The organism is Pseudooceanicola spongiae (assembly GCF_014899185.1).
In the GTDB taxonomy this organism is placed as follows: Bacteria; Pseudomonadota; Alphaproteobacteria; order Rhodobacterales; family Rhodobacteraceae; genus Pseudooceanicola; species Pseudooceanicola spongiae.
On sequence record NZ_CP045201.1, the window covers coordinates 1,536,440 to 1,594,110 of the forward strand.

49 protein-coding genes and 1 pseudogene (2 of these 50 running past the window's edge) are annotated in these 57,671 nt (G+C 64.3%); 27 read left to right on the plus strand and 23 right to left on the minus strand.

What is annotated here, in order from left to right; translation table 11 throughout:
- Positions 1-204: the 5' end (the start) of a carboxyl transferase domain-containing protein gene (locus F3W81_RS07360; protein WP_193082967.1), read on the minus strand. The gene continues 1,401 nt to the left of window position 1, outside the view; the window shows 204 of its 1,605 coding nt (coding positions 1-204); it begins with the start codon at positions 202-204; its stop codon lies off the left edge, out of view.
- A gap of 185 nt (positions 205-389) precedes the next feature.
- Between F3W81_RS07360 and F3W81_RS07365 the strand changes: the two genes are divergently transcribed.
- Positions 390-992 carry an OmpW/AlkL family protein gene (locus tag F3W81_RS07365; RefSeq protein WP_193082968.1) on the plus strand — a complete coding sequence of 201 codons (603 nt, stop codon included), beginning with the start codon at positions 390-392 and terminating at the stop codon, positions 990-992.
- Positions 993-1,090: 98 nt separating this feature from the next.
- Here F3W81_RS07365 and F3W81_RS07370 read toward each other — a convergent pair whose 3' ends face one another.
- Together F3W81_RS07370 and F3W81_RS07375 are read right to left on the minus strand one after the other, a co-directional pair.
- Complete coding sequence (locus F3W81_RS07370) at positions 1,091-2,650, minus strand: AMP-binding protein (RefSeq protein WP_193082969.1); 1,560 nt, start codon at positions 2,648-2,650, stop codon at positions 1,091-1,093.
- Positions 2,647-3,810: an isovaleryl-CoA dehydrogenase gene (locus F3W81_RS07375; RefSeq protein ID WP_193082970.1), complete on the minus strand. Its 1,164-nt coding sequence runs from the start codon at positions 3,808-3,810 to the stop codon at positions 2,647-2,649. The genes F3W81_RS07370 and F3W81_RS07375 overlap by 4 nt, the downstream gene beginning before the upstream one ends.
- A gap of 144 nt (positions 3,811-3,954) precedes the next feature.
- Between F3W81_RS07375 and F3W81_RS07380 the strand changes: the two genes are divergently transcribed.
- Entirely contained in the window at positions 3,955-4,434 is a 480-nt protein-coding gene (locus F3W81_RS07380) for a pyridoxamine 5'-phosphate oxidase family protein (RefSeq protein ID WP_226941904.1), read from the plus strand.
- Between the two features lie 14 nt (positions 4,435-4,448).
- Positions 4,449-4,907 (plus strand): CreA family protein, encoded by a 459-nt coding sequence (locus F3W81_RS07385; RefSeq protein WP_193082971.1) that lies wholly within the window; start codon positions 4,449-4,451, stop codon positions 4,905-4,907.
- 93 nt (positions 4,908-5,000) lie between these two features.
- On the opposite strand, the gene F3W81_RS07390 is transcribed toward F3W81_RS07385, so the two are convergent.
- The gene (locus F3W81_RS07390) at positions 5,001-6,197 is read right to left on the minus strand and encodes a DegT/DnrJ/EryC1/StrS family aminotransferase (protein WP_193082972.1); all 1,197 of its coding nucleotides are present in this window, start codon (positions 6,195-6,197) and stop codon (positions 5,001-5,003) included.
- A gap of 9 nt (positions 6,198-6,206) precedes the next feature.
- Complete coding sequence (locus F3W81_RS07395; RefSeq protein ID WP_193082973.1) at positions 6,207-6,869, minus strand: HAD-IA family hydrolase; 663 nt, start codon at positions 6,867-6,869, stop codon at positions 6,207-6,209.
- A 228-nt stretch (positions 6,870-7,097) separates the two neighbouring features.
- Between F3W81_RS07395 and glmU the strand changes: the two genes are divergently transcribed.
- The 4 genes from glmU to F3W81_RS07415 are packed head-to-tail and all read left to right on the plus strand — an operon-like array spanning position 7,098 to position 11,546.
- Entirely contained in the window at positions 7,098-8,456 is a 1,359-nt protein-coding gene (gene glmU, locus F3W81_RS07400; RefSeq protein ID WP_193082974.1) for a bifunctional UDP-N-acetylglucosamine diphosphorylase/glucosamine-1-phosphate N-acetyltransferase GlmU, read from the plus strand.
- The gene (gene glmS, locus F3W81_RS07405; RefSeq protein WP_193082975.1) at positions 8,456-10,279 is read left to right on the plus strand and encodes a glutamine--fructose-6-phosphate transaminase (isomerizing); all 1,824 of its coding nucleotides are present in this window, start codon (positions 8,456-8,458) and stop codon (positions 10,277-10,279) included. The genes glmU and glmS overlap by 1 nt, the downstream gene beginning before the upstream one ends.
- 29 nt (positions 10,280-10,308) lie before the next feature.
- On the plus strand, positions 10,309-10,872 hold the full coding sequence (locus tag F3W81_RS07410) for a pyridoxamine 5'-phosphate oxidase family protein (protein WP_193082976.1): 564 nt from the start codon (positions 10,309-10,311) through the stop codon (positions 10,870-10,872).
- On the plus strand, positions 10,869-11,546 hold the full coding sequence (locus F3W81_RS07415) for a DNA alkylation repair protein (protein ID WP_193082977.1): 678 nt from the start codon (positions 10,869-10,871) through the stop codon (positions 11,544-11,546). Before F3W81_RS07410 ends, F3W81_RS07415 begins: the two co-directional genes overlap by 4 nt.
- A 5-nt stretch (positions 11,547-11,551) precedes the next feature.
- Here F3W81_RS07415 and F3W81_RS07420 read toward each other — a convergent pair whose 3' ends face one another.
- On the minus strand, positions 11,552-11,986 hold the full coding sequence (locus tag F3W81_RS07420; RefSeq protein ID WP_193082978.1) for a hypothetical protein: 435 nt from the start codon (positions 11,984-11,986) through the stop codon (positions 11,552-11,554).
- A gap of 96 nt (positions 11,987-12,082) precedes the next feature.
- Between F3W81_RS07420 and moaA the strand changes: the two genes are divergently transcribed.
- The 3 genes from moaA to F3W81_RS07435 are packed head-to-tail and all read left to right on the plus strand — an operon-like array spanning position 12,083 to position 15,501.
- Complete coding sequence (gene moaA, locus F3W81_RS07425) at positions 12,083-13,090, plus strand: GTP 3',8-cyclase MoaA (RefSeq protein ID WP_193082979.1); 1,008 nt, start codon at positions 12,083-12,085, stop codon at positions 13,088-13,090.
- Positions 13,090-14,406, plus strand: a complete 1,317-nt coding sequence (locus tag F3W81_RS07430) for a 3-deoxy-D-manno-octulosonic acid transferase (protein ID WP_193082980.1) — start codon at positions 13,090-13,092, stop codon at positions 14,404-14,406. The genes moaA and F3W81_RS07430 overlap by 1 nt, the downstream gene beginning before the upstream one ends.
- 39 nt (positions 14,407-14,445) lie before the next feature.
- The gene (locus F3W81_RS07435) at positions 14,446-15,501 is read left to right on the plus strand and encodes a glycosyltransferase family 4 protein (protein ID WP_193082981.1); all 1,056 of its coding nucleotides are present in this window, start codon (positions 14,446-14,448) and stop codon (positions 15,499-15,501) included.
- A gap of 97 nt (positions 15,502-15,598) precedes the next feature.
- Here F3W81_RS07435 and F3W81_RS07440 read toward each other — a convergent pair whose 3' ends face one another.
- The 4 genes and pseudogenes from F3W81_RS07440 to F3W81_RS07455 form a co-directional block, all read right to left on the minus strand.
- Positions 15,599-16,762 (minus strand): M20 aminoacylase family protein, encoded by a 1,164-nt coding sequence (locus F3W81_RS07440; protein WP_193082982.1) that lies wholly within the window; start codon positions 16,760-16,762, stop codon positions 15,599-15,601.
- A gap of 36 nt (positions 16,763-16,798) precedes the next feature.
- Entirely contained in the window at positions 16,799-17,959 is a 1,161-nt protein-coding gene (locus F3W81_RS07445; protein WP_193082983.1) for an amidohydrolase, read from the minus strand.
- Positions 17,960-17,962: 3 nt separating this feature from the next.
- On the minus strand, positions 17,963-19,129 hold the full coding sequence (gene argE / locus F3W81_RS07450; RefSeq protein WP_193082984.1) for an acetylornithine deacetylase: 1,167 nt from the start codon (positions 19,127-19,129) through the stop codon (positions 17,963-17,965).
- A gap of 178 nt (positions 19,130-19,307) precedes the next feature.
- Positions 19,308-21,164: pseudogene (locus F3W81_RS07455) on the minus strand (ABC transporter ATP-binding protein).
- A 274-nt stretch (positions 21,165-21,438) separates the two neighbouring features.
- Between F3W81_RS07455 and F3W81_RS07460 the strand changes: the two are divergent.
- The 4 genes from F3W81_RS07460 to F3W81_RS07475 all read left to right on the plus strand — a co-directional run bounded on the left by F3W81_RS07460 (position 21,439) and on the right by F3W81_RS07475 (position 26,246).
- Positions 21,439-23,145, plus strand: coding sequence for a peptide ABC transporter substrate-binding protein (locus F3W81_RS07460; RefSeq protein ID WP_193082985.1), 1,707 nt, complete (start codon positions 21,439-21,441; stop codon positions 23,143-23,145).
- 165 nt (positions 23,146-23,310) lie between these two features.
- Entirely contained in the window at positions 23,311-24,333 is a 1,023-nt protein-coding gene (locus F3W81_RS07465) for an ABC transporter permease (protein ID WP_193082986.1), read from the plus strand.
- A 70-nt stretch (positions 24,334-24,403) separates the two neighbouring features.
- On the plus strand, positions 24,404-25,294 hold the full coding sequence (locus F3W81_RS07470; protein WP_226941964.1) for an ABC transporter permease: 891 nt from the start codon (positions 24,404-24,406) through the stop codon (positions 25,292-25,294).
- Positions 25,295-25,355: 61 nt separating this feature from the next.
- On the plus strand, positions 25,356-26,246 hold the full coding sequence (locus tag F3W81_RS07475) for a DMT family transporter (protein WP_193082988.1): 891 nt from the start codon (positions 25,356-25,358) through the stop codon (positions 26,244-26,246).
- A gap of 5 nt (positions 26,247-26,251) precedes the next feature.
- Here the strand turns inward: F3W81_RS07475 and F3W81_RS07480 are convergent, their stop codons facing one another.
- The 3 genes from F3W81_RS07480 to F3W81_RS07490 form a co-directional block, all read right to left on the minus strand.
- Positions 26,252-27,529 carry a DUF3422 family protein gene (locus F3W81_RS07480; RefSeq protein WP_193082989.1) on the minus strand — a complete coding sequence of 426 codons (1,278 nt, stop codon included), beginning with the start codon at positions 27,527-27,529 and terminating at the stop codon, positions 26,252-26,254.
- A 314-nt stretch (positions 27,530-27,843) separates the two neighbouring features.
- Positions 27,844-29,277 (minus strand): NAD(P)(+) transhydrogenase (Re/Si-specific) subunit beta, encoded by a 1,434-nt coding sequence (locus F3W81_RS07485; protein ID WP_193082990.1) that lies wholly within the window; start codon positions 29,275-29,277, stop codon positions 27,844-27,846.
- Between the two features lie 13 nt (positions 29,278-29,290).
- The gene (locus F3W81_RS07490; RefSeq protein WP_193082991.1) at positions 29,291-30,865 is read right to left on the minus strand and encodes a Re/Si-specific NAD(P)(+) transhydrogenase subunit alpha; all 1,575 of its coding nucleotides are present in this window, start codon (positions 30,863-30,865) and stop codon (positions 29,291-29,293) included.
- A gap of 555 nt (positions 30,866-31,420) precedes the next feature.
- Here F3W81_RS07490 and F3W81_RS07495 point away from each other — a divergent pair.
- Entirely contained in the window at positions 31,421-32,170 is a 750-nt protein-coding gene (locus tag F3W81_RS07495; RefSeq protein WP_193082992.1) for an SDR family NAD(P)-dependent oxidoreductase, read from the plus strand.
- Here the strand turns inward: F3W81_RS07495 and F3W81_RS07500 are convergent.
- Positions 32,167-32,946 (minus strand): gamma-glutamyl-gamma-aminobutyrate hydrolase family protein, encoded by a 780-nt coding sequence (locus F3W81_RS07500; RefSeq protein ID WP_193082993.1) that lies wholly within the window; start codon positions 32,944-32,946, stop codon positions 32,167-32,169. The genes F3W81_RS07495 and F3W81_RS07500 overlap by 4 nt on opposite strands.
- Positions 32,947-33,222: 276 nt before the next feature.
- Between F3W81_RS07500 and pepN the strand changes: the two genes are divergently transcribed.
- From pepN to F3W81_RS07520, 4 genes are all read left to right on the plus strand, one after another.
- The gene (gene pepN / locus F3W81_RS07505) at positions 33,223-35,787 is read left to right on the plus strand and encodes an aminopeptidase N (protein WP_193082994.1); all 2,565 of its coding nucleotides are present in this window, start codon (positions 33,223-33,225) and stop codon (positions 35,785-35,787) included.
- A gap of 132 nt (positions 35,788-35,919) precedes the next feature.
- Positions 35,920-37,434 (plus strand): Asp-tRNA(Asn)/Glu-tRNA(Gln) amidotransferase subunit GatB, encoded by a 1,515-nt coding sequence (gene gatB, locus F3W81_RS07510; RefSeq protein ID WP_193082995.1) that lies wholly within the window; start codon positions 35,920-35,922, stop codon positions 37,432-37,434.
- Between the two features lie 245 nt (positions 37,435-37,679).
- Complete coding sequence (locus F3W81_RS07515) at positions 37,680-38,147, plus strand: thioesterase family protein (protein WP_193082996.1); 468 nt, start codon at positions 37,680-37,682, stop codon at positions 38,145-38,147.
- A 108-nt stretch (positions 38,148-38,255) separates the two neighbouring features.
- Positions 38,256-38,777, plus strand: coding sequence for a DUF4177 domain-containing protein (locus F3W81_RS07520; RefSeq protein WP_193082997.1), 522 nt, complete (start codon positions 38,256-38,258; stop codon positions 38,775-38,777).
- A 173-nt stretch (positions 38,778-38,950) separates the two neighbouring features.
- On the opposite strand, the gene F3W81_RS07525 is transcribed toward F3W81_RS07520, so the two are convergent.
- Entirely contained in the window at positions 38,951-39,208 is a 258-nt protein-coding gene (locus tag F3W81_RS07525; RefSeq protein ID WP_193082998.1) for a BolA family protein, read from the minus strand.
- 75 nt (positions 39,209-39,283) lie between these two features.
- Here F3W81_RS07525 and F3W81_RS07530 point away from each other — a divergent pair, with 75 nt between their 5' ends.
- A complete protein-coding gene (locus F3W81_RS07530; protein ID WP_193082999.1) occupies positions 39,284-39,910 on the plus strand; it encodes a J domain-containing protein in 627 nt (208 codons plus the stop codon).
- An 80-nt stretch (positions 39,911-39,990) separates the two neighbouring features.
- Here F3W81_RS07530 and F3W81_RS07535 read toward each other — a convergent pair whose 3' ends face one another.
- The 3 genes from F3W81_RS07535 to F3W81_RS07545 form a co-directional block, all read right to left on the minus strand.
- Positions 39,991-40,134 (minus strand): hypothetical protein, encoded by a 144-nt coding sequence (locus tag F3W81_RS07535; RefSeq protein ID WP_193083000.1) that lies wholly within the window; start codon positions 40,132-40,134, stop codon positions 39,991-39,993.
- A 251-nt stretch (positions 40,135-40,385) separates the two neighbouring features.
- On the minus strand, positions 40,386-41,093 hold the full coding sequence (locus F3W81_RS07540; protein WP_193083001.1) for an anti-sigma factor: 708 nt from the start codon (positions 41,091-41,093) through the stop codon (positions 40,386-40,388).
- Positions 41,090-41,806, minus strand: coding sequence for a sigma-70 family RNA polymerase sigma factor (locus F3W81_RS07545; protein ID WP_319022300.1), 717 nt, complete (start codon positions 41,804-41,806; stop codon positions 41,090-41,092). The genes F3W81_RS07540 and F3W81_RS07545 overlap by 4 nt, the downstream gene beginning before the upstream one ends.
- A 54-nt stretch (positions 41,807-41,860) precedes the next feature.
- Between F3W81_RS07545 and cobS the strand changes: the two genes are divergently transcribed.
- The 6 genes from cobS (at position 41,861) to F3W81_RS07575 (ending at position 48,065) form a co-directional block, all read left to right on the plus strand.
- Complete coding sequence (gene cobS / locus F3W81_RS07550) at positions 41,861-42,844, plus strand: cobaltochelatase subunit CobS (RefSeq protein ID WP_193083002.1); 984 nt, start codon at positions 41,861-41,863, stop codon at positions 42,842-42,844.
- Positions 42,845-43,072: 228 nt separating this feature from the next.
- Positions 43,073-43,474 carry a hypothetical protein gene (locus tag F3W81_RS07555; protein WP_193083003.1) on the plus strand — a complete coding sequence of 134 codons (402 nt, stop codon included), beginning with the start codon at positions 43,073-43,075 and terminating at the stop codon, positions 43,472-43,474.
- A gap of 1 nt (position 43,475) precedes the next feature.
- Positions 43,476-43,871: a hypothetical protein gene (locus tag F3W81_RS07560; protein ID WP_193083004.1), complete on the plus strand. Its 396-nt coding sequence runs from the start codon at positions 43,476-43,478 to the stop codon at positions 43,869-43,871.
- A gap of 54 nt (positions 43,872-43,925) precedes the next feature.
- Entirely contained in the window at positions 43,926-45,800 is a 1,875-nt protein-coding gene (gene cobT, locus F3W81_RS07565; protein WP_193083005.1) for a cobaltochelatase subunit CobT, read from the plus strand.
- Positions 45,800-47,623: an aminopeptidase P family protein gene (locus F3W81_RS07570; RefSeq protein ID WP_193083006.1), complete on the plus strand. Its 1,824-nt coding sequence runs from the start codon at positions 45,800-45,802 to the stop codon at positions 47,621-47,623. The genes cobT and F3W81_RS07570 overlap by 1 nt, the downstream gene beginning before the upstream one ends.
- Positions 47,624-47,723: 100 nt before the next feature.
- On the plus strand, positions 47,724-48,065 hold the full coding sequence (locus F3W81_RS07575; RefSeq protein WP_193083007.1) for a DUF427 domain-containing protein: 342 nt from the start codon (positions 47,724-47,726) through the stop codon (positions 48,063-48,065).
- A 73-nt stretch (positions 48,066-48,138) separates the two neighbouring features.
- Here the strand turns inward: F3W81_RS07575 and F3W81_RS07580 are convergent, their stop codons facing one another.
- Positions 48,139-49,827: a chloride channel protein gene (locus F3W81_RS07580; protein ID WP_193083008.1), complete on the minus strand. Its 1,689-nt coding sequence runs from the start codon at positions 49,825-49,827 to the stop codon at positions 48,139-48,141.
- A 247-nt stretch (positions 49,828-50,074) separates the two neighbouring features.
- Between F3W81_RS07580 and F3W81_RS07585 the strand changes: the two genes are divergently transcribed.
- Positions 50,075-52,078 carry a LuxR C-terminal-related transcriptional regulator gene (locus tag F3W81_RS07585; RefSeq protein ID WP_193083009.1) on the plus strand — a complete coding sequence of 668 codons (2,004 nt, stop codon included), beginning with the start codon at positions 50,075-50,077 and terminating at the stop codon, positions 52,076-52,078.
- A 281-nt stretch (positions 52,079-52,359) separates the two neighbouring features.
- On the opposite strand, the gene recN is transcribed toward F3W81_RS07585, so the two are convergent.
- The 4 genes from recN to ftsZ form a co-directional block, all read right to left on the minus strand.
- Entirely contained in the window at positions 52,360-54,012 is a 1,653-nt protein-coding gene (gene recN, locus F3W81_RS07590) for a DNA repair protein RecN (protein ID WP_193083010.1), read from the minus strand.
- A gap of 78 nt (positions 54,013-54,090) precedes the next feature.
- A complete protein-coding gene (locus tag F3W81_RS07595) occupies positions 54,091-54,942 on the minus strand; it encodes an outer membrane protein assembly factor BamD (protein WP_193083011.1) in 852 nt (283 codons plus the stop codon).
- Positions 54,943-55,077: 135 nt separating this feature from the next.
- Positions 55,078-55,998, minus strand: a complete 921-nt coding sequence (gene lpxC / locus F3W81_RS07600) for a UDP-3-O-acyl-N-acetylglucosamine deacetylase (RefSeq protein ID WP_193083012.1) — start codon at positions 55,996-55,998, stop codon at positions 55,078-55,080.
- Between the two features lie 248 nt (positions 55,999-56,246).
- Positions 56,247-57,671, minus strand: partial view of a cell division protein FtsZ gene (gene ftsZ, locus F3W81_RS07605; protein WP_193083013.1) — the 3' portion only. It continues 348 nt past the right edge of the window; only the last 1,425 of its 1,773 coding nucleotides appear in the window; its start codon lies off the right edge, out of view — the gene reads right to left on this strand; it ends in the stop codon at positions 56,247-56,249.

The following is a 57,671-nucleotide window of genomic DNA, read 5'->3' on the forward strand; positions in this document are numbered from 1 at the left end:
GGGCGCGCCGGGGTCGAGCAGCCCCGCCACGCGCTCTCGCGGCAGCATCTTGCCGCGCGACACATGCCGCTCGCGCGCCGCCGCACCGCCGCCCGCTGCGGCCAGTTCCGCCGCGTCCCGCACCACCGAAAGTGCCTGCAGATGCGCCTCGCGGTTGGCCTTGAATACGTCAGACCCTGTCAGGATCCGCGATTGGATCTTCATGTCGTCTTCCCCCTCTGCTGCGCCCGTCCCGTCGTCTCAGCCCGGACGGCAAGGCGTTCATCGCACCATTGGCGTGCCAAAAAACACCCGCTTTTCCAAGTGTCTTCAAAAGCTTGACCCAGATCAAAGATTTGCCCGGACGAACCAGCCACAGATCCGCGCGTAAGATTTGGAAAGGCACGACAATGACGATGAAAACTCTGCTGCTCACGGCCACCGCCCTCGTGGCGCTGACGGGCCCGGCTGCAATGGCGCAGTCCAAGGGCGACGTCACAGTCGGTCTCGGGATTGGCTATGTCGACCCGACGTCCGACAATGGCACGCTCGCCGGCTCGAAGCTGAGCATCGGGTCCGACACCCAGCCGACGCTGACCGTGGAATACTTCCTGACTGATACGCTCGGCCTCGAACTGCTGGCCGCGACGCCCTTCACCCATGACCTCAGCCTCGGAGGCACCAGGATCGGCACGGTCAAACAACTGCCGCCGACGATCTCGATCAATTACCACTACGCTAATGCCACGGCTTTCACGCCGCTGGTCGGCATCGGGCTGAACTACACCACCGCACTGGATGTCAGCTCCCCGCTCGGCAAGGTGACGCTGGAGGACTCCTGGGGCGTCGCCGCGCATCTGGGCGTCGATTACGCCATCACCCCGACCTCCGCGATCCGCACCGATCTGCGCTGGATCGACATCAATATGGACACCCGGCTCAACGGGGCGCGCATCGGCACGGCCGAGGTCGATCCCGTGATCTTCGGGATGTCCTACATCATGACGTTCTGAGGCTTGCGCACCGACGCGCCTCACAACAGGCCAGACATCAGGGTGCGCCCGACCGGCGCGCCCTTTTCCCCGGCTCTCAGACGTCCGCACTCTGCGTCTCAGCATGTCTCACTCTCCCGCGCCGCACGCGCCTTCAGCTCCTTGCGGATCACCTTGCCGGTCACCGTCATGGGCAGCGCCTCGACAAAGGCAATTTCCCTTGGATACGAATAGCTTGCGAGGCGGTTCTTCACGTAGTCCTGCAACTCCCGCTCGGCCACTTTCACCCCTGCTTTCAGCACGACATAGGCCTTTACGATCTCGGTGCGCAGCGCATCAGGCTTGCCGACAACGCCCACCGTCGCCACGCAGGGGTGGGTCATCAGGCAGTCCTCGATCTCGGATGGGCCGATGCGATAGCCAGAGGAGGTGATCACGTCATCCTCGCGCCCCAGAAACCGCAGGAAATCGCCCTCCATCACGCCCCTGTCCCCCGTCAGCAACCAGTCGCCGCGAAACTTGTCCAACGTCGCCTCGGGTTTGTTCCAGTATTCCAGCATCATGGCGGGTGAGCCCCGGCGAATGGCCACATCGCCTTCGCCTTCGCAGGGCCAGCCGTCCGGGCCGATCACATTGACGTCGAACCCCGGGACCGAGCGCCCGGCGCACCCCGGACGCGCGTCGAACAGCGCCGCACAGCAAGACACCGCCATATTGCATTCGGTCTGGCCGTAAAATTCGTTGATCGTCAGGCCAAAGGCTTGCCTGCCCCATGCCAGCATTTCGGCCCCGAGCGTCTCGCCGCCGCTGGCGATGCTGCGCAACCCCTCGATCCCAGCCCCCTCCGCCTTCAGCATCCTGAGGGCGGTCGGCGGGAAAAACACATTCTTCACAGCGCCTTGGTCAATGATCCTCAGACACTCAGCGACCTCGAACTTCGCCATCCGCGCCGCCACCACGGGCACGCCGAGCGCGAGGCCCGGCATCAACACATCGAACAGCCCGCCGATCCAGGCCCAGTCAGCGGGCGTCCATAGGCAATCCCCGGGCTGCCCCAGCAGATCATGGCTCAGCGCGACGCCGGGCAGATGCCCGCTCAGCACCCGGTGGCCATGCAGCGCGCCCTTCGGCTTGCCCGTGGTGCCAGAGGTATAGATCAGCACCCCCGGCTCATCCGCTCCGGTATCCGCCGTGGAACATCGGCCCGTCGGCAAAGTCGCCGCCTCGGGCACCAGCGCGACCACGTCCAGCGCCGCCAGCATCTGCGCGCCCTCGCCGTCGCTGACCACGATGCGCGCGCCGCAATCCTCGACCCGCGCCCGCAGGGCATCTTCGCGGAACAGCTTGAAAAGCGGCACGGAAATCGCCCCCAGCTTCCAGGCCGCGATATGCGCCGCCGCGCACCAGGGATCTTGCGAGCGCAACACGCCGACCCGATCCCCCCGCTGCACGCCGCCCTCGGCAAGGGCCAGCGCCAGACGCTCCGCCATGTCGCGCAGCGCGGCGTAGGAGACATCCCGCCGCGCCCCCGCCGTCAGGTCGACGATCGCCGTGCGATCCGGGTCACGCTCGGCCCAGCTGTCACAGGCCTGCGCCGCCATGTTCAGCCGGTCGGGGATCTGCCAGTCGAACGTCCGGTAGATCTCCTCGTATCCCGCGCCGCTGGCCGCAAGGATCATCGCATGGCCGCCATCAGCTCACGCCCTACCAGCATCCGTCGGATTTCGCTGGTGCCGGCGCCGATCTCCATCAGCTTGGCATCCCGGAACAGCCGCGCGACAGGCGCATCCGCCAGAAAGCCCGCCCCGCCCATGGCCTGCACCGCCTGATGCGCCACGGTCATCGCCTCTTCGGAGGCAAACAGCACGCAGGCCGCCGCATCGGCCCGCGTCACCTGACCCCGATCACAGGCGCGCGCGACCTCATAGACATAGGCACGGGCGGCGTTCATCTTGGTGTACATATCGGCAATCTTGCCCTGCATCAGCTGAAAGTCCCCGATGCTCTGGCCGAACTGCTTGCGCTCGACCATATAGGGCATGACCTCGTCCAGACAGGCCGCCATGATGCCCGTGCCAATGCCCGACAGCACCACACGCTCATAGTCGAGGCCCGACATCAGCACGCGCACGCCCTTGCCCTCTTCGCCGAGGATATTCTCGAAGGGCACATCAACATCGTCAAAGATCAGCTCGGCCGTGTTCGAGCCGCGCATCCCCAGCTTGTCGAAATGCGCACTGGTCGAGAAACCTTTCATCGTCTTTTCAATAAGAAAGGCGGTCATCCCCTTGCTGCCCGCCTCCGGGTCGGTCTTGGCATAGACGACCAGAGTGTCAGCATCGGGGCCGTTGGTGATCCAGTACTTGTTGCCGTTCAGGGTGTAGCGGTCGTTCTTCTTCTCGGCCCGCAGGCTCATGCTGACCACGTCGGATCCCGCCCCGGCCTCGCTCATCGCAAGCGCGCCGACATGACTGCCCGAGACGAGGCCCGGCAGATATTTCTGCTTCTGCGCCTCGGTGCCGTTCAGGTGGATCTGGTTCACGCAAAGGTTGGAATGCGCCCCGTAGGACAGGCTGACACTGGCCGAGGCCCGCGCGATCTCCTCCACCGCGATGACATGCGCGAGATACCCCATACCGGCGCCGCCGTACTCCTCGGCCACCGTGACACCCAGCAGCCCCATCTCGCCCATCTCGCGCCAGAGCGCGGGGGGAAAGGCATTGTTGGCGTCGATTTCGGCAGCCATCGGGCGCACCCGGTCCTGGGCCCAACGGTGGACCGCCTCGCGCAGTGCATTGACGTCTTCGCCCAGATCGAAACGCATCGAAGCGGTGAACATCGGGCTCCTCCTTCCCTTTATTGAACGCTTGTTCACACTAAGGCACGACACCGCCCATCGGTCAAGCAAATGGCGTATCGGGCAGGAACCCAGACTGTCGCGCCGCGTTAGGTCTTCAATCACAGCCACCTGAAGGAGGATGTCGTGAAAGACTTCGCAAACGAAATGACCAAACAGTTCTGGAAACGCATTGAAGACGTGCGGGCCGGGATGCTTCACACCGACGACACGCGCATCGTCCCGATGAGCGGCTATCCGGACTCGGATGAAAATGCGATCTGGTTCATCACCGCCGATGGCGCAGATGCCTATGAGGCCGCTGTGGCGGGTCGCGAGACCTCGTTCATCGTGTCGGATGCCTCCGCCAAGATCTATGCTCGCGTGCACGGCTCTCTGTCGGCGGTCAACGATCAGGCCAAGCTCGACGAACTCTGGAGCCCGGTCGCAAGTGCTTGGTTCAAGGATGGGCGCGAGGACAGCTCCGTCCGTCTGGTGCGCCTGACGCCGAAGAAGGCCGAAGTCTGGCTGACCGACGGCGGCGCAGGTTTCCTCTATGAAGTCGCCAAGGCCAATCTGACCGAACAGACGGCAGATGCAGGCGAACACGGGGTCATCACGTTTTGAAACCGCTGAGGCTGATGCGTGTCGCCCCCCTGATCTGCGTCGGCCTCAGCGCCTTCGCCTCGTCCGCCGCTGCAGAGCAGGTGGGCGAGGTCGGCGTCGACTGGACCGGCAACGATGTCGTGATCGAGGCGATTGCCGATCCCAAGGTCGAAGGTGTCACCTGCCATGTTGCCTATTTCAGTCGCAGCCTGATCGACCGCGTCTCCAAGGGGAACTGGTTCGAGGATCCCTCCAACGCCTCCATCGCCTGCCGCCAGACCGGCCCGATCAAGATCGGCGATATCGACCGGGACGAGTCGGGTGAGGACGTGTTTCGCACCTCCCGTTCGATCATTCTGAAATCGCTGCGGGTCAAGCGGATCTGGGACGAAAAGAACCAGACGCTGATCTACCTCGCCCATGCGGCCGAGCTGACGGATGGCTCCGCCAAGCTGTCGATCTCGACCGTGCCGCTCTATCAGGCAGGCCACTGATCGCCTTTCCGGGTGCGCCACTGGCAGGGCGCGCCCCTTCGCCCACGGCGAAGGGGACAGGCAAGGGAATGCGCCGTCAGGCGCTCCGCTGGATCACGCCTGCGCCTGAAACACCGCGCTGACTTCAGCGCGGATGATACGCGCGATCAGCGCACAATCCTCCACACTGAAAGTCAGCGGCAGACGCATGTCCAGAATCGCCCGCAGCACCCTGTCGCTGGCGGGCATCGGCGCGCTCTCGGCATAGCGCCAGCTGTCATAGCGTGAGGTATAGCCCTTCGGCTCGGCATCCCCGAACCACTTCAGCTCAACCCCGCGCGCCGAACACCGCCGCAGCACCTCCGTGATCCCCGCTGCCTCCCAGTCGGGCAGCAGAAACTGGATCGACGAGCCGACATAGTGCTCAGCTGCCTGCCGCTCGACCACCTGCAACCCCGGCGTGCCGCGCAAACCGTCCTCGACCGCCACGTAGCGCGCATTCCAGGCAGCGCACTGCGCCTCCAGCCGGCGCAGCTGAGGCCGCAGGATCGCTGCCCGCAGATTGTCCATGCGCCCGGAGATATTCGGGGTGTCATATTTGGCCTGCGCATAGGCCTCGATCCCCGGCCCCGCGAGGTGGCGATCAAACAGCATGTAGCTGCCCGACAACATCGTCGCGCGCGCGGCAATATCCGCATCATCAGTGACCAGCAGGCCGCCCTCGCCCGAGTTCACATGCTTGTAGGTCTGCGTCGAATAGCAGCCCACAGCGCCATGACGCCCGCTCGGCACGCCGTTCCAGCTGGCCCCCATGGTATGCGCGCAATCCTCGACGACGAGGACCCCAGCCGCATCGCACAGCGCCATCAGCCGGTCCATGTCGCAGATATGGCCGCGCATATGGCTCAACAGCAATACCTTGGCAGAGCGAAGCTTGGCCTCCAGATCCACGAGGTCGATCACCAGCGCCTCGGTCACGCCAACGTAGACCGGCGTGGCCCCGACGGCGGCAATCGCCCCGGGCACAGGCGCGAGGGTAAAGGCGTTCGACAGCACCCTGTCGCCGGGCCTGACCCCCACCGCCCGCAGCGCGGTCGAAATCGCGTGCCCACCGGAGGCGACCGCGAGGCAGTAGCGCGCCCCGAGCATGCCCGCGAACTCCTGCTCCAGCAGCGCCGTCTCGCCCGGTTCGCCGGGGGCGGTGTTGTAGCGGTGCAGACGCCCGCTGCGCATCACCGCAACCGCCGCTTCGATCGCCTCTTCGGGGATCGGCTCCTGCTGGGTGAAATTGCCCTTGAAGACCTCGCTCATAGCGCCCCCTTACAGCCGCAGGCCGTCAACGACGCCCACCAGTTCGTCAAAGTGCCCGATCAGCGCCTCTGGCTCAAGCGCCGCCATATCCGCCCCCGACGGGCCGAAGGACACCAGAATCGACGGCACGCCCGCCGCGCGGGCGGTATTGCGGTCAGTATCCGTGTCACCAACAAGACAGCAGCGCGCGGGATCGCCCCCCGCGCGGCGCGCGGCTTCGCGCAGCGGCTCCGGGTCGGGCTTGCGCACCGGCAGCGTATCGGCGCCGATCAGCGCATCGAAGTCCCCCAGCACGCCAAGCGAGGTCATCAGCTGCACCGCCAGCGCCTCGGGCTTGTTGGTGCAGATCGACACCGCGTAGCCGCCCGATTTCAGCGCCGCCACGGCCTCCATCGCACCGGGATAGAGGACGGTATGCACGGCAATCGCCTGCCGGTAGGCGTCCAGCAGGATCGGGTACTGACGGTCGATCTCGGCCTCGTCTTCTGCGCGACCGAGGCGCGAAAAGCCAAGCCGCAGCATCGCCCGCCCGCCGCGCAGGGCGACACCGGCATCCGCAGCCGTCAACTGCGGCGCGACACCCAGCCCCTGAAAGCAGGCATTCGCCGCCGCCAGCAGATCGCCGCTGGTGTCTGCCAGCGTCCCGTCCAGATCGAATACCACTGCCCGCATGTCTCGCCCCTTTGTCATTGGCCTTTGTCATTGGCCGCTTCCGGCAGGGTTCCGCCCGCGATTGTTGCGCATCGAAACCCAAGTTGATGGCACAGCCGACCGGCTGGCCTTGCACCACACAGCCATCCGATTAAAACGGGCGCAACAAAAGGACAACCACAAGGGTGCGCGCCGGGGCCTGAGATGACCCGAGGCCGCCGCCCTTTCAGGCAAAGAATTGAGGGCACGATGAGCAGCACGGCATGCGTCATACTGGCGGCGGGCATGGGCACGCGGATGAATTCGGACCTCCCCAAGGTCCTGCACCAGATCGCGGGCGTGCCGATGCTGGCCCATGCGATGCATGCGGCCCTGTCACTGGACCCCGCCCGACTGGTCGTCGTTGCAGGCCACGGCGCCGAGGCCGTGACCAAAGCGGCTGAGGACATCATGCCGCTGACGCAGGTGGTGCTGCAAGCCGAACAGAACGGCACCGGCCACGCCGTCGATCAAGCCCGCGACCTGCTGGCGGATTTCGACGGCGACGTCATCGTTCTCTATGGCGACACCCCCTTCATCCGCCCCGAAACGCTGGAGGCGATGCAGGCCGCCCGCGCCAAGAACGACGTCGTCGTGCTGGGCTTCGAGGCCGCAGATCCCGGGCGCTATGGTCGCCTCGTGATGGACGGCCCCAGCCTTGAGCGGATTGTCGAGTTCAAGGATGCCTCCGTCGGCGAACGTCGCATCACCCTGTGCAACTCCGGTGTGATCTGCGCCAGTGCCGCGACGCTGTTCGATCTGCTCTCCAAGGTCAGCAACGACAATGCGGCGGGCGAGTATTACCTGACCGATATCATCGGTCTGGCCCGCGCCGCGCATCTGTCGGCCGGGGTCGTCACCTGTGACGAGGCCGAGACGATGGGCATCAACTCCCGCGCCGAGCTGGCCGTGGCCGAGGCCGCCTTCCAGACCCGCAAGCGCGCCGAGGCGATGGAGGACGGCGTGACCCTCGTCGCCCCCGACACCGTCTTTTTCGCGCAGGACACCGTGATCGGGCGCGACAGCGTGATCGAGCCGAACGTCTTCTTCGGCCCTGAGGTCACCGTTGAAAGCGGTGCCCGCATCCGCGCCTTCTCGCATCTTGAGGGCTGCCATGTCAGCCGGGGCGGGCTGATCGGCCCCTTCGCCCGCCTGCGCCCCGGTGCCGAGCTGTCCGAGGACGTCCACATCGGCAATTTTGTCGAAATCAAAGAGGCCCGCATTGATCGCGGCGCCAAGATCAACCATCTGACCTACATCGGCGACGCCGAAGTGGGCGAGGATACCAACATCGGCGCTGGTACCATCACCTGCAACTACGACGGCGTGATGAAGCACCGCACCCGCATCGGCGCGCGCGCCTTCATCGGCTCCTCGACCATGCTGGTCGCGCCTGTGTCCATCGGCGACGATGCGATGACCGGCTCCGGCTCGGTCATCACGAGCGACGTTGAGCCCGGCGCGCTGGCCATCGGACGTGCCCGTCAGGTCTCCAAACCCGGCATGGCACGCAAACTGATGGAAATCCTGAAACTCAAGAAGGCCCGTCAGGCCAAAGAGGCAGACTAATGTGCGGCATCATCGGCTATCTCGGCAATCACGAGGCCTCTCCCTTTCTGGTCGAGGCCCTCAAGCGGCTTGAATATCGTGGCTACGACAGCTCTGGCATCGCCACGATCAACGACGGCGTGCTGGACCGTCGCCGCGCCGTCGGCAAGCTGGTCAACCTCTCCGACCTTCTGGTGCACACGCCCCTGCCCGGCAAATCCGGCATCGGCCACACCCGCTGGGCCTCGCATGGCGAACCCTCCGAGGTGAACGCCCACCCGCATCGCGCCGGCAAGGTCGCCGTGGTGCACAACGGCATCATCGAGAACTTCCGCGCCCTGCGTCGCGAGCTGGCGGACAAGGGCGACCTGCCGCAATCCGACACCGATACCGAAACCGTCGCCATGCTCGCCTCGCGCTACCTCTCCGAGGGCATGACCCCCGCGCAGGCGGTCGAGAAGACCCTGTCGCGGCTTGAGGGGGCCTTCGCCCTGCTGTTCCTGTTCGAGGGCGAGCAGGACCTGATGATCGCCGCACGCAAGGGCTCTCCCCTCGCCATCGGCCATGGCGACGGTGAAAACTACGTCGGCTCCGACGCGCTGGCGCTGGCCCCGCTGACCGACCGCATCACCTACCTTGAGGAAGGCGACTGGGCCGTCATCACCCGGCAGGACGTCACGATCTACGACGCCCAGGGCACCCTCGCCAACCGCGAGATGCGCCGCGTGTCGCTGGACAAGGCGCAGGTCGACAAGGCCGGTCACAAGCACTTCATGGCCAAGGAAATCGCCGAGCAGCCGCAGGTCATCGGTGACGCGGTGAAACACTACTTCGGCCAGTCCGGCCATACCGTCACCCTGCCCGACGGCGGCATCGACTTCACCGGGGTCGAGCGTCTGGTCATGGTCGCCTGTGGCACCGCCTACTACGCCTGCCTGACCGCGAAATACTGGTTCGAGCAGATCGCCCGCATCCCCGTCGAGGTCGATGTCGCGTCCGAGTTCCGCTACCGCGAGCCGCCGATCACCGAAAAGACAGTCGCCATCTTCGTCAGCCAGTCGGGCGAGACGGCCGATACCCTCGCCGCCCTGCGCTATTGCCGCGACAAGGCGGACCGCGTCGTCTCGGTCGTCAACGTCGCCGAAAGCTCGATCGCGCGCGAAAGCGATCTGGCGCTGCCGATCCTTGCGGGCGTCGAAATCGGCGTCGCCTCGACCAAGGCGTTCTCCTGCCAGCTGACAGTTCTGCTGACCCTGGCGCTGGAAGCGGGCCGCCAGAAAGGCACCCTCAGCGATGAGCGGTTCGAGACCCTCGTCGCCTCGCTGCGCGCCTTGCCCGCCACTCTGGGCCGCGCCCTCGACAGCAATACCGTGGCCGAGGAGCTGTCGCTACAGATCGCCGAGGCGCAGGATATCCTGTTCCTGGGTCGTGGCCTGATGTATCCCCTCGCGCTGGAAGGCGCGCTGAAGATGAAGGAAATCAGCTACATCCACGCCGAAGCCTATGCCTCAGGCGAACTCAAGCACGGCCCCATCGCCCTGATCGACAAACACGTCCCCGTCGTCGTCATGGCGCCGCGCGACGCGCTGTTCGACAAGACCGTGTCAAACATGCAGGAGGTGATGGCGCGCGGTGGCAAGGTGCTGCTGATCAGCGATCACGCCGGCATCGAGGCCGCGCAGGATGGTGTCTGGCGCAGTATTGAGATGCCCACCGTCGATCCGATCCTGACCCCGATCCTCTATGCGCTGCCGGCACAATTGCTGGCCTATCATACCGCCGTTGCAAAAGGCACAGACGTCGATCAGCCGCGCAATCTGGCAAAGTCGGTGACGGTGGAATAGGCTGAGCAGAATCCGCACAGGAATCCTCCATGGCCAAGCAATTTGATCAGATCGACGCGGCGCACCAGCGCTTCATCGAGGACCAGCACCTGTTCTTTACCGGCACCGCCGGGCCCGAGGGCTATGTCAACGTCTCGCCCAAGGGAATGGACTGCCTGAGGGTGCTGGGCCCGAACCGCATCCTGTGGCGCAACATGACCGGGTCGGGCAATGAAACCGCCGGGCACCTGTCGCAGGCCAACCGCATGACGCTGATGTGGTGCTCCTTCACGACGCGCCCGCAGATCCTGCGCTGCTACGGCACGGCCCGCACCATCCACCGCCTCGATCCGGAGTGGGCCGCATTAGATGCCCATTTCACCCCGGCCTTTCAGGCCCGCCAGATCTATGACGTGGACGTCACGCTTGTGCAGACCTCCTGCGGCTATGCCGTGCCCTTCATGGACTTCGCGGGCGATCGTGACACCCTCGACAAATGGGCCGACGCGCAGGGCGAAGACAAGATCCACGACTACTGGCGCGACCGCAACACCCTGACCATGGACGGTGTCCCTACGGGCATCGTCGCGGGCAACCTCGGACAAGATGCATGACACTGGAAGACGCGCTCACCGCGCTCAAGACCCATGAAAAACCCGGCCACGCCGAAGGTGCTGCCGCCTATCACAAGGTCCCCCGCAGCTATCTCGGCGTCCCGAACCCCGAGATCAACGAGCTGGCGACCGAATGGCGTCGCACCCTGACGCTGCAGCAGCGCCTGACGCTGGCCGATGACCTCTGGCAGACCGATATCCACGAGGCCCGGATCGCCGCCGCCAAGCTGCTGACCCAGGCCCGCATCCGCCCCAGCGACGAACCCGTCTGGCACCTGCTGTGCAGCTGGATCGCCGATTTCGACTCCTGGGCGATTGCCGATCACGTCTCCAAGGCGGGTGAGCGGCGCATCATGGCGGACCTGTCGCGCCTCGATCACGTCGAATACTGGACCGAGTCGCCGCATATGTGGACCCGCCGCTCCGCCCTCGTGATGACCCTCGGCCTGACCCGGCTGAACCACCCCAACGCCGAAGAAGCCGCCGCCCGCGAACGTGTGCTCGGCTGGGCGGCGCGCTATGTCGACGATCCCCAGTGGTTCATCCAGAAGGCCATTGCGAGCTGGCTGCGCGACCTCTCCAAACACGACCCCGAGCGGGTCCGCGCCTTCCTCGACAAACATGGCGAGGACATGCGCGGATTTGCCCGCAAGGAGGCCGGCAAGAACCTGTAAGCGGCTCAGCCGCCCGGATAGACGTCGATCTCGATCAGCCCGGCCAGCGGCACGCCAAGCGCCTGCATCGCCTGCAGCGACAGACGCGACCCGGCGGTCTCTGGCCCGTTGATCGGGATCAGCTGGGCGGAGATGGTGGTGCCGGTCTCGATGGCGGTGATCCGCCCCTTCTGCACCGTCTTGACCATCGGCGTCTTCAGCCACAGCCCCGGCTCTCCCGCCGCGCCAAGCGTCGCCACGGTGCGCCCCTTGCTGGGCCGCGCAGGCGGGCGGACCGAGACCTCTGCCGCACTTTCGGGCAGCACTTCGGCCTCGACCTTGACGCTCGTATCAATGGGCGGCGCGGTGGGGCGCATGGTCTCGGACATCTTCATCTTCTCGCACCCGGCGAGGGCGAGGGTGAGGGCGGGGATCAACAGGATCGCTGAGATGGCTTTCATGGCGCTTAGTTTAGGGCGTTCGCCCGCCGCTTCAATCGCACAAACATGATCTCTCGGCCCTTGTCGGCACACCCCCGCCACAATAGGTTACTTCCTATGACAGCACCCCTCATTGATCCCTTTCATCGTGCCATCGACTATCTGCGCGTCTCGGTCACGGACCGGTGCGATTTCCGCTGCGTCTATTGCATGGCCGAAAACATGACCTTTCTGCCCAAGAAAGATCTGCTGACGCTGGAGGAGCTGGACCGCATGTGTTCCACCTTCATCGGCCTCGGCGTGAAAAAGCTGCGGATCACCGGGGGCGAACCTCTGGTGCGGCGCGATATCATGACGTTTTTCCGCGCCATGACCCGCCATCTCGACAGTGGCGCGCTGAAAGAGCTGACCCTGACGACCAACGGCAGCCAGCTGGAACGCTTTGCCAAGGATCTGGCCGCCGCCGGGGTGCGCCGCATCAACGTCTCGCTCGATACGCTGGACGAGGCGAAATTCGCCCGTGTCACCCGTTGGGGCCGTCTGCCGCAGGTGCTGCGCGGGCTGGACGCGGCGCAAGCCGCTGGCCTCAAGGTCAAACTCAACGCCGTCGCCCTCAAGGGTTTCAACGAGGATGAGCTGTTCACCCTCTCGGAATTCTGCGCCGAGCGCGGGATGGACATCACCTGGATCGAAGTCATGCCGATGGGCGATATCGGCAACGAGGATCGCGTCGGCCAGTACTGGTCGATGCGCGACGTCCGCGCCACGCTGGAAACGCAGTACCGTCTGACCGATCTCGCCGAAAGCTCCGGCGGCCCGGCGCGCTATGTCAGGGTTGAGGAAACCGGTCAGAAGATCGGTTTCATCACCCCGCTCAGCCATAATTTCTGCGAAAGCTGCAACCGCGTCCGCATGACCTGCACGGGCGAGCTTTACATGTGCCTCGGTCAGGAAGACATGGCCGACCTGCGCCCTGCCCTGCGCAATTTCCCCGGCGACGACGCGCCGCTGGAACAGGCCATCCGCGACGCCATCTCGCATAAACCCAAGGGCCACGACTTCGACTATTCGCGCCAGCGTGCCGATGGTCAGGTCTCGCGCCACATGAGCCATACGGGCGGCTGATGGCCCGCCCACAGGCGCAGGCGACGCCGTTCTATCACTTCTACCGGCTGGTCGCTCTGGCCGCCGCGCCTCTGCTCTGGCGGCGGGTCTCGCGCAAACTCGCCGCTGAGGGGATCCCGCCCGAGCGTCAGCGCGAACGCCTCGGCCACGCCAGCCAAGCCCGCCCCACCGGCACGCTGCTTTGGTTCCACGCCGCCAGCGTCGGTGAGAGCGTGTCGGTCCTCGCCCTCGTCCAGCGCCTGCTGGAGATGCGCCCGAACGCCCATGCGCTGATCACCTCCGGCACCGCTGCCTCGGCCAAGGTGCTGGCCGCCCGCCTGCCCGCGCGCTGCCTGCACCAGTTCGCCCCTCTCGACGCCGCCGGCCCGGTGCGCCGCTTCTTTGAGCACTGGCACCCCGACGCCGGTGTCCTCGTCGAGAGCGAGCTCTGGCCGCAGATGATCGTCACCGCCCGCAAGCGCGGCATCCCCCTGGCGCTGCTGAACGCCCGCCTCTCCAAGGGCTCGCTGCGCAACTGGGGCCGCTTTGGCGACACCTTCCGCTATCTCACCGACCAGTTCTGCATGATCCGCACTCAGGACCGCGCCACCTGGGACGGCCTGCTTGCCCTCGGCGCCAACCCCGAGACCACCGCCCAGGGCCCCAACCTCAAGGCGATGATCCTGCCGCCGCCGGTCAACGACGCCGACCTCACCCGGATGCGCGCGGCCTTTCCCGGGCCGCTCTGGACCGCCGTCTCGACCCATGAGGGCGAGGAGGCGCAGATCCTCGACGCCCATCTTGCCGCCCGCAAGATGCTCCCCGGCCTGCGCCTGATCCTCGTCCCCCGCCACCCGACCCGCGCCGATGCGATCGTGAAACTGATCAGCGACCGATCCCTCAGCTTCGCCCGCCGCACCCAGGGTGCAACCCCCGGCACCGCCGAGGTCTACCTCGCCGACACTCTGGGCGAGACCGGCCTCTGGTACGCCCTCGCGCCGCTGGTCTTCCTCGGCGGCTCCTTCGGCAAGGCCGGCGGCCATACCCCCTACGAGCCCGCCTTTTTCGCCACGCCCGTGCTGCACGGCCCCCATGTCGCGAACTTCGCCGAGAGCTACGCCCAGTTCGACGCCGCCGGTGCCGCGCTGAAGGTTGCGGATGCCGCGGCCCTCACGCAGGCTGTTGCGCAGCTGCTGCAAGACCCCGACCGCATCATGCAGATGGGCGCCGCCGCGCAAACCATCTCGCAGTCGCAATCCCAGGCCATGACTCAGGTGGCCGAGGCACTGCTCAGCGCCCTCGCCCTGCCGCTTTGCGCGCCGCCCACAAGCGTGTAGACCAGCCCCAAGCCGATACCCCAAATCAGGGAGACGAAAATGCCCTCCGAGACAGCAAAACTCGACGTGATCGCCCCGAACTTCAAGAAACGCATGTCCGGCGTCACCTCGACCGTGTTCCGGCTGGTGCCCCTGCAGGCCCGCGACATCGCCATCGCCAGCGCCGGCCCGAACATCCCCGACGCCGTGCCGCAAGTCCCGGTCAGCGCCCTGTTCACCATGTCGCGCAAGGGCCCCTCCGGGCCGCGGGTCTGGCACGCAAGGCGCAACAACGAAATGCTGGTCGGCATCGCGCTGAAACAGATATTGCGCAAACGGCTGAAACTGCTCTTCACCTCGGCCGCGCAACGCCACCACACCGGCTTCACTAAATGGATGATCCGCCAGATGGACGCGGTGATCGCCACCTCCGCCCGCTCCGCCGGCTTTCTTGAGGTGCCCGCCACCGTCATCCACCACGGCATCGACACCGAGCTGTTCAGCCCCAGCCCCGACAAGACTGCCCTGCGCGCCACGCTGAACCTGCCTGCCGACCAGATCCTCGTCGGCTGCTTTGGCCGCATCCGCCCGCAAAAGGGCAACGACCTCTTCACCGACCTGATGCTGCGCCTGCTGCCCTCGCGCCCGAACGTCACCGCCGTGATGATGGGCGGCGTCACCGAGAAGAACCGCGACTTCCACGCCGCGCTGATCGCCCAGGTCGAGGCCGCCGGCCTGACCGATCGCTTCCTCTTCCTGCCCGAAGACCCGCACTGGGACATCTCGCGCTGGTTCAAGGCGCTCGACCTCTACATCGCCCCGCAACGCTGGGAAGGTTTCGGCCTCACCCCGCTTGAGGCGATGGCCTGCGCCGTCCCCGTCGTCGCCACCCGCGCCGGCGCCTTCGAGGAACTGGTCCAGGACGGCAGCACCGGCACCCTCGTCGACATCGAGGATCTCGACGCCATGACAACCGCCACCGCCACCCTGCTCGACGACGACGCCCTGCGCGCCGCTTGGTCGCTCAACGCCCGCGCCCACGCCGCCGGCCACTGCCGCATCGAACAGGAAGCCGCCGCGATCACCAAAATCTACCGCCACCTGCTCAACACATGACAACAGGCGCGCAGCCCCGCCACGCGCCCATCGTTTCCCTGTCCTAACTATCCCCGCCGGAGGCATCGCCGCGCGCGGCGATCCCCCCAGATCCGGCTCAGGCCACCGGCATCCGCTGCTCGACGATCCCCGCCCACCACGAACAGCCCGCCGGAATAACCTCGTCGTTGAAGTTGTATTCCGCGTTATGCACATCGGCACTGTCGCCATTGCCGACCAGAATATAGGCACCGGGGCGTTCTTCCAGCATATAGGCGAAATCCTCGCCCCCCATGGTGATCTCCGCCGCCGCGCAATCACCCGCCACGCCGCGCGCAACCTCAGCCGCGAACTCGGTCTGCTCCTCGCTGTTCACCATCGCCGGATAGCCCGGCATCCAGCTGATCTCGGCACTCGCGCCAAAGGCCTGCGCCGTCGAGGTGGTGATCGCTTTCATCCGCTCCTCCCCCAGCTTGCGCCCCGCATCGCTCATCGTGCGGATGGTGCCGCGCAGGGTGACATGGCCGGGAATGACGTTGAACGCTGTCGAGGAACTCTCGAACGAGGTGACCGAGACGACAATCCGCTCGACCGGATCGGCATTGCGGCTGACGATGCTCTGCAAGGCCGACACGATCTGCGAGGCGACGACGATCGGGTCGATGGTCTGCATAGGCTTGGCGGCATGACCGCCGCGGCCCTTCACCTTGACCTCGAACTGATCGGTCGCGGCGAAAAACGCGCCGGGCCGGATGCCGAAACTGCCTAGCGGCATGCCGGGCCAGTTGTGCATGCCATAGACTTCCTGAATGCCGAACCGCTCCATCATGCCATCCGCGCACATCTCGCGACCACCACCGCCGCCCTCCTCGGCGGGTTGAAAGATCACCACGGCAGTGCCATCGAAATTGCGCGTCTCGGCAAGGTATTGCGCAGCGCCGAGCAGCATCGCGGTGTGCCCGTCGTGACCGCAGGCATGCATCGCGCCGGGGGTCTTGCTGGCATACTCGAGCCCGGTCGCCTCCAGAATGGGCAGAGCGTCCATATCCGCGCGCAACCCGATGACCTTGCCCGCGCTGTCCGTGCGCCCGCGGATCACGCCCACCACGCCGGTGCGCCCGATGCCGGTGACAACCTCGTCACAGCCAAACGCCCGCAGCTTTTCGGCCACCAGAGCCGAGGTCCGGTGGGTCTCGAACAGGATCTCGGGGTTCTCGTGCAGATCCCGGCGCCATTTGGTGATTTCACCCTGCAGTTCGGCAAAGCGGTTCTTGATCGGCATGTCGTGCTCCTTGAAAAATGTGTCGTCCCGCGCCGTTCAGGCGGTCAGCGGCAACCGGCTCTCGGCCATTTCGGCCAGCCAGCTGCAGCCATAGGGGATGACCGCGTCGTTGAAGTCGTATTGGGGGTGATGCAGACCGGCACTGTCGCCATTGCCGACCAGAACATAGGCACCGGGGCGCATTTTCAGCATCTCGGCAAAGTCATCGGCACCCATCACCGGCGCCAGATCACTGTCGGCGACAGAGACGCGCGCCGCAGCCGCCAGCGCATGATCGACCGCCCCGGCGTCATTCACCAGCACCGGCGGGCCGGACAGAAAGGTCACTTCGGCCGCAGCACCAAAGGCCTCGGCAGTCGCTTGCGTCACGGCCTCGATCCGGCGACGCAGCGTCTCCTGCACCCCCATGTCCATGGCGCGAAAGGTGCCCTTCATCGCCACGGTGCCGGGGATGACGTTGTAGGTGTCCGTCTCGGTGCGAAAGCCACAGACCGAGATCACGACCGGATCGGTGGCACCGACATTGCGCGCCACAATGCTTTGCAGCGAGGTCAGGATATGCGCCGCGACCAGCGTGGTATCGACGCTTTTATGGGGCATCGCCGCGTGTCCGCCCTTGCCGATGACGCGGATATCGAACCGCTCGGGCGCGGCGAACTGCGCGCCCTTGCGCATGCTGAAATGGCCGAGCGCAATCCCCGGCCAGTTGTGCATGCCGTAAACTTCCTCAATGGCGAAGCGCTGCAACAGCCCATCGGCCAGCATCGCCGCCGCACCACCGCCGCCTTCTTCTGCGGGTTGAAAGATCACCGCGACCCGGCCCGCGAAACGGCGCGTCTCGCTGAGGTATTTTGCCGCCCCCAGCAGCATCGCCGTATGCCCGTCATGGCCACAGGCGTGCATCTTGCCGGGGAGGGTCGAGGCATGCGCCAGCCCCGTTGCCTCAAGAATAGGCAGCGCATCCATATCGGCGCGAAATCCGATGGTCCTGCCGGGGGCCGTGCCGTTGATCACACCGACCACGCCGGTGCCGCCAAGGCCCGTCACCACCTCGTCACAGCCGAACCCGTGCAGCTTTTCAGCGACGAAAGCGGCGGTGCGATGCTCCTCGAAGCGCAGCTCGGGGTGGGCATGCAGATCCCGCCGCCAGCCCGCGACCTCGCCCTGCATCTCGGCAATGCGGTTGCGTACGGGCATGGCTCAACGCTCAGACAGCAGGTCGAGCAGCTGGCGCATGAAGTCATGCCCGGCCTCGAACTGCGCCACGGTGATATATTCGTCGGGCTGGTGGGCCTGCGCGATATCGCCCGGGCCACAGACCACGGCCGAATACCCGTGATTCTGGAAATGCCCCGCCTCGGTGCCATAGCTGACCACATGGGTGCCATTGTCGCCGGTCAGCCGCCGCGCCAGCTCCTCGGCTGCGCCGTTGATCTCGGGGGCAAGACCGGGGGCGATATACTTGGGCCGCAGCTCGATCGAGGTCTCGGGGCGGATCTGCTGCATCTCGGCCTCGACGCGGGCGGCTTCGGCGCGATAAGCTTCCTCGTACATCGACGGATCTTCGCCGGGCACACAGCGGAACGACATGACAAACTCGCAGCGCTTGGCGGTGATGTTATGGGCCGTGCCGCCGCCGATCATACCGACATGCGCATTCGTCCAGGGCGGGTTGAACAGCGCATCACTGCCCTGCGGCGTCTTCGCCATATTGGCGGCATTGACGCCATTGGCCCAGGCGATCAGCTTTGCCCCCTCCATGATCGCCGAAACACCCGTATGCGCCAGCGAGGAGTGGACCTCGAAACCGTGCACGATGGTGTCAAAGGCGATGCTGGCCTTATGGCCGGTGACCGTCTGCATCATCGTGGGCTCGCCGATGATCGCGACGTTTCCCTTGGGCAGCGCGTTCCCGATATCGCGGAGCAGAGGGTCCGCGCCGATCACGCCGACCTCCTCGTCATAGGTCAGGGCGATCTGCAGCGGTCGGGTCAGATCGCGCCCCGCCGCCTCGGCCAGCGCCCAGACGGCGAGCGCATCGAAGGACTTCATGTCGACGCAGCCGCGACCATAGTATTTGCCGTCGCGTTCGCTGACCGTAAAGGGATCGCTGGACCAGTCCTGCCCGTCGATAGGCACCACGTCGGTATGGCCCGAGAGCACCACCGCCCCCTCGACCATCGGCCCGGCATGGGCCATCAGACCGGCCTTCGGTTCGCTCGGATGCAGGTGGCGGACGCAGGTGACGCCGTGTTCTTCCAGATAGTCCTGCACCCAGTCGATCAGGGGCAGGTTGCTATCCCGGCTGACGGTGGGAAACCCGACAAGGGTTTGCATGATCTGGAAGGGGCTGAGGCGGGAGCTCATGGTAGGTCTTCTTTCGGTTGGCCGTTTGCACGGGGTATTTCAGGCGGCCCGGGGCGCCGCAAAGGCAGATCGCATCACCTTAGCGCGACGGCGCGCAGGGGGGAACGGCGGACACGCGTGAAGACGGCGCCTGACCGGACCGGGGACGCGAGGCCTGTGCACCGCGCCCCTCGCCCGCTCAGTAACCACTGTCGGTCAGCAGCAGATAATGGTCCTCGCCCACCTTCTGATAGACCGACGGCTCAGGCTGATAGTCCAGATCGTGGATCGGCGAGGGGATCGGCTTGAAGTTCAGCTCATGCTCGCTCTTGCGGCGGGTCGGATCGGCAATTGGCACCGCCTGCATCAGCGCGCGGGTATAGGGGTGGCGCGGATTCTCGAAGATCGCGCGACGGCTGCCGATCTCGACGATTCTCCCGAGGTACATCACGCCGACGCGGTGGCTGACACGCTCCACCACGGCCATGTCATGGCTGATGAACAGGAACGACAGGCCCAGCTCGGCCTGCAGCTCCATCATCAGGTTCAGCACCTGCGCCTGCACCGAGACATCCAGCGCCGAGACCGATTCATCCGACACGATCAGCTTGGGGTTCAGCGCCAGAGCCCGCGCGATGGCGACCCGCTGACGTTGCCCGCCCGACAGCTCATGCGGATAGCGGCGCATGAAGCTGCGCGGCAGCTCGACCCGGTCGAACAGCATTTCGATGCGCTCCTGCATCGCGCGGCCCTTCAGCGTGCCATAGTTGCGCATCGGCTCGGCCACCTGATCAGACAGCTGCATCTGCGGGTTCAGACTGGCGAAGGGATCCTGAAAGATCATCTGCATGTCGAGGCGAGCCTTGCGCAGATCCGGCGGGCTCAGCGCCATGATGTCCTTGCCGCCCAGTTCGACCTGCCCCGACAGCGGCTCGATCAGCCGCAGAAGCGAGCGGCCCGCCGTGGATTTGCCACAGCCCGACTCACCCACAAGGCTCAGCGTCTGGCCCTTGTTGATGTCGAAGGAGATATCCTCGACCGCGTGCACATTCGCCACCGTACGGCGCAGCACACCGCCCTTGACGGGAAAGCGCGTGGTCAGATTGCGCACGCTCAGCAGCACCTTGTCACTGCCGGGAATCGGAGCAATCTTTTGCCCCTCGACACCGAACAGCTTCATCGGTTCGGGAAATCCTTGCCCGTCATGTCGCCGAGCTTGGGCACCGCCGCCAGCAGCGCCTTGGTATAATCATGCTTGGGCGCGTGGAAAATCTGCTCGACCGGGCCCTCCTCGACCTTGTTGCCGCGGAACATCACGACGACCCGGTCGGCCATCTGCGCCACCACGGCCATGTCGTGGGTGATGAACATCACCGCCGTCCCGGTCTCGCGCTTGAGACGGTCCATCAGCGCCAGAATTTCGGCCTGGATGGTAACGTCGAGCGCGGTCGTCGGCTCATCCGCGATCAGCAGGCGCGGCTCGCAGGCCAGGGCCATGGCGATGACGACCCGCTGACGCATGCCACCCGACAGCTCATGCGGGTATTGCTTGATGCGGCGCTCAGGCTCGGGGATGCGGACCTCGCGCAGCAGCTCGATGGCGCGGCGCGTCGCCGCCGCCCGGTTCATTCCCTTGTGCAGAATCAACCCCTCGGACAGCTGCCGTCCGATGGTGAAGACCGGGTTCAGCGCCGTCATCGGCTCCTGAAAGATCATGCCGATCTCATTGCCCCGGATGGTGCGCATCAATCCCTGATCCGCCTGCGCCAGATCAATCTCTCCGCCGCCCTTGCGATCAAAAATGAGGCGCCCGCCAGAAATTTCTCCGCCCGTACTCCACCAGCCGCATCAGCGACAGCGACGAGACCGACTTGCCCGACCCGGATTCGCCGACCACGCAGACCGTCTCTCCGGGGTTGATGGTGAACGAGATGTCCTGCACACCAACGACGGGTCCATCCTTTGTCTGGAAAGACACCCGCAGGTTCTCAATACGGGCAATCGGCCCGGTTTCGGGCTGCACGGATGGGCTCGGGGGGGGCGACGTGTCCAGCATGTACCAACCTGAAAGAGTGAATGATGCCAGACGCTACAGAGGCTTTTGCCGAAATGTCAAACGCCTGCCCCCACATCTCCCCCTCGCTGCATGCGTGACGAAAGGGGAAGGCTTGCAATTTGCGCGAATCCGCTTTTCGATGAAGCCACCCGCAGGGGACCGGCCCGACAATGGCAGGGTGCACGGCAGTTTCGCGCACCCGACCTACCGGCGCTCAGGTCGTCAGCGACAACAACCGGCCACGAAAGGTCGGATATCCAACTGGGAGAAACGCATGAAACTGAAAACCGTTTTGCTTGGGGCAGCGGCTGCTTTTGCCATGGCTCCGGCGGCGATGGCGGAACGTGGCGCCGATGGCCACGTCAACGTCATCTATTGGCAAGCCCCCTCGATTCTGAACCCCTACCTCTCCGGCGGCACCAAGGACATCGAGAGCTCCTCGATCATTCTCGAACCGCTCGGCCGCTATGACCCCGATGGCAACCTCGTGCCCTTCCTGGCCACAGAAATCCCCACCGTCGAAAATGGCGGCGTGTCCGAGGATCTGACCTCGATCACCTGGAAGATCAAACCCGATCTACTGTGGTCCGATGGCACCGCCTTCACCGCTGACGACGTTGTTTTCACCGCCGCCTATTGCATGGACCCCGAGGGCGGCTGCGCCCAGCTCTCCAAGTTCAACGGCATCAAGACGGTTGAGGCAGTCGATCCCCTGACCGTCAAGATCACCTTCGAGACCCCCCAGCCCAACCCCTACGGCGCCTTCATGGGCGGCCAGTCCCCGATCCTGCAAAAGGCACAGTTTGAAAACTGCACCGGCGGTCGCGCGGCAGAGTGCACCGAGGCGAACTTCAATCCCATCGGCACCGGCCCCTTCGTGGTCGACGAATTCAAACCGAACGACGTGATCTCGCTCTCGGCCAACCCGAACTACCGCGATCCGGCCAAACCGGCCTTCGCCACCATGACCTTCAAGGGCGGCGGCGATGCGACCGCAGCGGGCCGCGCCGTGCTGGAAACCGGCGAATTCGATTATGCCTGGAACCTGCAACTGGCGCCCGAAGTGCTGGAACAGATGGCCAAGGGCGGCAAGGGCGAAACCGTCACCGCCTATGGCACGCTGGTCGAGCGGATCGAGATGAACCTCACCGATCCCTCGCCTGATCTGGCCCCCGACATCCGCGCCACCGTCGCCGCGCCGCACCCGATCCTGTCGGATCTGAACGTGCGCAAGGCCCTGTCGATGGCCATCGACCGCGAGATCCTCGTCGAAATCGGCTATGGCTCAGCCGGCCGCGCAACCTGCAACCTGGTGCCCGCACCGGAAATGTACGCCTCGCCCAACCAGGACTGCATCCCGCAGGACATCGAGGGCGCCAAGGCCCTGCTCGACGAAGCCGGCTGGACCGACAGCGACGGCGACGGCATCCGCGACAAGGACGGCAAGAAATTCCACCTGCTGTTCCAATCCTCGACCAACGCCGTGCGCCAGAACTTCCAGGACGCGATCAAGGCCTGGTGGGGCGAGATCGGTGTTGAAACCGAGCTGCGCAACGTCTCCGGTTCGGTCTTCTTTGGTGGCGATGCGGGGTCTCCCGACACCTTCCAGAAGTTCTATGCCGATGTCGAAATGTACGCCAACAACTTCGACGGCACCGATCCGCAGGCCTATCTGGCCCAGTATCGTTGCGGCAACGAACCCAAGCCCTCCTCGCAGTGGCAGGGTGAGAACATCAACCGCTTCTGCGATCCCGCCTATGACGCCCTGCTCGACGAGCTGGCCAAGACAGGCGAGCTTGAGAAGCGCGGCGAGATCGCCAAGAGGCTGAACGAGATGCTGACCAAAGACACCTACACCATCGTGCCGCTGGTCGACCGTGGCCGCGTTTCGGGCCATTCCAACACCCTCGGCGGTGTGGCGCTGAACACCTGGGACAGCGAACTCTGGAACGTCGCCGACTGGTACCGGATCAAGGAGTGATCCCCCCTCGGGGCTGGGCCTTGCGCCCGGCCCCGGAATTTGCGTACCGGTGCCGGGCGGCCCTCTGCCCGGTACCGGATGTTACGTACCGGTGCCCTGTCGCGTCTGGCCCCCGTTTTGATCGGGGCCGCGCGGCAGTCCACTCCTGACCTTCCGGGACTCCCCATGCTGAATTTCACCATCCGACGGCTGATCATAGCCGTCCCCACCCTGCTTTTCATTGCCGTGGTCATCTTCGGGCTGCTGCAGCTCGCCCCCGGCGATCCGATGGCACAGGTGCCCCTGACCGTGCCCCCCGAAGTCAAGGAACGCATGCGCGAGGCCCTCGGCCTTGGCCAGCCGATCCACATCCAGTTCTGGAAATGGCTCGTGCAGTTCTTCTGGGTCGAACCTCAGGTGCTGATCGACCATATCTTCGGCAGCCACTTTGCCGATGGCAAGCTGCGCGTGCTCTCCTGGCAGACCCGCTCTCCGGTGATGGACATCGTGGTGCAGCGGATGCCCCAGACCCTCTGGGTTGTCGGGATGAGCTATATCGTCGGCATCCTGATCGCCCTGCCCATCGGCATCTATTCCGCCTACCGGCAGTATTCGATCTTTGACCAGCTCGGCACCTTCATCGCGATGATCGGCTTTTCGGTGCCGACCTTCTTTACCGGCGTGCTGCTGATCGTGATCTTTTCGGTGAACATGGACCACGGCAGTTTCTGGTGGTTCCCCTCGATCTACGACACCACGCTGAAGGTCACCGACTGGGCCAGTTTCGGCCAGCAGATCCGCCAGATGGCGATGCCCGTGACCGTGCTCGCGCTCTATAACGCGGCGCAGATCTCGCGGTTCATGCGGGCCTCGATGCTCGACAACCTCAACCAGGACTACGTGCGCACGGCGCGCGCCAAGGGCGTGGGCGAACGTGCCGTTGTCATGGTGCATGTGCTGCGCAACTCGCTGATCCCGGTGGTCACGGTCATCGCGCTCGGCGTGCCGCAGGTCTTTGGCGGCGCCATCATCACCGAACAGGTCTTCAAGGTGAACGGTCTCGGCCAGCTGCTGATCGGCGCGATCGAGGCGAACGATCTGCCAATGGTGCAGACGCTGACCTTCATCTTCGCGGTCCTGATCGTGCTCTTCAACCTGATTGCCGACGTCCTCTACGGCATCCTCGACCCACGGATCCGCTATGACTGAGCCAACACACACACCCAAACCCGTCGCCCCCACAGGCGCGACCCTCGCCGGTGGCCCCCTGCCCGAGCCGATGCCCTCCGCCCCGCCGCGCAGCCAGTGGGTCGACGTCTGGCACCAGTTCCGCCACCACAAGGGCGCCATGGCCGGTGGCATCGTCTTCCTGTTCATCGTGCTGGCGGTGTTTCTTGGCCCCTACCTCTGGGATCTCGACCCCTCCAAGATCGACTTCCGCGCCCGGAACAACGGCCCCACCTGGGCGCATCCCTTCGGCACCGACCAGCTGGGGCGCGACATGATGGCCCGGCTGATGGCGGGCGGTCAGGTCTCGCTCGCCGTCGGCATCACCGCGATGCTGCTGGCGCTGTTCCTCGGCTCGCTCGTCGGGATTCTGGCGGGCTACTTCCGCCGCCTCGACAACATCCTGATGCGGATCACCGACCTGTTCCTCGCCCTGCCGCTGCTGCCGCTGCTGCTGGTCATGGTGCTGCTGTTCCGCGAGCCGCTCTCGGCCACCTTCGGGATCGAGACGGGGATCTTCATCCTCATCGTCACCGCCATCGGCGTCACCTCCTGGATGCCGACCGCGCGGATCGTGCGCGGCGATGTCCTGGCCCTGAAGGAGCGCGAGTTCGTGCTGGCCGCGCGCTCCATCGGCACCACGAACCTCATGATGATCCTGCGCCACATCCTGCCCAACGTGATCTCGCCCATCGTCGTCTCGGCCACGCTGGGGATCGCCAATGCCATCATCACCGAGAGCGCGCTTTCCTTCCTCGGCCTCGGCTTTCCGCCGGACTTTCCGACCTGGGGGCGGCTGCTGTTCGACGCCGTTGACTACATGCAGCAAAACCCCGAGCGCGTGGTCATGCCCGGCATCGCGATCTCGCTGACGGTGCTGTCGGTGAACTATCTCGGGGACGGGCTGCGTGATGCCCTCGACCCGCGTATCCGCGGCCGCTAAGGTCCCGCTCAATTCCCCCGCCGCCCGCACAGGCGGCGGGGTCCTTCAGAGACGAGGCCCCATGTCCCACCGCGACTACTACGCCGGCATCGCGCTGCGCCTGCTCTCTGCCTTCCTTATCACCGCCATGTCCGCCGCCGTCCACGGCGTCGCCGCCACGGTCCCTGTCGGGCAGATCATGTTCTGGCGCTCGGCCATCGCGCTGATCCCGATCCTTGGCTACATGGCCTGGCGCGGCAACTTCCCCGCCGCCCTGCTCAGCCGCTACCCCCGCCTGCACGCCACACGCGGATTGCTCGGCGCGGTGTCGATGGCACTGTCCTTCCTGTCGCTGGCCTATCTGCCGGTCGCCAACGCCCAGGCGCTGGCCTACCTCGCCCCCGTCCTCAGCCTGCCCATGGCCGCCTTCCTGCTGCGCGAGAAACTCTCCGCCCCCATCATCGCCGCCGTAGCCTTGGGCTTTGCAGGCGTCATCGCCCTCTTGTGGGAGGCGCTGGACATGCCCGGCGAGGGCGCGCTGATCGGTGTTGCTGCAGGCCTCGCCTATGCCTTCACCATGGCCTTCGTGCGGGTCCACACCAAACGGATGACCGTGACCGAAAGCTCCTCCACCATCGCCTTCTACTTTGCAGTCGTCGCGGCCCTTGTCGGCCTTGCCACCCTGCCCTTCGGCTGGGTGGCGCTGGACGGCACGCACTATGTCTGGCTGATCCTCGCAGGCCTGCTCGGCGGCATCGGCCATATCGTCTCGAACGAGGCGACGGCCCGCGCGCCGGTCAGCACGCTGGCCCCGTTCGATTTCACCGGGCTGATCTGGGCGCTCGGCTTCGATCTGATCCTCTTCGCGACCTTCCCCGGCCCGCTCGGCCTTGTCGGGGTTGCAGCGATCACCGCCGCCGCGCTTCTGGTGACCTTCGCGGGCCATCCCAGACGCATCGCGCCGGGGAAATAGCCGCGCTAATGCAGCTTCTTGCGAATGCTGCGGATCACCCACCAGACCGCCAGCACCACAAAGGGCGTGATCATCGCCAGCAGCATCCCCTTGCTCAGATGCGTGGCGTCCGCCAGCGGGTAGGACAGATAGCCCACCAGCGACACCGCGTAATAGCTGATCGCCACCACCGACAGCCCCTCGACCGTCTGTTGCAGGCGCAGCTGCGCATCGGCCCGCCGGTCCATGCTCTCCAGCAGCGCCTGGTTCTGCGCGCTGCGCTCGACATCGACACGCGTGCGCAGCAACTCGCCCGCGCGGATCGCCCGCGGTGACATCGCCGCCATCCGCGCCTCGCTGGCGCGCACGGTGCGCATCGCCGGATCGTAGCGGCGCATCATGAACTCGACAAAGGTCTGACGCCCGTGAAAGCGTTCCTCGCGCAGCATCGCCACACGTTCGCGCAGGATCGCCTCATAGGCCTTGGTGGCGGCCAGCCGATAGGCCGCCTTCGCCGCCATATCCTCCACCTCCGCCGAGACACTCAGCAGGCTGCGCAGCGTCTCCTCCGAGCGGGTCGCGCCATCGCGCATTGCCCCGATCAGCCGTGTCAGTTCAGCATCCAGCCGCACCATTTCCGGGTCCAGTTCGCGCACCCGCGCAAGGCCCAGCATCGACATGGCACGATAGGTCTCGATTTCGCACAGCCGCTGCACCACCCGCCCGATCCGCCGTGTGCCGATCCCTTCGTTGGTGAAGACCGAAAACCGCAGATGCCCCGCCGGGTCGATCCGGAAATCCCCCGCGATGATGGCATCCCGCTCAATCGCATGCGAGATCGCCAGACTTTCGCCGACGAACCAGTCCTCGATCTGGCGTTGCACCGTCGCCTCGCCCGCGCTCGGCTCGACCCGCAACAGCACCGAGGTGATACGTTTGCCCGGGGCCTGCGCCAGCCAGTTGGGCGGAAACACATCGAACTCCGCCGGATCAAAGGCGCGCGGCAGGATCGAGTTGGTGAAGACCGTATAGGTGACGAACTCGGTATGGCTCTCCCACTTCAGCATGTGCCGCCCGATCTCGCCCGACCAATGGGTCGCGCCCGGTTGCGGATGCGGCGCGCCGTGCCGGTCCAGCAGATCGATCAGATGCGCCCGCTCGGCCTCGCGGTCGCGCGCGGCGTCGGGGCCATCGGATTTCAGCGCCAGAAAGGCAACGCTGCAGGGCGAGTTCAGCGTCGGAAAGGGCCGCGCGTGCAGCTCATTGACCAGAGGATAGCGCAGAGGGTGATCTTGCAGGGGCATGGGGCAGCAGTCCGTCTGAAAGGCGTTCGCAATGCTGTTAGACCCGAGAGCCGCCCCTGAAAAGGCAATTATTAATATTTTTCAACATGTTAGCGGAATACATTGGTATACCGCTGCCACAAAGGGCACCGCCAGAGATTTGCGCCAAAAACGCACCGTTCAGTTACCGTTCAAATACCGACCGGATACCGACCGGATACCGACATCCCGATCTGGCGGTTTCAGGCCCCCCACCGTCAGAGCCGAGACCTGCCCCAGACGCAAAAAGGGCGACCCCGAGGGCCGCCCTTTTGCCGTTTCAACAGAGGACCGGATCAGGAGATCTTGGTCAGCAGCTCATCCAGCGATTTCTTGGCGTCGCCGTAGAACATGCGGGTATTTTCCTTGTAGAACAACGGGTTCTCGATCCCGGAATAGCCCGTGCCCTGGCCCCGTTTGGAGACGATGACCTGCTTGGCCTTCCAGCACTCCAACACCGGCATGCCAGCGATGGGGCTGTTGGGATCTTCCTGCGCCGCAGGGTTCACGATGTCGTTCGACCCGATCACGATCGCCACGTCGGTGGAGGGGAAATCTTCATTGATTTCATCCATTTCCAAGACGATATCGTAGGGAACCTTGGCCTCGGCCAGCAGCACGTTCATGTGCCCAGGCAGACGCCCGGCGACCGGGTGAATGGCGAAACGCACGTTCTTGCCCTTGGCCCGCAGCTTCTTCGTCAGCTCGGAGACCGACTGCTGCGCCTGCGCCACCGCCATGCCGTAGCCCGGAATGATGATGATGCTGTCGGCCTCGTCCAGCGCGGCTGCAACACCGTCGGCGTCGATGGCAATCTGTTCGCCCTCGACCTCCATCGCCGGGCCCGAGGTGCCGCCGAAGCCGCCCAGAATGACCGAAACAAAGCTCCGGTTCATCGCTTTGCACATGATATAGCTGAGGATGGCACCCGACGACCCAACCAGTGCCCCGACCACGATCAGCAAATCGTTCGACATCGAAAAGCCGATCGCCGCTGCCGCCCAGCCGGAATAGCTGTTGAGCATGGAAACCACGACAGGCATGTCCGCGCCGCCGATACCCATGATCAGGTGATAGCCGACAAACAGCGCCGCCAGTGTCATGATGAACAGCGGGAAAAAGCCACCGGTGTTGAAGTACCAGATCAGGCAGAGAACCGAGAGCACAGCTGCAGCCGCGTTCAGCATATGACCGCCCGGCAGTTTCGTCGCCTTGGTGTTCACCTTGCCCGCCAGCTTGCCATAGGCAACCACCGAACCGGTGAACGTCACGGCACCGATGAAGATACCAAGGAACAGCTCAACCCGAAGAATGTTCTGCTCGACCAGTGTCTTATGCGCCAGAAGCTCGGCGAAGCCATGCAGGCCGACACGCGCCGCCGGGTCCATCGCCAGCACATGGTTCAGCTCAAAATGCGCGTTGAACCCGACGAACACCGCCGCCAGACCGACCAGCGAGTGCATCGCCGCGACCAGTTGCGGCATCTCTGTCATCTGCACACGGGTGGCGACGAAAAAGCCGATGATGCCGCCCGCCGCGATCAGGATGACCGAGAGCAGCCAGAGGCCCGATCCCGGACCGATGAGTGTTGCAAAAACCGCAAGCGCCATGCCCGCGATCCCGTACCAGACCGCTCTTTTCGCGCTCTCCTGCCCCGAAAGGCCGCCGAGCGCGAGGATGAAGAGGACTGCCGCGACCACATAGGCCGCTGTCGTGAAGCCGAATTCCATTGATCAGACCTCCTTACGATTTCTGGAACATGGCGAGCATGCGCCGGGTGACGAGGAAGCCGCCGAAGATGTTGATTCCGGCCATGAAAACCGACAACGCCCCAAGCACGATCACGATCCAGGAGCCAGAGCCGATCTGCATGACAGCGCCCAGAATGATGATCGAGGAGATCGCATTGGTCACAGCCATCAGCGGTGTGTGCAGCGAATGCGACACGTTCCAGATCACCTGGAAGCCGATGAAGACCGACAGCACGAAGACGATGAAGTGCTGCATGAAGCTCGCCGGCGCGACAAGGCCGACACCAAGCAGCAGCACCGCACCGATGACCAGAAGACCGACCTGGTTGCGCGTTTGCTTCTTGAAGGCGGCGATCTCCACGGCACGTTTTTCCTCGTGCGTGAGTTCTTTCACCTTCTCCTTGGGTTTCTGCGCAGCGATCGCCTTGATCTTGAGCGGCGGAGGCGGAAACGTGATCTCTCCGCCGCGGGTCACCGTGGCCGAGCGGATCACATCATCTTCCATGTTGTGGTTGATGACGCCGTCCTTGCCCGGCGTCAGATCCGCCAGCAAGTGCCTGATATTTGTGGAATAAAGGCTCGATGCCTGTGCGGCCATCCGGCTGGGGAAGTCGGTGTAGCCGATGATGGTCACGCCATTGTCGGTCATGACCTTCTCATCCGGCACGGTGCCTTCAACGTTGCCGCCCCGCTCAGCTGCGAGGTCGATGATGACCGAGCCGCGCTTCATCGAGGCAACCATATCGGCCAGCCAGAGCTTGGGTGCATCGCGGTTGGGGATCAGCGCCGTGGTGATGACGATGTCGATATCGGGCGCGATCTCGCGGAACTTGGCCAGCTGCGCTTCACGGAATTCCGGTGAGGAAACAGACGCATAGCCGCCCGTTTCCGCCCCGTCCTTCTGCGCTTCCTCAAAGTCGAGGTAGACGAACTGGGCGCCCATGCTCTCGACTTGCTCGGCCACTTCGGGGCGCACGTCAAAGGCGTAGGTAATCGCACCGAGGGACGTCGCCGCCCCGATCGCCGCCAGACCAGCAACGCCAGCACCGACGACCAGGACCTTGGCCGGGGGCACCTTGCCCGCCGCCGTGATCTGGCCCGTGAAGAAGCGACCAAAGTTGTTACCGGCCTCGATCACAGCGCGATAGCCGGCGATGTTTGCCATCGAGGACAGCGCATCCATCTTCTGCGCACGGCTGATACGGGGGACCATTTCCATGGCCATGACCGTCGCACCCTGCTCCTTGCACAGCTCCAGCAGCTCGGTGTTGCCGGCCGGGTTGAAGAAGCTGATCAGCGTCTGCGCGGGCGTCAGCATGCGGGCTTCGTCATCGCTCGGCGCGCGCACCTTGGCGATCACGTCGACAGCGGCAAACAGTGCGGCTTCGTCCGCAACCACGGTGACGCCCGCAGCAGTGTAGGCTTCATCCGCGAAACCAGCGACGGTGCCCGCCCCGGTCTCAACAAAACATTCGTGTCCCAGCTTCTGCAACTGCAGCGCGGAGTCTGGCGTCATCGCGACGCGTGCCTCACCTGCGAACACTTCTTTTGGCGATCCGATTTTCACCTGTGTCGTCCCCCTTTTGAACAACTGGCTAAAATTTCGCCGGGGAAAACCCCCGGCGCCTCCTAGTCAGCATCGCGCAATATTATTGCGTTTCGGCTGTAGTGGATTTGCCTGCTATGACCTGCCGAGTCAAACCCATCGATGTGTGTTTTGCGCCTATGTTGCGAATTCTGTTCGAATATTTCGCCAGATGCGCGCGCCTCCGGAGCAGATGAAGCGTTTGTCCCGCGCGCAAATCAAGCGCTTATTGCATGGTAGCGCCAACACGGCTGTCCGTTTCAAAACGCCCTGTGCAGCCCAGCAACAGCACCGGCACTCCGAGATCGAAATCCGCTGACGAGCTCGGCCTTGCGCACTGATCTTGCCGCGCACCATCCAATCCTGTCCATTCGACCATATCAACCCGGCGGCACAATACCAGCGCCATCACCTGAACACCGACGCGGCATCGTCATTGGGCCTCCGCACTGCACGGACTTGCACCGCACAGACAAGCGGCTATGGTTCACCCGTATTGCGGAATGATATTCCGCTAAAATCTGGGAGGAGTGAGGAATGCTGCAGGGCAAACACGCCATCGTTACAGGCGGCGGCACCGGCATCGGTCTGGCCATTGCGCGGTCACTGGCAGACGCCGGCGCGCAAGTCACCATTACAGGCCGCCGCGCCGACGTGCTGAAAGAGGTGGCAGAGCCGGGCATGTTCGCCCTGCCGATGGACGTCAGCGACGAGGCCTCGGTGCGTGAGGGGATGGCAAGCGCCGTCGCGGCCCGTGGCCCGATCCAGATCTGCGTGGCGAATGCCGGCATTGCCGAGGGGCGCAAGCTGCAAAAGACCTCCTCAGAGTTCTGGCGCAAGATCATGGCGACCAATCTGGATGGCTGCTTTTACACGGTGCGCGAAAGCCTGGAATCGATGACCACGACCGACTGGGGGCGTGTGATCGCCATATCCTCGATCGCCGGATTGCGCGGTGCTCCGGGGGCTGGCGCCTATGCCGCCTCGAAACACGGGGTGATCGGCATGATGCGTTCGTTCGCGGAGGATTTTCTGGGCGGACCGATTACCTTCAATTCGATCTGTCCGGGCTATGTCGATACGCCCATCGTGACGCGCAATACCGATGCCATCTCCAAACGTGCGGGCGTGTCTGAAGAGGAGGCGCGCAACATGATGATCAACATGAACCGCCACAAGCGCCTGATCTCACCTGAGGAAGTTGCTGCAACCGCGCTCTGGCTGTGCAACCCGCTGATCGAAAGCGTGAATGGTACGGAAATCCGGATCGCAGGCGGCCAGCTCTAGGCGGACCTAAGGACAGGGATCGCCCGACGCCCGGCATGCCAGGCGCGGGCGGCCTCGCCCAGACCTTCGAAAAGAGGGCGCGATACGGGATCATGGGCCGCGTTGTATTCCGGATGCCACTGCACGGCGAGGGTATAGCCCGGCGCCCCCTCGACATAGGCGGCCTCAGGCGTGCCATCGGGCGCCCGGCCATCGATTACAAAGCGCTTCCCCGGCGTGATGACGCCCTGACCGTGTAGCGTATTCGTCATGACCTCAGACGCGCCCATCACACGGTGGAACACCCCGCCCTCGGTAAAGGTCACCTTGTGGCGCAAGGCGAATTTTTCCTCAATCGTGCCATCCGGGGGCATACGGTGGTTCAAACGCCCCGGCAAATTGCGGATCTCAGGGTGCAAGGTCGACCCCATGGCAACCGCAACCTCTTGAAAGCCACGGCAAATTCCAAGAAACGGCTGGCCCCGTTCAACGCAGGCACGCACAAGTGGCAGAGTGATCGCATCGCGCGCCCTGTCAAAAGTGCCATGGGCCTCTGTCTCTTCATCGCCATATTCCGAGGGGTGCACATTGGGGCGACCGCCCGTCAGCACGAAGGCATCGAAGGTCTCAAGAAGCTCCTCCACCGACACCAGACCGGGGTCTGCCGGGATCAAGGCAGGCAGACCGCCCGAGACATTCGCCACCGCTTCGGAGTTCATAACCCCGCCAGCGTGGGTTCTGTAGCTGCTGTCAACAACGTGAAGATTGGTGATGATGCCGATAAGGGGTCTTGTCATGCTACGCCTCTAAGCTTGATCACTAACGTAATAGCGCAAGTCAGCAAATAAAACGGAAATCACTGTGCAGAGATGCACTGCCACCTTGCGCCGCTACGATTTCGGGCAGAACCACCGTGGCTTACCCAGGCTAAAACGTGCATCCTTCCGCCGAATAACTACCATAGATTGCATCCGACCTTCCGGTGGGGAAGGTCCCTCTTGCGCTGCGCTTGCCCTTGCAATCCGGCCCGTGGCGGTGAAACTCGCGCGCAACACGACATGAGGACGAGTGACATGAAAGACGCAGCCCCCACCCAGTCAGGTCAGACGATCTATCTGAAGGACTACACCGCCCCCGGCTGGCTGGTCGAAGAGGTGCATCTGACCTTCCGTCTTGCGCCCGAAGCGACCCGCGTGCTGAGCCGGATCCGCTTCACCCCCAACCCCGATGCGGACCAGGGCCAGTTCTTTCTGCATGGCGAGCAGCTCAAACTCATCTCCGCCAGCATTGATGGCACCCCCGTCGCCCCCGACATCAGTGAAGAGGGCCTGACCTGCGCCGTGCCCGACGGCGCCTTCACCTGGGAGGCGGAGGTCGAGATTGCACCGGCGAAAAACTTCGCTCTCGAAGGGCTTTACATGTCGAGCGGCATGTATTGCACCCAGTGCGAGGCCGAAGGCTTCCGCAAGATCACCTACTACCCCGACCGCCCGGATGTGATGAGCGTCTTCACCGTGCGCATCGAGGGCGACACCCCCGTCAAGCTGTCCAACGGCAACCCCGTGGCCAGTGGCGAGGGCTGGGCCGAATGGCATGATCCCTGGCCAAAACCGGCCTATCTGTTCGCGCTGGTCGCCGGAGACCTGATCAACCATCCTGACCGCTTCACCACCATGTCCGGCAAAGATGTCGAGCTGAACATCTGGGTCCGCCCCGGCGACGAGGGCAAATGCGCCTTCGGCATGGAGGCGCTGAAGAAGTCGATGAAGTGGGATGAGGAGGTCTATGGGCGCGAATACGACCTCGATATCTTCAACATCGTCGCGGTCGACGATTTCAACATGGGGGCGATGGAGAACAAGGGGCTGAACATCTTCAACTCCTCCTGCGTCCTCGCCAGCCCGGAAACCAGCACGGACGCGAACTTCGAGCGGATCGAGGCGATCATCGCGCATGAGTATTTCCACAACTGGACTGGCAACCGCATCACCTGCCGCGACTGGTTCCAGCTGTGCCTGAAAGAGGGGCTAACGGTCTATCGCGACAGCCAGTTCACCTCGGACATGCGCTCAGCTCCCGTCAAACGGATTTCGGATGTGATCGACCTGAGGGCGCGCCAGTTCCGTGAGGATAACGGCCCGCTGGCGCATCCGGTGCGGCCTGAAAGCTTTCAGGAAATCAACAACTTCTACACGGCGACTGTCTATGAGAAGGGCGCCGAGGTCATCGGCATGCTCAAACGGTTGGTCGGGGATGAGGCCTATTCCAAGGCGCTGGATCTGTACTTTGAACGTCACGATGGCCAAGCCTGCACCATCGAGGACTGGCTTGCTGTGTTCCAGGAGTCGACGGGCCGCGATCTGAGCCAGTTCAAGCGCTGGTATTCTCAGGCAGGCACCCCGCGTCTGCACGTCAGCGAAACCTGGGAGGATGGCACCTTCACCCTGCACTTCCGTCAGGAGACGCCCCCGACCCCCGGCCAACCCGACAAGGCCCCGCAGGTCCTGCCGATTGCCGTCGGTCTGATCGGCCCGAACGGCGACGAAGTTCAGGAAACCACGCTTCTTGAGATGACCGAGGCCGAGCAGAGCTTCAGCTTCTCCGGTCTCGGCGCGCGGCCGGTCCCGTCGATCCTGCGGGAATTTTCGGCCCCTGTGATCCTGCACCGCGACACCGACAATGCCGAACGCGCCTTTCTGCTGGCCCATGACACAGACCCCTACAACCGCTGGGAGGCGGGGAGAACCCTTGCGAAACAAGCACTTCTGCGGATGATCGCAGATGGGGCCGAAGCGGACGCAGGCTATCTGGGCGCGCTGGCGACCCTGCTGGCGGATGAAACGCTGGACCCGGCCTTCCGTGCTCTGGCAATGGCGCTGCCGTCCGAGGATGATCTGGCGCAGACGCTGCATGAGTCCGGCCACGTGCCTGACCCGCAGCGGATCTGGGAAAAGCGGCAAGAGATGCGCAGTGCCATGGCCGAAGCAATGCCGGATCTGCTGGCGAACCTCTACGCGGCCCATCAGGTGCCCGGCGAGTATCAGCCCGATGCCGGTCCCGCAGCGGCCCGCTCCCTGGCCAACTCCGCGCTGGCTCTGCTGTCGCGGCGCGACGGGGGCGATCGGGCGCGGGCCCAGTTCGCTGAGGCCGACAACATGACCCAGCAACTGGCCGCGCTGAGCTGTCTGTTGAGTATTGAGGACGGTCAAACCGAGTTGAAAGCTTTTTATGATCAATGGCATGATGATCGTCTGGTCATGGACAAATGGTTCTCGCTTCAGGTCGCTTATGCCCGCCCCGATCAGATGGCCGCCACGACCGAGCGTCTGGCGAACCACCTCGACTTCGACATGAAGAACCCCAACCGGTTCCGCGCCACCTTCGGCGCCCTGACGATGAGCCCGGCTGGTTTCCACCATGCCTCTGGCGCGGGATACAAGCTGCTGGCGGACTGGCTGATCAAGCTCGACCCGCTGAACCCGCAGACCACGGCGCGGGTGTGCAGCGCCTTCCAGAGCTGGACACGCTATGATGCAGACCGTCAGGCGATGATGCGCGAGGCGCTGGAACGGATGGCGGCGCAGCCGAAACTCAGCCCCGACACCCGCGAAATGGTGACGCGGATCCTGAATGCCTGAAACGTTGCGCATCACCGGGGGCGACCCGGTGGTGCGCTCACTCTTTCAGGGCCACGACGAACAGAGCCTCTTGCCCCCCGAAACGGCCTGTCCTAGAACCCGGGACCAAGCCATTCCCGGAAAGGACCGACCATGCTGGACCTCACGTACGAGACCCCGAAACCCAAGGTGATCGCCGGTGCGAAACACGATTGGGAGCTGGTCATCGGCATGGAGGTCCATGCGCAGGTCGCCTCGAAGGCGAAACTGTTCTCGGGCGGCTCTACCCTGTTCGGCGCTGAACCCAACTCCAACGTTGCCTTTGTCGACGCGGCGATGCCGGGGATGTTGCCCGTCATCAATGAATTCTGTGTTGAGCAGGCCGTGCGCACCGGACTGGGCCTGAATGCCGAGATCAACCTGTTCTCTGCCTTCGACCGCAAGAACTACTTCTACCCCGACCTGCCGCAGGGTTACCAGATCAGCCAGCTCTACCATCCCATTGTCGGCGAAGGAGAAATTCTGGTCGACATGGCGCCCGGCATTGCGCGTCTGGTGCGGGTGGAACGCATCCACCTGGAGCAGGACGCCGGTAAATCGATCCACGACATGGACCCGAACATGTCCTTCGTCGACCTCAACCGGACCGGCGTGGCGCTGATGGAAATCGTCAGCCGCCCCGATATCCGCGGCCCGGAAGAAGCCGCCGCCTATATGGTCAAACTGCGCCAGATCCTGCGCTATCTCGGCACCTGCGACGGCAACATGCAGAGCGGCAGCATGCGGGCTGACGTCAACGTTTCCGTATGTCTGCCAGGGGCTTACGAGAAATTTCGCGAGACCGGCGACTTCGGCCACCTCGGCACGCGATGCGAGCTGAAGAACATGAACTCCATGCGCTTCATTCAGGCCGCGATTGATGTGGAGGCGCGGCGTCAGATCGCGATCCTGGAGGCCGGAGGCAAGATCGATCAGGAAACCCGCCTGTATGATCCCGAGAAAAACGAGACCCGCTCCATGCGGAGCAAGGAAGAAGCGCATGATTACCGCTACTTCCCCGATCCCGACCTGCTGCCACTCGAGATCGAGCAGGCTTGGGTCGATGATATCAAGGCCAGCCTTCCGGAGCTGCCCGACGCGAAAAAACTGCGCTTCATCAAGGACTTCGGTCTGAGCGAATATGACGCAAGCGTGCTGACCGCCGAAGTGCCGAACGCCGTCTTCTTCGAGGAGGTCGCCGAGGCCTGCAAGGATGGCAAACTGGCCGCGAACTGGGTCATCAACGAGCTGTTTGGCCGTCTGAAGAAAGACGACGCCGACATCGAAAACAGCCCTGTCAGCCCGGCGCAACTGGCTGGCATCATCGCCCTGATCAAAGGCGATGTGATCAGCGGCAAGATCGCCAAGGACGTCTTTGAGATCGTCTATAGCGAAGGCGGCGATCCCGCTGTTATAGTTGAGGAAAAAGGCCTCAAGCAGGTCACCGATACCGGCGCCATCGAGGCGGCTGTGGACGAGATCATTGCGGCCAATCCCGACCAGGTCGAGAAGGCAAAGCAGAACCCGAAGCTGGCGGGCTGGTTCGTCGGTCAGGTGATGAAATCCACCGGCGGCAAGGCCAATCCCAAGGCCGTGAACGATCTTGTGGCGGCCAAGCTGGGGCTCTGATCTGACACCATCGGCGTGCTGAGCGTCGATTGAAGAGATAGACGGGCAGAGGTGCAAACCTCTGCCCGTTTTTGCATGCCACGGATCGCTCTGACCCGGCGGACCCAAGCACCAAAACCGCGAAATCGTGATGTCGGTATTCCGTCGGTATCTGAACGGTATCCGGGCGGTGCGTTTTTGGCGCTGCGGCTTGCCCCCGCGGGCCAGCCTGATAGCCTGCCCTGCGAACAAGCTCAGGAGAGACGATGCCCCTTTTCACCTCGCCACTGATGACCGTGAAGCCGGAATGGACCGATTACAATGGCCACCTCAACATGGCCTATTACGGGGTCCTGTTCGACAACGGGATGGAATTCTTCACCGATGAGATCGACCTGAGCGAGGCCTATATGCGCCGCAGCGCCCATACGACCTATTCGGCCGAGTTCCGCATTCGCTACCTGCGCGAGGTCCATGCGGGCGCTCAGGTGCGTGCCACGACCCGGCTGCTGGACGTGGGCCCCAAAGCCTTTCACTTCTGTCAGGAGCTGATCCACGAAGACGGCTGGATCGCGGCCACCGGCGAGGGCATCAGCCTGCATATCGATCAGTCCGGGCCGCGCGTTGCCCCCTACCCAGAACCGCAGATGGCGCGCTTGCTGGCCGCCGCTGAGGAGCATGCCGCAGACCCGGTGCCCGACTGGGTCGGCGCGCCGATGCGCATCCGCAAATAGCCCCGTCCTCAGGCGGGGCATTGCCGCTCAGCCGCTGAAACAGCGGCGGGGATTGAGGCGCGGCCCGCAGTGGCGCTAAATGGCGCGATCAGATCAGAGAGAGCCGAGATGACCCAGTACGACTATAAGGTGATGCCAGCTCCGACGCGCGGCACCAAGGCGCGCGGTATCAAGACCGCCGAGGGGCGCTTTGCCAATGCGTTCGAGGAGCTGCTGAACGAGATGGCCGCCAAGGGCTGGGAATACCAGCGCGCCGAAACGCTGCCGCAGGAAGAACGTCAGGGCCTGACCGGCACCTCCAGCAGCTTTCGCAACCTGCTGGTGTTCCGGCGCGCGGCGGCCCATGCGACGGTGCAATACCGCCCCGAAGAGGCCGATACTGCGGAAGCCTTTGCCGAAGACGAGCCCGAGAAGCGCACCCCAGCAAGCCCCAGTGTCGGTTCGGCGCAGCGCAGCGAGGCGCTGCAGGGTCAGGGTCCGCGCCTGTCGGGCGTGGTGAAGTCGCCCGCCGCTCAGGTCATCGGCCGCGCCTCTGCCGTGGCTGAGGGCGAGGCAAAGCCCGCCCCGGGCGTGTCGGATGCAAGTGCGTCCGAGTGGGAAGACAAGGACGACACTCGCAAGCCGGACTGAGGCAGGCGCGGTGCGTCGCTGGTTGCGCTGTTCCTGAAACATTTCGGGCCGGGCCGTTGCACTGGCCCGGCCCGAAAGCGTTGGATGAGGCCCCCTTGCGGGGGTTTCTTTTCGCGCCGGGCCTTGTGCTTCGGCGCCATTTCTCTATATTCGGCCAGCCTGAGAAATCCTTTTCAGGCGGTAAGTTCCAGCGCCAGCGCGTGAATGCGGCCCATCAGATCGGACCCTAAGGCGGAGTGCACGGCGCGATGGCGTGCAATACGGCTTTGGTCTGCAAAGGCGCTGGACGTCATCCGGACACGAAAATGACTCTCTCCACCCTCCTGAAAGCCCGCGTGGCCACGGTGGCTTTCACTTTCGTCCAGCACCTCAAGGTGTTCAGGCGAAAATTCGTCTTCAAGTCGCCTGCGGATCTCTGCCGTTCGTGACATATTTTTTCCTCTCGCCTCTTCAATCTCGCGCCACACAGTCTATGCTGCAGCGCCTGACTCGGAAAGGACCGCCTGATGCCCAAATCTGATCCCTTCGGTTTTGACATGTCCATTTCTTCTGCAAAGAAGAAAACCAACCGCGGTCGACGCGGCATGACAGGGGCCTCGGAAACCTCGCGGCGCCCCTGCGAACATGAGGGCTGTGAAGAGCCCGGTAAGTACCGTGCGCCCAAAGCCCCGGATGTGCTGGACGATTTCTTCTGGTTCTGCAAGGACCACGTCCGCGAATACAACCTGAAATGGAACTTCTTCGACGGTCGCACCGAGGCCGAAATGAACGCCCAGATGTCCGAGGACAAGGTCTGGGAGCGCAAGACCAAGCCGCTTGGCGACCCAGAGGCGCGGGCCTGGGCCCGTCTGGGGATCGAGGACCCGCATCAGGTGCTCGGCGCGAATGCGACGCAGAACCCCGGCAAGACCGGTGGCGTCACCACGCGCCGCCTGCCCCCGACCGAGCGCAAGGCGGTGGATATTCTGGATGCCCGCGATCACTGGAGCAAGGCCGAGGTCCGCAAGGCCTACAAGGCCCTGATCAAGGTGCTGCACCCGGATATGAACGGCGGCGACCGGTCGCAGGAAGAACAGCTGCAACAGGTCGTCTGGGCCTGGGATCAGCTGAAGGACAGCCGCAACTTCAAATAAGCGGCGCAGGATGGATTTGTCCGGGCCTTTATGGGGCCCGGGCTGGACGCTGGCGCCTGCGTGCTGTCAGAGGCGCATTTTCAGGGGTGTTCGGACGCCGCGCCTTGGGCGGGTACCTGCTGTGCGGGCACCTGGGCGCTGATATAATCGCTGAGCCCGGCGAGCGTGAAAAGCGCGATCACGAAAAGGCTGGCAATGCTGCGGCGGCCTTGAGGGATGAACATAGGGTGTCTCCCGTTGAGAGTGAGCAGGAACGACAGCGCCGCAGGGTCACGCCCGCATCGGCCTGTCAGGCCGTAACTGACCTGTCGGGACCTTAGCGCCACAACTGCAAAAAATGGATTAAGCTTGCCAGGGCGGCCTCTGCCAGCCGTCTGTTGCAGTAAACGCCCGGTTTACCTCAAAAGATGCCGATATGAAAAACGCCCTGAGGCTCGCGGCCGGAGGGCGTTTTGCCGTGTAGAGGGCAGATCCTTTAGCTGGCGATGACCTGACCGGCGGCCAGCACGGCCCCTGTCGGTTGCCCGGTGGGTGAGCCGCCGAGAGGTTCGTCCGAAATCGCCAGCGTCGCGCCGGGCAGAACCGCGGCAAGGCTGGCGGGCAGAACCACGTCCTGTTTCGAGCTGTTGGCGGGCCAGACCAGAACCGACACCGGCGCCGCACTGCCGGCAATCAGCCAGAGGTGATAGGAGCGTCCCTCGGCCGCGCCCTGCCCTTCGCGTTTCAGGCGCAGGGCGCCCGTCTCGGCATCAAAGGCGGCGGCGAAATGCACCGGAGCGGTTTCTTCACCAATCTCGGCCACGAAATCCGGCTGAAACGCGGGCGTCAGCAGATCGGACTGGTAGACAAGGAAGGCGAACATGGCGGCCAGCGCGGCACCTGCAGCGAATTCGCCCAGACCCAGGCGCGCCCAGAAGCCCTTGGCGGGTGCTTTGGCCTCGGCGGGCCAGAGCCGCTGATGGATCGCCTGCCAGACGCGCGGCGGCACCCGGGCCTCGGCAATGCCGTCGGTCATGGCGACGAAATCGTCAGCCCAGGCCGCGACCAGAGCGCGCAGCGATGGCTCACGCGCAAGGCGATCCTCGAAAGCTGCGGCCTCGGTCGGGCTGAGCAGCGTCAGGACATACTCGGCGGCGAGAACCATGTCGCTTTCGCCCGGTGTCATTGTGGCCTCGTCGCTCATCTGGTCAGACAGTCCTTCAATTTCTTCAGACTGCGGCGCAGCCAAGTTCGCATCGTGTTCAGCGGAACATCATACCTCTCGGCCAGTTCCTGATAGGTCAGCCCGAGGAGATAGGCACCCTTGACGGCCTCGGACCGGTCCGCATCCAGTTCCTCCATGCAGCTCATCAGCCGCGCCCGTTCGGACCCGGCAATCGCCAGAGCCTCGGGGCCGGGGTCCGAGGACGGTATGGCATCGGCCTCCGACAGATCCGAGGCAGAGGAGCGGCGCGCCCGAAGGCGGTCGATGGCGGTGTTACGCGCGATCGTGATCAGCCAGGTCATCGGGGAATACCCGCCCGCCTGATACCGCCCGGCACTACGCCAAATCTTGATGTAGGAATCCTGAACCGCCTCTTCGGCTTCGCTTCTCGTACCCAAGACACGCAGGGAAATGCCGAAAAGTTTCGCAGAGGTCAGTTGATATAATTCCTGGAAAGCGGCCCTGTCGGCAAGGGCAGTGCGCGCGATCAGGTCTTCGATGTCTTCCAAGGTGGCCATATTCTTACTCAAGTCCCCCGGCTGCCGCGCTGGCAACACCTGCATATTCCACGGCCCCATCTGCGTCACATGGACCCGACGCACCGGGTGCGGCGCGATTTTGCCCTTTTCCTCGCCGCCCTCTTCGATATGTTGCACCGAGAATGCGCAGGCAGACCCTGCGCGATGCGACATGAAGAAACCGCGCAGCACGAAACGCGCGGATGACTTACAAGGGACAAGCCGACCATGGCCGACGGATCGCTCGATATCAACGCCAAACCGACCGAAGAAATCTCGGTTCGCGACGTCTTCGGAATCGATACCGATATGATCATCAAGGGGTTCGACGCCCCGACTGACCGGGTGCCGGAAGCGGACCCGACCTATCGTTTCGACCCCGACACCACGCTGGCCATTCTGGCAGGCTTCAGCCACAACCGCCGCGTCATGGTGCAGGGCTATCACGGCACGGGCAAATCGACGCACATCGAACAGGTGGCAAGCCGGCTGAACTGGCCCTGCGTGCGCATCAACCTCGACAGCCACATCAGCCGGATCGATCTGATCGGCAAGGATGCGATCAAGCTGCGCGACGGCATGCAGGTGACCGAGTTCCATGAGGGCATCCTGCCTTGGGCGCTGCGCAACCCGACTGCCATCGTGTTCGACGAATACGATGCGGGCCGCGCCGACGTCATGTTCGTGATCCAGCGCGTGCTGGAAACCGACGGGAAGCTGACGCTGCTGGACCAGAACGAGATCATCACGCCGAACAAGTTCTTCCGCCTGTTCGCGACCTCGAACACGGTGGGTCTTGGCGACACGACCGGCCTCTACCACGGCACGCAGCAGATCAACCAGGCGCAGATGGACCGTTGGTCCCTCGTCGCGACGCTGAACTATCTTTCCCACGACGCAGAATCCGCGATCGTGCTGAGCAAGGCGCCGCATTACAACACCGCTGCGGGTCGCAAGATCATCGGGCAGATGGTGACGCTGGCTGGCCTGACCCGGACCGCCTTCATGAACGGCGATCTGTCGACTGTGATGAGCCCGCGGACCGTGATCAACTGGGCCGCCAACGCCGAGATCTTCCGCAATGTCGGCTATGCCTTCCGCCTGACGTTCCTGAACAAATGCGACGAGCTGGAGCGCCAGACGGTTGCCGAGTTCTATCAGCGGTGCTTTGATGAAGAGCTGCCGGAAAGCGCCGCGGCCTCGACCAGCTGAGCGCTGGCAATTCTGGACAGCAAGATCGCGCGGCGTCGGATAACTTCCGGCGCCGCGTTTCGTTTGGCCCTGCAGTTTTGCGGAGATACCGACAGTTTGAGGCAGATAGCGTGCGGTGGATGCACCGGGGCGCAAGGGTTCTGCGCCTAGCCTCAGCGCATTGCGGCGCGGCACCCCCGGACGAGAGGGGCGCGCGCGTTTGCCGCACAAGGCGTCAGAGGGTCTGTCATGCGAGGGCACAGGGCATATCTGGCGGCGGCCGGGCTCTGTCTGGCGGGCTGCCTCAGCGTCACGGCGGGACCGGCCGAGGCGCTGCGCCTGGACGCGATGACCCGGACCTTTGCCACCTGCACCGGGCGACTTTCGGCACTGATGGAGCATCAATGGCTGCTCTCTCCCACCGAGGCAGATGTGACCGAAAGCCACCGCCGCCAGATGATTGAACTGCTGCAGGCCGTGATGCCGGGCGAGAGCGCGCGTGACGTATTGTCGCTCAGGATCGAGGCGAAGGTTGCGCAATCTGTCCTGCTGACGCGCGCGACGTTCAACCCGGATGCCTTTGATGCGGCGCGGGCGGGCATAACCTCGGCGCGGCTGCTGGCGCAGTGCGAGGCTTTGCTGACGCAATAGCGTGAGGGGGCTTCTTTTTGGCGTCGCGCGCTTTACCTATAGCGGTATGAAACGCATTGCCCTTTCCCTGCTGGTCGGCGCGGCCCTTGCTGGCCCGGTCGCGGCCCAGACCCGCCGCGATCCTGCGGAATGCGCCGCGCTCTGGTACGGCATGGTTGATGCGGGCGCGCAGTATCCCGGCACCTTCGGCCCGATGCCCGACACCCATGCGCTGGCCGACCAGTTTGCCGCCCTCGCCGGGCCTGAGGCGAAGGCGCGGATTGCCAGCCAGCGAGCTGATTTCACCCTGATCGCCAAGGCCAAGGTGCTGGGGCGCGACAAGATCTCGTCGGATCTGTTCGACCGGGTTGCGGAGTCCTGCGACGCCCTTCTGGCCAGCCAGCCCCCCACCCCCTGAAAAGAGACACGCGGGACCCTTGCCGAGGACTGCGTGGAGTGCTTTATCAACATCATGAGCAAACCCAGCGACAACCCCGCCGATCCGTTCAAGAAGGCTCTGGCCGAGGCCACCAAGGTCATGGCCGACGACCACGATTTGAACGTGCAATATTCCGTCGACCCCTCGGGCAAGACGGCGGATCAGATGCGCCTGCCGCAGATCAGCCGCCGCCTGACGCGCGACGAGGTGATGCTGGCGCGCGGCACTGCCGACGCGCTGGCGCTGCACCACAAGTTTCACAACGCCAAGACCCATGCGCGCTATGTGCCGCAGGGCCAGATGGCGCGCGACCTCTACGAGGCGATGGAAACCGCGCGCTGCGAGGCCATGGGCGCCCGCGTCATGCCCGGCACCGCCAGCAACATCGACCACAAGATCGCGGGCGAGGCCAAGCGCGCCGGATACGCCGGGATCAAGACACAGGCCGAGGCACCCCTGCCCGTCGCCGCCGGCTATCTGATCCGTCACCTTGCCACCGGCCGCCCGATGCCTGAGGGCGCGGACAACGTGATGGAACTGTGGCGCGACTTCATGCAGGACCGTGCCGCAGACACGCTGGAAGATCTGCAGGCGAAGCTGTCTGATCAGGGGGCGTTTGCCAAGTTCGCCCGCCAGATCATCGACGATTTCGGCTATGGCGACCAGCTGGGCGACGACCCCGACAGCGAAGATGAGAACGCCGAGGACGACGCAGAAGACGGCGCGGAAGAGGAACAGGACCCCGATTCCACCGGCGAGGACGACAGCGACGAGCAGCCCGAGGCCAGCCCCGACCAGACGCAGGACGATCAGCAGGACCCCTCCGAGGCGCAGGTCAGCTCTGACGATATGGCCGATCAGGACGCCGGCGAAGAGGCCGAGCTGCCCGAGGGCGAGGCCCCGATGGAGCCGCCTGCCCCCAATCCCGTTTCCGACGCCGATCCGAATTACACCGTCTACGTCAATACCTTCGACGAGGAAGTGCTGGCCTCTGAGCTGGCTGATCCGCAGGAGCTGGAGCGGCTGCGCGCCTATCTCGACCAGCAGCTCGACCCGCTGAAGGGCGCGGTCTCGCGTCTGGCGAACAAGTTGCAGCGCCGTCTGCAGGCGCAGCAGAACCGCTCATGGGAGTTCGACCGCGAGGAAGGCATTCTGGACGCCGGGCGGCTGGCACGGGTTGTCGCCAACCCGACGACGCCGCTGTCCTTCAAGGTCGAAAAAGACACCGAGTTCCGCGACACGGTCGTGACGCTGCTGCTGGACAACTCCGGCTCGATGCGGGGGCGGCCGATTTCCATCGCGGCGATCTGTGCTGATGTGCTGGCGCGCACGCTGGAACGCTGCAACGTCAAGGTCGAGATCCTCGGCTTCACCACCCGCGCCTGGAAAGGTGGCCAGAGCCGCGAAAAGTGGCTGGCCGACGGACGTCCGCAACAGCCGGGCCGTCTGAACGATCTGCGCCACATCATCTACAAGCAGGCCGATGCGCCCTGGCGGCGCGCCCGAGACAATCTGGGCCTGATGATGAAGGAAGGTCTGCTGAAGGAAAACATCGACGGCGAGGCGCTGGAATGGGCGCACCGCCGCATGGTCGCGCGCCGCGAGCAGCGCAAGATCCTGATGGTGATTTCCGATGGCGCGCCGGTGGATGATTCCTCGCTGAGCGTGAACCCGGCGAATTTTCTGGAGAAGCACCTGCGCGACGTCATCGCCATGGTTGAAAAGCGCAAGATGGTTGAGCTGATCGCCATCGGGATCGGCCACGATGTGACCCGCTATTACAACCGCGCCGTCACGATCACCGACGTTGACCAGCTGGCCGGCGCGATGACCGAGCAGCTCGCCAGCCTGTTCGACAATGACCCGCGCGCCCGCGCCCGGATGTTCGGCATCAAGAAGGCCTCCTGATGTTTCAGAGTTTCGAGACAACCTCTTCGCCCGATCAAGGCCCGCCCCGGCTGGCGCGGCTGCGCCTTGTGCTGGAGGCGGCGGAGCTGGATGCCTTTCTGGTGCCGCGCGCTGATGCGCATCAGGGCGAATACGTCGCGCCCCATGACGAGCGTCTGGCCTGGCTGAGCGGGTTCACCGGATCGGCTGGGTTCTGCGTGGCCGCATTGACCCGCGCGGCGGTATTCATCGACGGGCGCTACCGCGTGCAGGCCCGGGCGCAATGCGCCGAGGACTTTGAAAAGGTCGCCTGGCCTGAGGTCTCGATCGGGTCCTGGCTGCGCGAGGCGCTGCCCGACGGCGGCGTGATGGGCTATGACCCCTGGCTGCATACCCGGGGCGAGATTGACCGGCTGGCCGACAGTCTCGCGGGCAGTGGCGTGACACTTCTGGCGGTCGAGACAAACCCCGTCGATGCGATCTGGGCCGATCAGCCCGAGCCACCACGCGGCAAGATTGTCGTGCAACCGATTGAATTCGCAGGTGAGACGCTGGAGGCGAAGTGTCAGCGCCTCGCGACAGAGCTGCGCGGCAAAGGTCAGGGCGCTGCGGTGCTGACGCTGCCAGACAGCATCGCCTGGTTGCTGAACATTCGCGGCAGCGACATCCCCCGCAACCCGGTGCCGCATGTCTTTGCGATCCTGTTTGCCGATGGTCAGGTGACGCTGTTTGCCGATGACGAGAAATGCGACGACGCGCTGATTGAACACCTTGGCCCCGATGTAACGGTGGAAAGCCCGTCCGCCTTTGCCGCCACCCTGCGCGGGCTGGCGCGTGAGGTGAAGGGGACGGTGCGGCTGGACCGGACCTCCTGCCCGATCTGGGTCGAACAGCAGTTGTCCGGCGCCAGTATCGTCTGGGACACCGACCCCTGCGCCCTGCCCAAGGCCTGCAAGAACGACACCGAGATCGCCGGCGCCCGTGAAGCGCATCTGCGCGATGCCGTTGCGATGTGCCGCTTTCTGGCGTGGTTCGACGCCACGGCCGAGACGCAAAGCCAGACCGGCCTGACCGAGATCGACCTTGTCACCCGGCTGGAGATCTTCCGCCGTGAGACCAATGCGCTGATGGAAATCAGCTTTGAGACGATCTGTGGTGCTGGCCCGCATGGCGCTCTGCCGCATTACCGCGTCAGCACCGACAGCAACCGCCAGCTGCAAGACGGCGATCTGGTCGTGCTCGACAGTGGCGGGCAGTATCTGGACGGGACGACAGATATCACGCGCACTCTGCTGGTGGGCGAACAGGCGGGCGACGCTGAAAAGGCGGCCTTTACGCGGGTGCTGAAGGGCATGATCGCGATCTCGCGGCTACGCTTTCCCAAAGGGTTGGCCGGGCAGCATCTGGACGCGCTGGCGCGCTATCCGCTGTGGCTGGCGGGCTGGGATTACGACCATGGCACAGGGCACGGCGTCGGCAGTTACCTTTGTGTGCATGAGGGGCCGCAGCGCCTCAGCCGGGTCAGCGATGTGCCCTTCCAACCGGGGATGATCCTGTCGAACGAACCGGGGTATTACCGCGAAGGCGCCTTCGGCATTCGCATCGAGAACCTGATCGTGGTGCAGGCAGCCGAGGCTCTGCCAGAGGGCGACGCGCGCGCCATGCTGGATTTCGAGACGCTGACCTTTGTGCCCATCGACCGCCGTCTGATCGATACCGCCCTGCTGAGCGCGGAGGAAATCGACTGGATCAATGCCTATCATGTCACATGCCGGCAGAAGGTCTCCCCACGGCTGGACGGCGCGGCCGCTATATGGTTGGATCGCGCAACCGAAAATCTCTGATCTTTCCGGCGGCACATGTCGCCGGATTTCTGCGTGGTGTGACATCAGGATGTTACATCAGCGGGTCAGGAGTGGGACGCCTTAGGGGAGGGCTGATATCATGAATGATGTAAGAATTCGAAATGCACAGGGCATGTGGAGCGTGCGCGCTGGCGGCGCCGTGCTTGGGGAAAGCCGCAATGCGCTGGTGCTGTCCGAGGGCAATCTGCACGACGTGATCTATTTCCCGCGTGGCGATATCGCGATGGCCTTTCTGGATCGCACCGACCACACCAGCCATTGCGCCAAAAAGGGCGATGCGAATTACTTCTCGATCGTGACGAAAAGCCAGACGCTGAAGAATGCCGCCTGGTCCTATGAGACCCCGAATGATGATGTTGCACGGATCAAGGATCATCTGGCCTTCTATGCCACGGATTTCGTGACCATCGAACAGATCTGAGACCGAGCCGATCCTGATCACGGCATGAGCGGCGTGGGGCCTGACAGCCCCGCGCCGTTGTCATGTCTGCTGGTCAGCTGTGTTCCTCGGCCGCGGTGGCGGCAAGGGCGCGGTTGTAGGCGCGCAGGGCATCAACGTGGAACAGAGCGCCTTTCAGCTCGGGTGGGGTGTCGGGCCCGGTCAGGGCGACGACGGGCAGGAAGGGCTCTCCGCTGCGATCAAAGGCGGGAAAGGCGGCTTCCAGGGTCGCGCCCGCGTCGAGGTAACTGCCCTGCTCGATCAGCTCCCAGCAGCGGGCCTCAGGGGCGGAGCGTTTGTCCTCCTCGCGCCGGACCAGATCACCGACGCGGATCGTGGCCAGCAGATAACTTTGCGGGCCGGCGGCAAGGTGGATGCCTCGGCGTTCCAGCTGGGTCAGGAAGAACGAGCGGTTGACCATGCGCGTGCCGATCGCGGTTGAGATCGACACCGTCACCATCACCGCGAGGGCGACGGCCCAGTCGCCCGTCAGTTCAAACACGATCAGCGTGGTGGAGATCGGCGCGCCGAGAACCGCCGCTGCAACCCCGCCAAGCCCGGCAAGGGCATAGAGGCGTGGCGAGCCGGAGATGTCGGGGAACAGACTGGTCGCGATCAGCCCGAAGGCCAGCCCAGTCAAAGCCCCCATCATCATCGCCGGAGAGAACATCCCCCCACCCATGCGCCCGCCCATGGTGATCGCGGTGGCCAGCGCCTTGATGCAGGCGAACAGGATCGCCTCACGCAGGCCAAGATCGCCCAGCAGCGCACGGCTGGTCGTCTCATAGCCGACGCCGATGATATGGGGAAACTGAATGGCCAGCGCCCCCAGCAGCGCCCCCGCAAACACAGGGCGCAGCCAGCGCGGGATATGAAAGCGGGCCTGCACGTGGCTGGCCAGATCCTCGGCCAGGAAGGTCGAGCGCATCAGCGCCCCGGCCACCAAGCCACAGACAGCCCCCAGCATAAGGAAGGCAGGCAGCTCTTCATAGAACTGCAGGATCGAGGCTTCGGGCAGCAGGAACTCGGTCATGCCGCCGAATTCCAGCCGGTTGATCACCGTGCCTGCGACCGAGGCGATGACGATGGGGGCAAAGGCGTGAATGGCAAAGTGGCGCAGCACCACCTCAAGCGCGAAGAGCGCGCCGGCAATCGGCGCATTGAAGCTGGCCGAGACCGCCGCCGCAACGGCGCAGCCCAGCAGATCGCGCCCGGTGACACCATCGGCGCGCAGCCAGCGCAGCACCCATGTCGACATCACGGCCGCCATATGCACCACCGGCCCTTCCCGCCCCGAGGAGCCGCCCGTACCAAGCGTGATCAGCGACGCGGCGGCAGAGGCGAGGCCGGCGCGACGCTCCACCCGGCCGTTTTGCATCGCGGCGCCCTGAATGACGTCGGCGACTGAACGCACGCGGCCATCGGGGGTGAACAGGTGCAGGATGATCCCCACGGCGAGCCCGCCCAGAATGGGAATGCAGAGGATCATGTACCACGGCAGGCCACCCGCGAAGGAATGCAGCTTGTGCACCTCCGACACGCCATAGGCGAGGTGCTGCACGAAGGCGATTCCCTTGCGAAACAGCAGCGCGCCGGTTCCGGCAACGATGCCGACAGCCAGGGCAATCAGCCAGAACTGGACCTGATTCAAGCTGCGGTGGCGAATGAGGCGCAGCCGCGGGCCCATCGTGTCGGAGGCGCGTCCGACCATGGAGACGATGCTGCTCTTGCCACGTGACGCCATTGCGCTGTTTTCTCCCTTGCCTCTGTGCCGCCGATCGCTGGGGCAAATGCGGTCAGTGCCGCACAAATCCTTGCCGAAACAACATGCACAGGCTGTCCATAGGATAAAGCGAAACTCCTTAACAGCACCTGCCTTTCGCTGCCTGCGCTTCTGGCGCGGATGTGGCCAGCGTGCTGCGTCTGGTGCGAAAAGCTTGCTCATACATGCGAATTTCATACTATGATTAACGAAAGCATATGGTGAAAGCATGGCCAAGACATCTGACGCACGGCCCGCATCCCCCGGCACCACGCCGCCCCGGGCCAAGCGGTCGCGCGGCAAGACACAGGGCGAGGCAGGCGGAGAGGGCGGCTGGCCTCTGGTCGGCTTGCCGAAGGAAACCACGATGGTGCCTGCGGCTCCTCAGGGGGCCATCGCCCTGCCACAGGATAGCCTCGCGAGCGATATCATCGGGCGGCTGTATGATGTGGCACTGGACCCGCTGCGGCTGGAAGATCTGCTGGAGGACTGGGATCGCCTCTATGCCCCTTTGCGGCGCGCGCAAGAGCGGGCTGTTCCGGTTGCATCGGATCCCGAAAACCCGCTGCGGCGGGTCGCGCGGCTTTATCAGAAGACCCGCCGCCCGCGCCGTCCCGCTGTGGCTGTGCCGGATCTGACGGACCATTTCCGTCGCGTCGCCGCCCTCTTGGCACAAACACAGGTGACCTGCGACCTTCGCCCCGAAGAGGTCGAACTGGCGCGCTTTGCCCGCACGGCGGCCTTCGCCGTCGCTGGCAACCTGCGTATCGCCAGCGCCAACCGCGCGGCGCAAATAGCTCTGCAGGCCCAACAGGGGCGTGGGTTGGAGAGCCTGCCCTTTGACGAGGCGGACCGGGCCATGCTGGCCTGCCGTTTGCGTCAGGTGCTGGGAGAGGCGCCGACCGAGGAGGGGTCTGAACGCGGCTCCCTTCTGAGGCTGCGGCGGCAAGGCTCGAATCAGGTCGTGCTGCTGCATCTGACGGTCATCCGCCCCGCAGATGCGCCCGCCTTCGCCGTTGTCGTCACCTCTGAACTGCGCTGGCCCGACCGGCTGAACCAGACGCTGCGGGATGTTTTCGCCCTGACTCCGGCCGAGATCGAGATCCTGCGCGCCCTGTCTGAGGCGCTCAGCCTCAAGACCATCGCTGAACAACGGGGCCGGTCCATCGAGACCGTGCGCGCGCAGATCAAGGCCATCCTGTCCAAGACAGAAACCACCAGCCAGAGCGAGTTGCTGCGCCTGACCCTGACGATCATGGAGGTGGTGCCTGATCCCCCGGAGCAAGATCCGTCGCTCGAGCCGTGGCGCCGTATCAGCCGTGGCACCGAAACACTGCAGGAGCGTCCGTTTCACACACTGATGCGCCCTGACGGGCGGCGGGTCGAGTATCTGTTGCTGGGCGATCCCGGGGGGCGGCCTGTCCTCTATACCCATGGCCCGCTGGGTCTGTGCCGCTGGCCCGGCGCGCTCGAACGTCAGGCGGCGGAGGCCGGGCTGTGCATCGTCGTGCCGGTGCGTCCGGGATATGGCGGCTCAACCCCGCTGGCAGGCGCTGCGGACAGGCGGCGGGAGGTCGCAGGTGACATGGCCGCCCTGATGGACCGGCTGGGCATCGCAAGCGCGGCGTTTCTGACGCTGGATCTGGATGTGCACTATGTCGTGCATCTGAACGCCATGTTCCCGGGCCGGGTCAAAGCCCTGATCGCTGTCGGCGCGAGCCTGCCGCTGACCCACCGCGCGCAGTACGAACGGATGGGGCGCTGGCATCTGTTTCACAGGGCCTGCGCACGCTATACGCCGGCGCTGTATCCCTTCCTGGTTCAGGCCGGATTTGCCATGTTGCGGCGTATGGGCAAACAGGCTTGGGTGCGTAAGATCTATATCCAATCCAAGTCCGACAGCGCCGTTGCCGACCGACCGGATGTGTTCGAGGCCATTGATGTCGGAATGGACACGATCCTGCATGATGGGTTCGAGGCGGTGGACGCCTGCGCCGCAGAGCTGATCACCAGCGAGCGTATCAGCTGGCGTCATGAGATCGAGGCGATGAGGAACAAGGTGCCGATCCATTTCCTGCATGGCGACGATGATCTGCAGATCGTGCCTGCCACACGTCAGGAACTGATCGAGGATTACCCCTGGATCGCGTTTCATCTGGTGCCCAATGCCGGGCAGCTGCTGCTGTTTCAGGCGGGTGAGATCGCGCTGAACTGGCTGAGGAAATATCAGTAGAGAGAGGGGATTTTGCGCCTGTCCGCTCTCGTACAGACGTTCTGTCCGGGAAGGAAATGCGAGCAATTTTTGATAAATCTACCCCATTTAGGGTATGACGTTCTTTGCCCGCGCCGTCATAGTCAGCACAGTAAAAAGTGTCATGGTTGAAAGCCCAGACCGTTTGCACCCATGGGTGGCACGGTTTGGGCTTTTTCACAGCATATGTGCGTGATCAGTTTCTATTGAAAAAGCGACGCGGCGGCGTGGCATTTGTCGCTCGGGCGAAATGTGTCTCGCGCTCAGATCGCTTCGATCAGGCGACGCGCAGCCGCGCGCGCTTCTTCGGTGATGGCATCGCCAGAGATCATCCGCGCCAGTTCGTCCACGCGGTCTTCGGGCGACAGCGCTGTCACCGTCGAGAGCGTAACATTGTTGCTGACCCGCTTGGCGACCTGCCAGTGATGCGCGCCGCGTGCGGCGACCTGGGGCGAGTGGGTGACAACCAGAACCTGCCCGCCTTCGGCCAATGCCGCCAGACGCCGACCTACGGCATCGGCGGTCGCGCCACCGACACCACGGTCAATCTCGTCAAAGATCATCGTGATGCCTTCGGAATCGCCCGAGAGGCAGACCTTGAGCGCCAGCAGAAAGCGGCTAAGCTCCCCACCCGAGGCGATCTTGGCCAGCGGACCGGCCGGCGCACCGGGGTTGGTCGCCACGGTAAAGGATACCTCGTCCCGGCCATCGGGCCCGGGTTCGGAGGGGGTCACGCGGGTCTCGAAGCGGGCGCGGTCCATCTTGAGGGGCGCGAGCTCCGCCTCGACCGCGACGTCCAGACGCAGGGCCGCGGCACGGCGGGCGGCGCTCAGCGCCTCAGCGGCCTCGTCATAGACGGCAGCCTTCGCCTTGGCTTCAAGCTCAAGTGCGGCGATCTGGTCAGCACCGCTGTCGATGGCGGTGAGGCGGGCGCGCAGGTCATCGGCCAGCGTCGACAGATCGGAGGCCGGGATGTCGTGCTTGCGGGCAAGAGCGCGCAGGGCGAACAGGCGCTCCTCTGTGGTTTCCAGCTCAAAGGGGTCGAAGTCGAGCGCTTCGAGGCAGCGCACAACGCCATCGGCGGCCTCGTCCAGCTCGGCCAGCGCACGCGCGAGGGCGGCGATCGGCGCGTCAAGGCGGCCCTCGGTGCCCTCTGCGGCACCTTCCAGCCAGCGCAGGGCATCGCCCATGGCACTTTCAGCCCCGTCGTTGCCGAGCACGGCATGGGCACGGGCAATATCGGCGCGCACCCGCTCTGCCGCCTGCATACGGCGGCGGTTGGTGTCCAGCAGCGCCTCTTCCCCCGGTTCGGGCGCGAGCTTGTCGATCTCGGCAACGGCGTGGCGCAGGAAGTCTTCTTCGGCGGCGGCCTGTTCCAGTGCGGCGCGGGCGGCATCAAGCTGCTTGGCGGCAGTGACACTGGCGCGCCACGCCTCGCGCACGCCCTGACGCTGCGGGCCGAGCACGCCGAATTGATCCAGAATGGCGCGATGACCAGAGGGGTTGAGCAAGCCACGGTCGTCATGTTGACCATGCAGCTCAACCAGCGTTTCCGACAGCTTGCGCAGCACTTCGCCAGAGGCACGGCGGTCGTTGATCCAGGCGGTCTTGCGCCCCTCAGCCGTGTTGATACGGCGCAGGATCAGTTCAGAGCTTGAGGGCAGACCGGCCTCGGCCAGAACGGCATGGGCGGCATGGCCCTCCTCAAGGTCGAACCAGGCGGTGACTTCGCCCTGTGCGGCCCCGGTGCGCACCAGATCCGCCCTGCCCCGCCAGCCGAGCACGAAACCCAGCGAATCCAGCAGGATGGATTTGCCCGCGCCCGTCTCACCCGTCAACACGTTGAGACCCGGCTGGAAATCCAATTCCAGCCGGTCGATGATCAATAGGTCACGGATATCGAGACCGCGTAGCATCGCGGGATCACTCCTGAGAGGGGCCGTTCACTTCGGCGCCGTGGGGCGGGCGCAGACCGGCTGCACCCGCGTCGCGGATCACATCCATTTGCCCTGTAGGGTCTGGCGATAGATGCTCGACAACCAGCTGTCGCCCTTGGCCTCCATCTTCAAACCCTTGCCCGTCAACAGCTTGTAGCTGTCTTCGTACCAGGACGAGGACCGGAAGTTATGGCCGAGGATCGCGCCCGCGGTCTGCGCTTCGTCAGTCAGACCCAGCGAAAGATAGGCCTCGACCAGACGATGCAGCGCCTCGGGCGTATGCGACGTGGTCTGGAATTCTTCGACGACGACCCGGAATCGGTTGATCGCAGCCGAGAAATGATCGCGGCGCAGATAGTAGCGACCCACTTCCATTTCCTTGGCGGCCAGATGATCAAAGGCTAGGTCGAACTTCAGGATCGCCGAGCGGGCATATTCGCTGTCGGGATAGCGTTCGATCACCTGACGCAGCGCCTGAAGCGCCTGGAAGGTCAGGCCCTGATCACGGCCAACCTCGTCGATCTGGTCATAATAGGAGAGCGCGAGGAGATACTGCGCATAGGCGGCATCCTCGTCCGTCGGATAGAAATCGAGGAAACGCTGCGCAGCGGCGCGGCTTTCCTCATAATTCTTGCCCCGGTGCTGGGCAAAAGCGTTCATTATCAACGCGCGCTTGGCCCATTCTGAATAGGGATACAGCCGCTCGATCTCCGAGAAGTACTTGGCCGCGTCAGCATAGCGACGCCGGTCCATCTCGAATTCACCGCGCTCGAAGATCTGCTCCGCTGTGAAGCTTTCCATCGAGGTGCTGCTGTTGTCGATTCCCGGTGCCTGCTGACCGCATCCGGCGAGCATGGCGGCCATCAGAACCGCACCCGCCAGCCTCAATTTGAAACCGCCGCCTGTCATGCGTGCTCTCACCCCTTAGCGTCATCATTCCGCCGGGCCTTCACAGCCCGCGCGCTCAACGGTCCTAGCACAGAAAATTCCGGGGCAAAACGCCATAACGACGACACCGGCGGGAATGCGTCAGGACCGACCCTGTCAGGCGACTGCGGGGATTTCTTCGCGGCTGACGCCTGCGCCCGGCAAACGTGCCGCCAGAGCGGTGCTGCAGGTCACGACGCGGTAGTTTGCCGGATTCGCGAACACGGCGCGCAGCAGCGTGTTTGTCAGGCTGTGACCTGCGCGCAGGCCCTCGTAGCGGCCCAGAATCGGCGCACCGGCCAGTGCCAGATCGCCCAGAGCGTCCAGCATCTTGTGGCGCACGGGTTCGTCCGAGTGGCGCAGGCCGCCCGGCGTGACGATACGGTCGCCATCCACCACAACGGCGTTGTCGAGCGTGCCACCCAGAGCCAGGCCCTTTTCGTGCATCAGATCGACGTCCGCCTGACGGCAGAAGGTGCGGCTGTCGCAGAGTTCGCGCACGAACGAGCCGTTCTCCATCACCAGCGACTTGGACTGGTGACCGATGGCAGCATCGCTGAAGTCGATCTCAAAGGCGATTTCCAACACGGGATTCGGCACGAGGCGCGCAACGGCGGCGCCGCTGGACACTTCGACGGGACGCAGGATCTTGATGGCGCGGCTCGGCGCGGACTGTGCGGCAATGCCACGCGCCAGGATGCCACGCACGAAGGGCGCGGCAGAACCGTCGAGGATCGGAACTTCGGGGCCGTCGACCTCGACAATGGCGTTGTTGATGCCGCAGCCGGAAAGCGCCGCCATCACATGCTCGACCGTCGCAACTGAAGCGCCTGCGGCATTCACCAGACGGGTGCACAGAGGGGTACGATCCACCGCATCCCAGATGGCGGGGATCATAGCATCGCCGAGAGCAATGTCGCTGCGCCGGAACCAGATGCCGTGATCGGCGGCGGCGGGGCGAATGGTCAGGCACACAGACCGACCGGAGTGCAATCCGGTGCCATGAAAACTGACGGGTGCTTTGATCGTATTCTGCACTGTTCTACCCCAGATATTCTTGCGATCGCTGAACGATCTTTAACTGGATCTTAGGTAGAAGCTGGGCCCCCTGTACTCAACTCACTCTTTGCAACGAAATGAAACATCGCCCCAATCACTGGGCGGTAACTCGCATGGCACTGAAGGAAATTGAAATAATCGGGTGTTTTAAGGTGAAAAGACCGCCCTGAGGCGGTCTTTTCCGAAATATTGCAGGGCTGCGTCGTATCGTGCAGCACCAAATGTGATCAGTTGGCCTGACGCCGCAGGAAGGCCGGGATCTCGATCCGGTCCTGTTCCGGCTCGCTGGCTTGCGGGGCGCGCTTGGGCGCGGCCGCAGGTTTAGCGGCGGTTTGCGGTGCCGACTTCGGTGCCATACGCGGCGCCGGCTCCGGGGTGCGCATGGCCGGCTGGTGGCGCGGCTGCGGCGCCGGAGCGCGGTGATCTTCGGCAGGCTCGGACGAGCCGGTCATGCGGTTGATCAACGAGTTGATGCCGAAGCGCGACTTCTCCTGCTCGGCGCGACGCGGCGGTGCGGCGGGCTCGGCCTGAGCGATCTGCGGCGCGGGACGTGGCGCGCGGCCAACAGCGGCCTGAAGACGCGCCAGAGCCTCGGGAGAGGGCTGACCGGGGCGACGCGGCTGCGGGGCCACGAAGGTGTCGGGTGCGCCTGCGTCCTGATAGTTCTGCGATCCCGACGCTGCGGGGCGCGGCTTGTAGGCGGGGGGCGGCAGATCATCGGCGCCACGCGCGGGCTGAGAATGCTGACGCGGCGCGCTGTCAAACACCGGACGGTGCTGAACCGGAACCGGGCGCGCTGCGGGCTTTTGCGTACCAAAGGCTGCAGGCATCGCATTGCCGGACTGCTCGTCCTCATACTCTTCGAACAGGGTCGGCGCGTTGGCGTCATCCTCGTCGACATCATAGGCGGGCTGGTTGCGGGTCGCGGCGGCGACACTGGCAGGCGCGGCGATGATGTCTTCTTCAACGCGGGCAGCAGGTTTCAGCGGCTCGGAGAGCTTGCGGCGCGGCACGGGGATTTCGAGGTGCTCGGTCGCGTCGATGCCGGTCGCGACGACGGAGACGCGCATGCGCCCTTCCATGCTCTCGTCCAGGGTCGATCCGACGATGATGTTCGCGTCCGGGTCGACTTCTTCGCGGATGCGGTTTGCGGCTTCGTCCAGTTCGAACAGCGTCAGGTCGTGGCCGCCGGTGATGTTGATCAGCACGCCACGGGCACCGCGCAGGGAAATCTCGTCCAGCAGCGGGTTGGCGATGGCTTTTTCGGCGGCCTGAATGGCGCGGGTTTCGCCATCGGCTTCGCCGGTGCCCATCATGGCCTTGCCCATCTCGTCCATGACGGCGCGCACGTCGGCAAAGTCGAGGTTGATCAGGCCGGGGCGCACCATCAGGTCGGTGACGCCTTTGACACCCTGGTACAGCACATCATCCGCGAGCGAGAAGGCCTGCGTGAAGGTGGTCTTTTCATTGGCGAGGCGGAACAGGTTCTGGTTCGGAATGATGATCAGCGTGTCGACCATCTTCTGAAGGGCTTCGACGCCCTCTTCAGCTTGGCGCATCCGCTTGTTGCCCTCGAACTGGAAGGGCTTGGTGACGACGCCGACCGTCAGAACCCCCAATTCGCGCGCGGCTTGTGCGATGATCGGAGCAGC

Excerpts from the sequence above, each read along its gene's own strand:
- F3W81_RS07365 (WP_193082968.1), top strand. The coding sequence starts at position 390 with ATGACGATGAAAACTCTGCTGCTCACGGCCACCGCCCTCGTGGCGCTG.
- F3W81_RS07370 (WP_193082969.1), bottom strand. The coding sequence starts at position 2,650 with ATGATCCTTGCGGCCAGCGGCGCGGGATACGAGGAGATCTACCGGACG.
- F3W81_RS07375 (WP_193082970.1), bottom strand. The coding sequence starts at position 3,810 with ATGTTCACCGCTTCGATGCGTTTCGATCTGGGCGAAGACGTCAATGCA.
- F3W81_RS07385 (WP_193082971.1), top strand. The coding sequence starts at position 4,449 with ATGCGTGTCGCCCCCCTGATCTGCGTCGGCCTCAGCGCCTTCGCCTCG.
- F3W81_RS07390 (WP_193082972.1), bottom strand. The coding sequence starts at position 6,197 with ATGAGCGAGGTCTTCAAGGGCAATTTCACCCAGCAGGAGCCGATCCCC.
- F3W81_RS07395 (WP_193082973.1), bottom strand. The coding sequence starts at position 6,869 with ATGCGGGCAGTGGTATTCGATCTGGACGGGACGCTGGCAGACACCAGC.
- glmU (WP_193082974.1), top strand. The coding sequence starts at position 7,098 with ATGAGCAGCACGGCATGCGTCATACTGGCGGCGGGCATGGGCACGCGG.
- glmS (WP_193082975.1), top strand. The coding sequence starts at position 8,456 with ATGTGCGGCATCATCGGCTATCTCGGCAATCACGAGGCCTCTCCCTTT.
- F3W81_RS07410 (WP_193082976.1), top strand. The coding sequence starts at position 10,309 with ATGGCCAAGCAATTTGATCAGATCGACGCGGCGCACCAGCGCTTCATC.
- F3W81_RS07415 (WP_193082977.1), top strand. The coding sequence starts at position 10,869 with ATGACACTGGAAGACGCGCTCACCGCGCTCAAGACCCATGAAAAACCC.
- F3W81_RS07420 (WP_193082978.1), bottom strand. The coding sequence starts at position 11,986 with ATGAAAGCCATCTCAGCGATCCTGTTGATCCCCGCCCTCACCCTCGCC.
- moaA (WP_193082979.1), top strand. The coding sequence starts at position 12,083 with ATGACAGCACCCCTCATTGATCCCTTTCATCGTGCCATCGACTATCTG.
- F3W81_RS07430 (WP_193082980.1), top strand. The coding sequence starts at position 13,090 with ATGGCCCGCCCACAGGCGCAGGCGACGCCGTTCTATCACTTCTACCGG.
- F3W81_RS07435 (WP_193082981.1), top strand. The coding sequence starts at position 14,446 with ATGCCCTCCGAGACAGCAAAACTCGACGTGATCGCCCCGAACTTCAAG.
- F3W81_RS07440 (WP_193082982.1), bottom strand. The coding sequence starts at position 16,762 with ATGCCGATCAAGAACCGCTTTGCCGAACTGCAGGGTGAAATCACCAAA.
- F3W81_RS07445 (WP_193082983.1), bottom strand. The coding sequence starts at position 17,959 with ATGCCCGTACGCAACCGCATTGCCGAGATGCAGGGCGAGGTCGCGGGC.
- argE (WP_193082984.1), bottom strand. The coding sequence starts at position 19,129 with ATGAGCTCCCGCCTCAGCCCCTTCCAGATCATGCAAACCCTTGTCGGG.
- F3W81_RS07460 (WP_193082985.1), top strand. The coding sequence starts at position 21,439 with ATGAAACTGAAAACCGTTTTGCTTGGGGCAGCGGCTGCTTTTGCCATG.
- F3W81_RS07465 (WP_193082986.1), top strand. The coding sequence starts at position 23,311 with ATGCTGAATTTCACCATCCGACGGCTGATCATAGCCGTCCCCACCCTG.
- F3W81_RS07470 (WP_226941964.1), top strand. The coding sequence starts at position 24,404 with ATGCCCTCCGCCCCGCCGCGCAGCCAGTGGGTCGACGTCTGGCACCAG.
- F3W81_RS07475 (WP_193082988.1), top strand. The coding sequence starts at position 25,356 with ATGTCCCACCGCGACTACTACGCCGGCATCGCGCTGCGCCTGCTCTCT.
- F3W81_RS07480 (WP_193082989.1), bottom strand. The coding sequence starts at position 27,529 with ATGCCCCTGCAAGATCACCCTCTGCGCTATCCTCTGGTCAATGAGCTG.
- F3W81_RS07485 (WP_193082990.1), bottom strand. The coding sequence starts at position 29,277 with ATGGAATTCGGCTTCACGACAGCGGCCTATGTGGTCGCGGCAGTCCTC.
- F3W81_RS07495 (WP_193082992.1), top strand. The coding sequence starts at position 31,421 with ATGCTGCAGGGCAAACACGCCATCGTTACAGGCGGCGGCACCGGCATC.
- F3W81_RS07500 (WP_193082993.1), bottom strand. The coding sequence starts at position 32,946 with ATGACAAGACCCCTTATCGGCATCATCACCAATCTTCACGTTGTTGAC.
- pepN (WP_193082994.1), top strand. The coding sequence starts at position 33,223 with ATGAAAGACGCAGCCCCCACCCAGTCAGGTCAGACGATCTATCTGAAG.
- gatB (WP_193082995.1), top strand. The coding sequence starts at position 35,920 with ATGCTGGACCTCACGTACGAGACCCCGAAACCCAAGGTGATCGCCGGT.
- F3W81_RS07515 (WP_193082996.1), top strand. The coding sequence starts at position 37,680 with ATGCCCCTTTTCACCTCGCCACTGATGACCGTGAAGCCGGAATGGACC.
- F3W81_RS07520 (WP_193082997.1), top strand. The coding sequence starts at position 38,256 with ATGACCCAGTACGACTATAAGGTGATGCCAGCTCCGACGCGCGGCACC.
- F3W81_RS07525 (WP_193082998.1), bottom strand. The coding sequence starts at position 39,208 with ATGTCACGAACGGCAGAGATCCGCAGGCGACTTGAAGACGAATTTTCG.
- F3W81_RS07530 (WP_193082999.1), top strand. The coding sequence starts at position 39,284 with ATGCCCAAATCTGATCCCTTCGGTTTTGACATGTCCATTTCTTCTGCA.
- F3W81_RS07535 (WP_193083000.1), bottom strand. The coding sequence starts at position 40,134 with ATGTTCATCCCTCAAGGCCGCCGCAGCATTGCCAGCCTTTTCGTGATC.
- F3W81_RS07540 (WP_193083001.1), bottom strand. The coding sequence starts at position 41,093 with ATGAGCGACGAGGCCACAATGACACCGGGCGAAAGCGACATGGTTCTC.
- F3W81_RS07545 (WP_319022300.1), bottom strand. The coding sequence starts at position 41,806 with ATGTCGCATCGCGCAGGGTCTGCCTGCGCATTCTCGGTGCAACATATC.
- cobS (WP_193083002.1), top strand. The coding sequence starts at position 41,861 with ATGGCCGACGGATCGCTCGATATCAACGCCAAACCGACCGAAGAAATC.
- F3W81_RS07555 (WP_193083003.1), top strand. The coding sequence starts at position 43,073 with ATGCGAGGGCACAGGGCATATCTGGCGGCGGCCGGGCTCTGTCTGGCG.
- cobT (WP_193083005.1), top strand. The coding sequence starts at position 43,926 with ATGAGCAAACCCAGCGACAACCCCGCCGATCCGTTCAAGAAGGCTCTG.
- F3W81_RS07570 (WP_193083006.1), top strand. The coding sequence starts at position 45,800 with ATGTTTCAGAGTTTCGAGACAACCTCTTCGCCCGATCAAGGCCCGCCC.
- F3W81_RS07575 (WP_193083007.1), top strand. The coding sequence starts at position 47,724 with ATGAATGATGTAAGAATTCGAAATGCACAGGGCATGTGGAGCGTGCGC.
- F3W81_RS07580 (WP_193083008.1), bottom strand. The coding sequence starts at position 49,827 with ATGGCGTCACGTGGCAAGAGCAGCATCGTCTCCATGGTCGGACGCGCC.
- F3W81_RS07585 (WP_193083009.1), top strand. The coding sequence starts at position 50,075 with ATGGCCAAGACATCTGACGCACGGCCCGCATCCCCCGGCACCACGCCG.
- recN (WP_193083010.1), bottom strand. The coding sequence starts at position 54,012 with ATGCTACGCGGTCTCGATATCCGTGACCTATTGATCATCGACCGGCTG.
- F3W81_RS07595 (WP_193083011.1), bottom strand. The coding sequence starts at position 54,942 with ATGACAGGCGGCGGTTTCAAATTGAGGCTGGCGGGTGCGGTTCTGATG.